Source organism: Catellatospora vulcania (genome assembly GCF_009720385.1).
Classification (GTDB): domain Bacteria; phylum Actinomycetota; class Actinomycetes; order Mycobacteriales; family Micromonosporaceae; genus Catellatospora; species Catellatospora vulcania.
In genome coordinates this window covers 340,550-398,220 of the sequence record NZ_ML769301.1, presented here as the reverse complement: position 1 = coordinate 398,220, position 57,671 = coordinate 340,550, and the positions used below count along the sequence as shown (strand labels likewise).

Below are 57,671 nucleotides of genomic sequence, written 5' to 3'. Positions count from 1 at the left end.
ATGTAGCCCCAGCCGGGATAGCCGGGCTGCAGCAGGATCTGGTACGCGATGTCGGCCCGGCCGTTGTCGGCGAGCACCGGCAGCAGGTTCTCCACCCCGAGGAAGCCGACGGTCAGGTGACCCCCGGCCGACGCGACCTCCGCGACGAGCTTGTTCACCGCCCCGGCGACCCGGTTGGCCGGCAGCAGCCCGAACGCCAGCGCCAGCACGTAGCCGGTCTGCGTGTTGCCTGCCACGGTGCCGTCGGCGGCGACCCACCGGTTGGTGAACGCCGTCGCGACCTGGTCGGCGAGCGTGCCGTAGCTGCTCGCCTGCGCGGTGCGCCCGGTGGCCGCGGCCATCCGGGACACGAGCCGTGCCGACCAGGAGAAGAACGCCGTGGCGATGAGGTCGCGGGCCGTGTCGTCGTTGACGTTGAGCCAGTCGCCGTAGCCGCCGGTGTTGCGGATCAGGTCCGCGCCGGAGGTGCTGCGCAGGTAGTCGACCCAGCGGGCCATGGCGTCGAAGTGCTGGTTGACGACCTGGAGGTCGCCGTAGCGCTGCCACAGCATGTACGGGACGATCACGCCCGCGTCGCCCCAGCCGGCCGTGCCCGCGCCGCAGCAGGCGTCGGGTGCGGTGTCGGTGAAGGCTCCGTCGGCGTGCTGGGCGTCGGTGAGGTCGTCGGCGAACTTGTCCAGGAACGCCTGCATGTCGAGGTTGAAGGTGGACGTGGCGGCGAACGAGGCGATGTCGCCGGTCCAGCCGAGCCGCTCGTCGCGGTTCGGGCAGTCCGTCGGGATGGACAGCATGTTGGACCGCTGTCCCCAGATGATCGCCTGCTGGAGCTGGTTGATCAGGGTGTTGGACGTGGTCAGCGTGCCCGGCTGGGACGCGCTGGTCCACGCGGCCAGGCCGGTGATCGTGTCCAGGTTCGGGGTGCCCGGGAAGCCGGTGACCTCGACGTAGCGGTAGCCGTGCACGGTGAACCGCGGCGTCCAGACCTCCTGGGATCCGGTGCCCGCCAGGGTGTACCGGTCGGTGGCCAGGCCCGCGGCGCGCAGGTTGTCGGTGTAGATGGTGCCGTCGGCGTTGAGCACCTCCGCGTGGCGCAGCGTGACGACGGTGCCGGCGGCGCCGGTGACCCGCAGCCGGTCCCAGCCGGTGAAGTTCTGGCCCAGGTCGAACACCCATACGCCGGGCTTGGGCTGGTTGAGCGAGATCGGCCGCAGTTCGGACTGCACGGTCACGCCGTTGTCCACCTGCGACACCAGGCGCGGCGCGGTGCCGGTGCGCACCGCGGCGACCGGCCAGGAGCCGTCGTTGTAGTCCGGGCCGTCCCAGCCGTTGACCGCGAGCCGGGCGTCGTACTCCTCACCGGCGTAGAGGTCCTCGGCCCGGATCGGGCCGGTGCCGACCTTCCACGTGTTGTCGGTGCGGATCACGGCGCTGGTGCCGTCGGTGTAGCTGATGTGCAGCTGGGCGGAGTACCACGGCTGGGTGCCGTAGCGCTGCGAGCCGGCCATGCCGAGGCTGCCGGAGTACCAGCCGCTGCCCAGCCACGCGCCGAGGGCGTTGGCGCCCTGCCGCAGCTGGCCGGTGACGTCGTACACCTTGTACTGCAGGCGCTTGTTGTAGTCGGTCCAGCCGGGGGCGAGCGCGTCCGCGCCCACCTTGGCCCCGTTGAGCCGGGTCTCGTGCAGGCCGAGGGCGGTGGTCAGCAGCCGGGCCGAGGCGACCGGCTTGCTGATGGTGAACCCCTTGCGCAGCAGCGGAGCGGCGCGGCGGACGACCACGTTGGCGCCCCACGGACCGGTGCCGTACGCGGTGAGCGCGCGGGCCGCGGTCCAGCCGCTGTCGTTGTAGCCGACCTGCTGCCAGCCGGACGGGCCGGTCTGCGACGCCTTCCAGGCCGCGTCGGTGGGGACGGTCGGGCCGCCGCCGACGGTGAGCTTCGCGATGACGCCGGTCGGCGACTGGGTGGTGTTCTGGGCCGCGACCGCGATGACGTTGTTGCCTGCGGTCAGCCGCCCGGCCAGGTCGACGACGGTCGCCTGCTTCCACGAGTCGGTGACCCGCGGTGAGCTGCTGACCTGTACGCCGTTGACCCACACGTCGGCGGTGTCGTCGCCGGTCACCACCAGGCTCGCCTGGGACGGCGCGGCCGACAGGGCGACGGTGCGCCGGAAGTAGCGGGTCATCGGCGGGAGCCCGGCGATCGGGTCGCCCTCCGGGTACCAGATCCAGCTCGCTCCGGTCAGGCCGTCGGTGGCGGCGGGCTGGCCGATGTACGAGGCCTGCCATTCACTCGCCGGGTTGCGCAGGCCGGTCTCGAAGAACTGGACGGTGCTCCAGCCGCTCGCGCGGCCGTGCGTGTCCCAGACCCGCACCCGCCAGTAGTAACGGCGCAGCGAGGTCAGCGCGGGACCCGCGTAGGCGACGTCGACGGCCTGGCGGCCGGTGACCCGGCCGCTGTCCCACACGTCGCCGGTGCCGTTGCCCGCGTTGGCGCTGCTGCTGGCCACGATCACCTGGTACGCGGCCTGGAACTGCTGCGCGGTGCCCGAGGTCAGCTTCCAGCCGAACCTCGGCGCGGCGGCGTCGACGCCCAGCGGGTTGACGCGCCGCTCGGTGGTCGCCTCCGCCACCGCGAACGGCGACGTGCCACTGCCCGTCGGCGCGATCACAGCGCTGTTCCACGGCGCGATGCCGTACGCGCCCAGGTCGGCGGCGGCGGGCCAGCCGCCGTCGGCGAAGCCGGGCTGCTCCCAGCCGGTCGGCGCGCTCGGGAACGCCTTCCAGCCGCCGTCGGTGATCAGGTCGGCGGTGCCGCCCGACGTGGTCACCTGCACCCGGCCGAGCAGGCCGGCCGGGCTCGCGGTGGTGTTCTGCGCCGCGATGGCGAGGGTGTTGGTCCCGGCGACCAGGGCCGGGGCGAGGTCGACGTAAAGGGCGTTCTTCCACGAGTCGACAGCGCGGGGCGACCCTGCGAGGGGTTTGCCGTTGAGCCACACGTCGACGGTGTCGTCGCCGGTGACGACGAGCTGCGCGTCGCTGACGGCGCCGGTGGGCGCGGTGAAGGTCTTGCGGAAGTAGCGGTGGCCGATCGGCGCCGTGGTGCGCGGATCGCCTTCGGGATACCAGATCCAGTGCGCGCCGCTGACGCTGACCGGGGTGGCGGCGGCTGCGGGTACGGCGGTCAGGACGGCGGTGGCGGTGAGCAGGACGGCGAGGACGGCTGCCACACGTCCGCGGCGGGGGCTGTGGGTGGGGACGGGACGGTGCATGGCGACTCCTATGAGGGGGATCGCGTCGATTAAAACGTTTCATTGCACGGCCGGTGCCCAGACCCTAGGTTGCCCACTTAACGTTGTCAATGTTTCGCCGTAACCTCCGCGACACATGAACCTTCATCCGCGATCGCCGTAAGAATCCCTTGCACAGCGCCATTACTGGTCGACCGCTACCCTTCCCAAGGAGCATGGCCAGTGACACTTCACTCACGGCACGACCCTCGTCCATCCCCGTCGCGGTGGAAGCGAATCACCGGCGCCGCGGTTCTGCTCACGACCGGGCTGCTGTCCGGACCGGCGCCCGTCGCCGCGCAACCCCCGGCGACGACGGCCGCGACACCGGGAGTCCGGACCGGACAGACGGTGACCCTGGTGACCGGAGACCGGGTGACCGTCGGTGACGGCGCGGCGGTGTCGGTCGAGCCCGCGCAGGGCCGCGCACACGTGACCTTCGCGACCAGCCGGTCCCGGGGACGCCTGCGGGTGATCCCGAGCGACGCCATGGCACTGCTGGCCTCCGGTCGGCTCGATCCGCGGCTGTTCGACGTGACGGCGCTGCTGGAGTACGGCTACGACACCAGGCGAGGTGAGCTTCCACTGATCGTCACGGCCGACGGCACCGGCGCGGCACAGACCCGTTCGGCAGCCGCGGCAGTGCCGACCGGTGGACGGGTCAGGCGGGAGCTGCCTCGGCTGGGCATGCTGTCCGTCACGCAGGACCGCTCGCGGGCTGCCGCGTTCTGGCGGGAGCTGACCGGCCAGCGCGGCCAGGCCATGAAGCGCCCCATCGGCAAGGTCTGGCTGGACGGCCTGCTCAAACCAGCTCTCGACGTGAGCGTCGCGCAGATCGGCGCGCCCGCGGCCTGGGAGGCGGGGCTCACCGGGCAGGGGGTGACCGTGGCCGTGCTCGACACGGGCATCGACGACACCCATCCCGACCTCGCCGGGAAGGTGGCCGCCCGCGGCAACTTCACCGGTGGCGTCGACGAGGGCGGCGAGGACGACCGCGACATCGCCGGCCACGGCACCCACGTCGCCTCGACCCTCGCGGGCAGCGGCGCGGCCTCGGCCGGGCGATACCGGGGTGTCGCCCCGGACGTGCGGCTGGTCGACGGGAAGGTCTGCGTCGAGTGGGGCTGCGAGGAGTCGTGGATCCTGGCGGGGATGCAGTGGGCCGCCGAGGAGCAGCACGCCAAGATCGTCAACATGAGCCTGGGCGGCTGGGACTCACCGGGTGTCGATCCCCTGGAGGAGGCGGTCGAGACCCTCACCCGCCAGTACGGCACGCTGTTCGTGGTCGCGGCCGGCAACGACGGACCGTACGCGAAGTCGGTGAGCAGCCCGGCCAGCGCCGACGCGGCCCTGGCGGTCGGTGCGGTCACCGCGGGCGACGCCATCGCCGACTTCTCCGGCCGCGGGCCACGGGCCGGTGACGGCGGTCTCAAACCGGACCTCACCGCGCCGGGCGTGGACATCACCGCGGCCCGGAGCAAGGAAGCCACGGGGCTCGACGGCGAGCCCGGCGACTCCTACGTCACCCTGTCCGGCACCTCGATGGCGACGCCGCACGCCGCTGGCACCGCCGCGATCCTCGCCCAGCAGCACCCGGAGTGGACAGGTCTGCGGATCAAGGCCGCGCTGACGGGCACGGCGAAGCCGAACGCGTCGGCCTCCGTCTTCGACCAGGGGGCCGGCCGGGTGGACGTCGCCGCGGCCATCGCCCGGCCGGTCACGGCCGAACCCGGGAGCCTCGGCTTCGGCACCCAACGCTGGCCGCACGGCGACGACGAGGTGCTGACCCGCACCGTCACCTACGCCAACTCGTCGTCGACTCCCGTGATGTTGGATCTGGCCGTTGCCGCCACGGTCGGCGGCGTCCCCGCACCGGCCGGTTCGGTCGCGGTCACGCCGGCGCGGCTGACGGTTCCGGCGGGCGGCAGCGCGCAGGCGACGGTCACCGTCGACACCCGGGTGGCCGGACCGGACGGTCTGCTGACCGGTGCGCTGACCGCGACAGGCGCGGACGGAGCCCCGGTGCGCACGCCGTTCGCCGTGGACAAGGAGGTGGAGAGCTATGACGTCACGCTGAGCCATCTGGGACGCGACGGGCAGCCGGCCATGTTCGCCGACGACGTGAACCGGTACGACGGCCTTGTCGGCTTCAACGCCTCCGGGCCGGACGGGACGGCCACCCTGCGCATGCCCCGAGGCCGCTACGTGCTGAGCAGCTGGGTGGTGGAGCGCGATGAGCCCACCATGACCCTGCTGGTCCGTCCGGCGCTGGACGTGACCTCCGACCGAGTCGTGGCGTTCGACGCGCGGCTCGGCAGGACGAGCATGATCACCGTGCCGAGGCCCACGGCGGCCCTGGCCCAGGTGAACATCGGCTTCAGCCTGCAGACCTCCGCCGGGCCGATCACCAGTGGGCAGGGCGGCTCGTCCTTCGACCGGCTCTACACCGCCGACGTCGGTGACGGCATACCGGCGGCGGGCTTCACGTCCTTCATCAGCACGGTGTTCGCCAAGGCGGGCACGGACGCCGACGGCTACTTCCACGACAGCCCCTGGCTGTACACGATCAGCCATCACCAGGCGAACGGGCGGATGATCAGCGGCTACCGGCGGACCGTCGCCGAGGGCGAGCTCGCGACACTGCCCGTCGCCGTGGCCGCGGGCGACGAGGCGATGGTCGGGCTGTGGGGAGCCACCAGCAGCATCCGGCCCGGCCGGGAAGACGAGACTCCGGTGTTCGCGATCGGTTCGGCACTTCCGTCCACGACGGTTCACTACGTCGACGTCGAGCCGGGCAAGCAGTGGCGTGCCCGGCTCTACCGCACGTGGACCGATCCGGCGTCGGGCGACGGCTGGCGCTACGGTCCCGTCGTGAGCGGCTGGACCGCGTTCAAGGCGGGACGGACCTACGAGCAGCGGTGGAACCAGGCCGTGTTCGGCCCCGCCTTCGGTGCGGACGGCGCGTTCACGAAGGGCGTGACCCGCACCGGCGACGTCATCGACGTCGACCTGTCGCTCTACGGCGACGGCGCGGGCCGGGTCGACCGCGAAGCCGGGCTGGGTACGACGGTGCTGTACCGCGACGGGGTCCGGGTCGGCTCAGCTGATCTCGCCGGTCGGGGCACGTTCCCGGTCCCGCCGGGCGATGGACGTTATCGGCTGGAGGTGGCCGCGTCGCGGGGCACGCCGTTCGCGTTCTCCACGCAGACCACCGCGGCGTGGACGTTTCGCTCGGGGCACGGTGGCGCGGTCCTGCCGCTCTGGGCGGTCCGGTTCGCGCCGCCGCTCGATCGTTTCAACACGGCGCCGGCCGACCGCTCGTTCACGGTGCCGGTGTCGGTCGTCGCGCAGCCGGGAGCGGACGTCGAGAGCCTGAGCAGCCTGTCTGTCGACGCGTCCTATGACGACGGTGTGACCTGGACGGGAACATCCGTCCGCGCCGGCACCGTCACGTTGTGCCACCCGAAGGGGCAGGGCTTCGTATCACTGCGGGCCGTCGCCGTCGACGCCGCCGGCAACCGGGTGGAGCAGACCATCCTGCGCGCCTACCGGTTCGGCGGGTAGCCGGCCGGTGGGATGCCCGGAGCCGCCTCCGGCATGGTTCGGCCGGCGGCTCCGGGCATCGGATCAGTTGGAGTACAGGTACTTGACTCCGCTGAGGGCCAGCACGCTGGTGCGCGAGCCGGTGACGCCGGAGTTGAGGTTGCGCCAGCCGTTGTTGCTGCTCGCCTCGTGCACGTAGCCGCCGTACATGGTGTAGATCAGCTTCTCGCCGTTGAGGTTCGCCGCCGCGATGGTGGCGCCGGAGACGCCGGAGATGCCGGTCCCCATGTTCGTCCAGCCGTTGTTGCTGGCCGCCTCGTACACCGAGCCGCCGTTGACCGTGTAAAGGATCTTCGTGGTGCCGACCGTGATCGCGGCGACGGCCGAGGCGGGCACCCCGGTGTTGAGGTTGCGCCAGCCGTTCGCGCTGTGCGCCTCGTGCACGTACCCGCCGACGATGCTGTAGATGTACTTCACGCCGTTCAGCGCGATCACCGAGATCGAGGAGTTGCTGACCCCGCCGATGCCGGTGTTGAGGTTGCGCCAGCCGTTGTTGCTGCTCGCCTCGTGCACGTAGCCGCCGACGACACTGTAGATCAGCTTCTCGCCGTTGAGGTTCAGCGCCGCGAGCGCCGTGCCCTGCGCGCCGTCGATGCCGGTCCACAGGTTGTTCCAGCCGATGCTGCTGGCCGTCTCGAAGATCCGGCCGCCCTTGACGCTGTAGACGATCTTATTGCTGCCGATCGCGATGGCAGCCGTGGCCGAGCCCGTCACCGGGCCGCTGGGGCCCACCACCGGCAGCATCCGCCACCCGTTGGCGCTGTGGGCCTCGTACACCTGCATCCCGCCGTTGCAGTTGGCACTGGTGACGTTGCGGGCCGGGGAGACCGGGCCGTTGACCCAGATCGGGCCGGTGTTGGCGCTGCCGTCGGAGGTGATGCCCGAGGCCGAGCCGTTGAAGTACGCCTCGGTCTTGCCGCCGTCGCGGGTCACCTCGAAGTGCAGGTGCGGGCCGGTCGAGTTGCCGGTGCTGCCGACCCAGCCGATCGGGGTGCCGCCGTCGACCCAGCCGGAGCTCTGGCTGGCCGGCTGGAGCATGTGCATGTACGTGGTGCGCCAGCCGCCGCCGTGGTCGATGATCGCGTAGTTGCCGCCACCGCCGCTGCTCCACCCGGCGCTGATGGTGCCCCCGGCCGCGGCCAGGATCATGCGGCCGTTGCTGCCGCCGCCGGTGAACGTCATGTCGATGTCGTAGTCGTCGTGACCCGCATAGGTGGCCAGACGCCACGTCTCGCCGCACGGGAACGGCAGCTGGAAGAAGGGCATCGGGCCGGCCGCACGAGCCGGTCCGGCCCCGACCGCCAGCACGGCCAGCAGCATGGCGCACACGCCGGTTAAGGCGCGACGAAATCTTCCGGACAAGGGGGGTGCCTTTCGTTGGGGGCACGGCCGCTCCGGCCGTGACGGCGACAGGGGGTCTGCGTCGCTTCGAGCGCCGCACGAAGATCGATGTGGCTCGACGGGTCATGCGCGGCCGGATGGTACGGTGGCCGATCTACAACTCGTGCACAACGCCGTACAACCGGTTGGCCGCGGCCGCTAAGCACTGCACACGAGGTGAGGATGTCCGTCCACTTCGGCCTGCTCGGCCCGCTCGCGGTGTCCCGTGACGGCCGGCCGGTAACGCTCGGCTCGACCAAGCAGCAGCTGGTCCTGGCGGCGCTGCTGCTGCGACCTGCCGAGGCCGTCTCCACCGGTGAGCTGACGGCGATGCTGTGGGGCGACCAGCCGCCCGCGTCGGCCGCCGCCAACGTGCGCACCTACGTTCGCGGCCTGCGCCAGGCGCTGACCGGCGAGCAGGCCGCCGAGCGCCGGATCAGCACCACCCCGGGCGGTTACCTGCTGCGGGTCGAGCCGGGCGAACGCGACGTGGACCGGTTCGACGCCGCCGCCGCGCGGGGCCGGGCCGCGCTGGCCGACGGCGACCCGGCGGGCGCGCAGGCCGAGCTGGCCGCCGCGGTCGGCATGTGGCGCGGTCCTGCCCTGGCCGGCCTGCCACTGCCGAGGCTGCTCACCGGGCGGGTCGGGCAGTTGGAGGAGCGGCGGCTGCTGGCCGAGGAGGACTACGCCGTGGCACGGCTCGCGCTGGGCGAGCCCGCCGTGGTGATCCCGCGGCTGCGCGCCCTGCTCGACCGCCATCCGCTGCGGCAGCGGGCGTGGGCCCAGCTCATGCTGTGCCTGTACCAGATCGGCGACGTGTCAGGGGCGCTGGCGGCCTTCCGGCAGGCCCGGCAGGTGCTGGCCGAGGAGACCGGGATGGACCCCGGGCCCGAGCTGACCCGCCTGCACGACGACGTCCTGCACCACCGCCTCGGGCCGCGGCCTGCGCCGCCAGGGCCGGGCTTCGTCGTGCCGCCCGGCCCGGTGGAGGCGCCCCCGCGGCAACTGCCGCTGGCGCTGCCGGGCTTCGTCGGCCGCGACGGGGAGCTGGCCCGGCTCAACGCCGCCCTGGACACCTCGGACACCGGCCCGGCCGGCGTGGACATCACCACCGTCAGCGGGATGGCCGGCGTCGGCAAGACCACCCTGGCGCTGCACTGGGCACATCGGGCGGTCGACCGGTTCCCCGACGGCCAGTTGTACGCGAACCTGCGCGGCTACGACGACGCCGACACCGTCTCCCCCGCCGACGCCCTGGTCGCCTTCCTGGAGGCGCTCGGCGTGCCGATCGGCCGCATACCGACCAGCACCGACGCCCGGACCGGGCTGTACCGCAGCCTGCTGGCCGCCCGGCGGATGCTGATCGTGCTGGACAACGCGCGCGACGCCGACCAGGTGCGCCCGCTGCTGCCCGGCGCGGGCCGGTGTGTGGTCGTCGTGACGAGCCGGGACCAGCTCGCCGGCCTCGTCGCGGCGGAGGGCGCCCGGCCGCTGACGCTGGAGGTGCTCACGGCCGCCGAGTCGATGAACCTGCTGCGCAGCCGGCTCGGCGCCGGCCGGATCGCCGCGGAGCCGGCGGCCACCGCGGAGATGATCGAGGCGACCGGCCGCCTGCCGCTCGCCCTGTCGATGGTGGCCGCGCGGGTGGCGGCCAAGCCCACGTTCCCGCTCGAAGCCGTCGCGGCGCAACTGCGCCCGGCCGAGGGCAGGCTGGAGGCGCTGGCCGACGGCGATGTGCGGCGCGTGTTCTCGTGGTCGCACCGTGCCCTGAGCGAGGATGCGGCACACCTGCTGCGCCTGCTCGGGCTGCATCCGGGTCCCGACCTGACCGGCGACGCGGCCGCGACGCTGCTGGGCCGGCCCCGGGCCGCCGTCGCGCCGCTGCTGCACGAGCTGACCCGGCTCCACCTGCTGACCGAGCACCGGCCGGGGCGCTACTCGCTGCACGACCTGCTCCGCTCGTACGCGGCCGAGCTGGCACAGGCATCCGAGCACGCGGACAGCAGGCACGCCGCGCTCACCCGGCTGTACGACCACTACCTGCACAGCTCCTATCCCGCCGCGCTGCTGCTCCAGCCGACGTGGACGCCGGTCGACCCGGTCCCCCCGCTGCCGGCGAACCTGCACGTGCCGATCCCGGACCGGGCCGGCGCGGTGGCGTGGTTCAACGCCGAGCACCCCGTGCTGCTGCGGGTGCTGCGCCAGGCCGCGGAGACCGGGTTCGAGCGGTACGCCTGCCAGCTCGCCTGGACGCTGGCCGCCTATCTCGCCCCGCGCGGGCTGTTCCAGGACCAGCTGACGGCACAGCAGGCCGCACTGGCCGCCGCGGAACGGATCGGCGACCTGCAGGCGCAGGCGCTCGCCAACCGGATGCTCGCCCGCGCGCTGATGCGCCTCGGCGATCACGACGCCGCCGAACACCGCGTGCGGCGCGCGCTCGCGCTGTACGAGCAGCTCGGCGACCTGGACAGCCTCGCGCTGACGCTGCGCCACTACACCGAGCACTGCACGGCTCGGGGCCGGCTGGAGGAGGCGCTCGCGCACAGTATCGAGGCGCTGCGGGTGTCCCGGCTCATCGGCAACAGCTACGCCGAGGCGCGCGCGCTGAACACGAAGGGTTACCTGCACGCCCTCAACGGCGACTACCGGCAGGCCGTCGCCGACTGCACCGAGGCCCTCGACCAGCAGCAGCGGATGGCCGACCGGGTAGGCCAGGCGGCGACGCTGGACAGCCTCGGGTTCGCCCACCACCGGCTCGGCGACCTGGCCCAGGCGGTGGTGTGTTACGAGCAGTCCATCGAACGCTTCCGCGAGTCCGCCAACCGCTACCACGAGGCGGAGACGCTGACCCGGCTCGGCGAGGCGCGCGAGCAGCTGGCGGACCTGCCCGCGGCCGCCGAGGCGTGGCGGCGGGCGGTGCGCATCTACGACGACCTCGGGGACCCGGCCGCCGACGGGGCACGGCGGCGGCTGGCCCGCCTCACCGCGACCGGCCCGCGCTCCTAGCCGGGCAGCAGGGCCAGCACCGCGACGACCGCCCGGTGGTCCGTGCCCGGCACGGTCCGTTCACCGGCCGACACGCCCGCCAGGCCGGAGCCGTGCAGGACGTGGTCGAGCTGCACCAGCGGCGGCACCGGGCTCACGCCCACCGGCCAGGTGCGGGCCCAGCCGCGGCCGAGCTCGGCGTGGGTGTCGACGAGGCCCGCCGCGAGCAGGTCACGCATCGGCGCATGGTCGAGGGAGGCGTTGAAGTCGCCCAGGAACACGGTGTCCGGGCCGCTGTCGCGGGCGACGGAGGCCAGGGCGGCCATGTCGCGGGTCCAGCGCCGCGCGTCACCCAGCGGGTAGTACGTGTGCACGGCCACCAGCCGGATGGTGCGCCCGTCCACGGTCACGGCCGCGGTCGTCTGCGGCCAGGCGGTGTCGGCGCGCAGCGGGCCGCCCTGGGTCAGCGGGAGCCGCGAGTAGATCGAGGAGTCGTACTCGGGTCGCAGCTCGTGGTAGGGCAGCAGCGCGTCCAGGCCGGCCTCGGTGAGCGCGGCGATGCCCGCGGCCGGCAGCTGCTGCACGGCCAGCACGTCGATGTGCTCGGCCTGGACCAGCCGCACCAGCGCCCGCGGATCCGCTCCCCCGACGTCGGCGTTGAGACTGGCCACGCGCAGCTCGGCCGCCTGCGCCGGGAGCTGCTGCCGGTCGGGGAGGAACCGGGGCGCCAGCACCGCGACCTGGGCTGCGGTGAGGACCGCGACGGCGAGCACCGTCCAGCGTGAGCGCAGCGCGGCGGCGGCGAGCACGGCGCCGAGCGCGAGCAGGCTGAGCACCAGGGCGTACGGGAAGAGCACCAGGGGCACGGCGAGCGCCGTTCCCGCGTCCCACCCGGTGAGCCGCACGATGAGCAGCGCGGTCGATACGGCTAGCAGGCCGCCCAGCGCGGTGCGGGCGAGCAGGACGGGTATCCGCCGGCCGGTGGTCCGGCGCCGGTCAGCTGCCCGCACCTCGCTGACCGCAGTGTCCGTCATGTGTCCTCCAGGCCCGAGCCTGGTGATCTTAGCGTTTTGACCTCGTCCACGGAACCGCGTCGTCAAGCGCCTCTGCGCCGGGGCGTCACTCGTCGGTGACGTCGGCGTGGGTGAGGCGCCGGCGGAAGACGTGGTATGTCCAGCCCTGATAGAGGATGACGACCGGGAGCAGGACCACGAGCACCCAGGTCATGACGGTCAACGCGTACGAACCGGAGGCGGTGTTGGCCACGGTGAGGTCGTTGGCCGCGCCCATGGTGGAGACCATGACCCGCGGGTAGAGGTTGGTGAAGATGACCAGCACGCTGGTGGCCATGGCGAAGGTGGTGGCGGTGAAGGCCCAGCCCTCCTTGCCCTCCTTGACCAGCCAGGCGGCGGCGAGCACGGCCAGCACCGCGGCGATCTCGATGACGTTGGGCAGGAAGCCCTTGCCCGACAGCACGTGCGACCAGGTGATGTAGATCAGCACCGCGAGCGCGGCCCACGGGGCGATCCTGCGGGTGAGGCGCACGGCGCGTTCGCGCACGTCGGCGGTGGTCTTCAGGGCCAGGAACGTGGCGCCGTGCAGCGCGCACAGCACCACGAAGGTCAGGCCCACGAACAGCGAGTAGGGCGGCAGCAGGTCGGCGAACGTGCCCGCGTACTCCTGGTCGGCGCCGATCGGCAGGCCGTGCAGGAGGTCGCCGAGCCCGACGCCGAGCACGAACGGAGCGAGCACGCTGCCGACGGTCATCAGCGTGCTCCAGGTGCGCCGCCAGCGCGGGTGGGCGTCCTTGTTGCGGTATTCGAAGGACATGCCGCGGACGATGAGCGCGACCAGCGCCAGCACGAGGGCGAGGTAGAGGGCGGAGAACATGGTGGCGTACCAGCCGGGGAAGGCCGCGAACATGGCCGCGGCGGCGACGACGAGCCAGACCTCGTTGCCGTCCCACAGCGGTCCGATGGAGCTGACGGCCATCTGCCGGCCGGCGTCGTCGCGGCCGACGACCCCGTGCAGCATGCCGACCCCGAAGTCGAAGCCCTCCAGGATGAAGAAGCCGGTCCACAGCACGGCGATGGCGATGAACCAGATGTCGGGCAGTGTCATGGCGGCCTCAGCGAGCAAACGTGGGTTCGGGCACGGTCGTGTCCTCGGCTGCGGGCACCGTCGGTGGCGGCGCCTTGCGGGCGTAGCGCAGCATCAGCACCAGCCAGACGACCGTCAGCGCGGCGTAGAGCAGGAAGAACACCGTCAGGCTGATCGCGACCGTGGTGGTGCTGACCGACGGCGAGATGCCGTTCTCGGTCAGCATGATGCCCTGGACGATCCAGGGTTGGCGGCCGTTCTCGGTGAGCATCCAGCCTGCCGTGTTCATCAGGACCAGCAGGACCGGGGCCCACATGGCCAGCCCCAGGAAGCGGTGCGCGGTCTCCAGGTGCTTGCGGCGCATCACCCACAGGCCCCACAGGCCGAGCAGGACGATCACCATCGCGAGGTAGGCCATCACCCGCATCGACCAGTACTGGATGAACACGTTGGGCACGTAGTTCCCGGGGCCGTACTGCTGCTGGTACTGGGCGTTGAGTTCGTTGAGGCCGGTGACCTGGCCGTCGAGGTGGTTGGTGGCGAGCAGGGACAGCAGGTACGGCACTTCGATGATCTTCGTGGGGGTCTGGTCCTGGTTGCCGCCGCCGATCTGGAAGATCGAGAACGAGCACGGCTGGCAGGTGGTCCACTGCGCCTCGGAGGCGGCGATCTTCATCGGCTGGTACTTCGCCTCGACGACGCCGAGTTCACTGCCGATGAACATCTGGAAGATCATGGCGGGGGCCAGGATGACGAGGGCGAGCTTCGCCGAGCGGGCGAAGACCTCCGGGTTCGAGCGCTTCCGCAGATGCCACGCGGACACGGCGAGCATGAGGACGCAGCCGGTGACCAGCGAGGCGAGCAGCACGTGGGTGTACCCCCAGAGGAACACCGGGTTGGTCATCACCGCCCAGATGTCGTTGAGCTGCGGGCGGCCCGTGGTCGCGTTGATCTCGAAGCCGACGGGGTGCTGCATCCACGAGTTCGCGGCCAGGATGAACGCCGCGGATCCGGCAGCCCCCAGCGCGACGAGCCAGATGGCGGCGAGGTGGATGCGGCGCGACAGCCTGCCCCAGCCGAAGATCCACAAACCGAGGAAGGTCGACTCCAGGAAGAACGCGGCCAGGCCCTCCATCGCCAGGGGCGCGCCGAACACGTCGCCGACCAGCCGCGAGTACGCCGACCAGTCCATGCCGAACTGGAACTCCTGCACGAGGCCGGTCACCACGCCGACCGCCACGTTGATCACCAGCAGGACGCCGAAGAACTTGGTCAGGCGCAGGTACTCGTCCCGGCCGGTGCGGTGCCAGACGGTCTGCAGAATGGCGGTGAGGAAGGCCAGCCCGATGGTGATCGGCACGAAGATGAAGTGGTAGATCGACGTCATCGCGAACTGGATCCGGGCCAGATCTACGTTCGACATGGCTGTCACGCCTCCGAAACCTGGGTGAGCGGCGGGCCGCGACCCGGGCGCAGGTGTTCGCGGGCGCTTCGGGTCATCCGACGGTGACCACGCGTCCGTTTAATCCCAGATGCATCATCACATGCCATAAACTGCTAAATCCGCGCTTCGCAGGTTCTGCGTCGGTCGACAGCGAACCGTGCGGTGTCCCGAGCCGGCCACGTCACAGCACCGCGATGGGATTGACCGGGGAGCCGGTGGCCGCGGGCAGCCGCAGCGGTGCGATGACGCACAGGAACGACCAGCGCTCCTCCTGCTCGCACAGCGCGCGCAGCTCGCCGAACTGCAGGTAGTCCATCAGGTGCAGGCCGAGCGCGTTGATGGCCAGCACGTGCACCGGAAACCCGAGGCCGGGCGACGGCGCGGTGTCGTTGTTGCCGTCGCCGCCCAGCACCGCGACCTCGCGCTCGGCCAGGAACTCCAGCGCCGCGGGGTGCAGCCCGACGCGGGCGGCCGCCGCGTCCCACGGGCCGAGGCTGTTGCGGCGGCGCCGGTGGCCGACCCGGACGAACAGCAGGTCACCGGGCCCCACCCGGACCCCCTGGGCCTGTTCGGCCGCGGCGAGGTCGGCGGCGGTGACGTGGTCGCCGGGTTCCAGCCACGGCACGCCCCGCAGCCGCGGGATGTCGAGCAGGACGCCGCGTCCGACGATGCCGTCGTGGGCCACGTCGATGGACAGCGCCGGGGTGCCGTCCGGCTCGGTGGAGCCCGCCGCGACCCGGTTGTACATCAGCCCGTCGTAGACGACATGGCACAGCGCGTCGATGTGCGAGTCGGCGTCGCCGTGGATGTTCATCGCCAGCCGGTCGTAGGCGAAGTTCAGACCGGGCTTGTGCCGGTGCTCGGCCGGCGAGCTGATCATGTGGTGGGTCGACGGCTGCGGGTTGTCGGGCGCCGGGACGGTCTCCACCGGCGCCGCCAGCGACACCGACCGCCCGAGCCGGACCTCTCGGGCGGCGGCCCGCACGGTCGCGGGCGTGATGTGGTTCAGCGCCCCCCGCCGGTCCGCCGGTCCTCGGTCGGCGTATTGCCGCAGCCGCTCGTACAGAGCCTCGAACTCGTCCGGCGACAGCTCGGCCGCTGTCGCACGCACGTCGTCGACCATGTCGTCTCCCGTCCGTCAGCCGTGCGCGGACCGGCGGGTGAGCACGCGCCGGCTGATGCGGCCCCATAGCGCTCGCTGGGCGCGCAGGGTCGCGAAGCCCACCACGATCAGCAGTGTGATGTTGAGCAGCAGTTGCCACAGCGAGCCGCGCGCCTGGGCGGGGCTGCTCGCGGCGAGGGCGACGCCGATGTCGGCGGCAGCCGGGATGGTGGTCACCGAGACGAAGACCCCCAGCAGGGTGCTGGTGCGGGTATGGGTCAGGGCGACCACGCCGGCGATCCCGGCCAGCACCGCGACCACCACGGAGTAGAAGTTCGGGGTGTCGATCAGGTGGCTCACCGGGCGCACCCCGAGGGTGAACGCGGTGGGCACCAGGCCCAGGGCGCGCACCAGCATCGTGAAGGCGTACGCGGCCAGCACGGCCAGGCTGAAGCCCACCGCCAGCGCCGCCAGACCCTGCCGGATCGGGAGCCACGACCGCCGGTCGATGCCGAGCGCGACGCCGGTGATCGGGCCGTACTCCGGGCCCAGGATCATCGCGGCGACGATAAGGATCTCCGAGTTGGTCAGCAGGCCGACCGCGCCGATGACGCCGGCGATGACCAGGTAGAGGTAGAAGCTGGGGGTGGCGGTGGCGTCGCCCACGATGCGCGCCTCGACCTCGGCCCAGACCGGCGCCCTGGCCAGCGGCCCGCGAAGGCCCACGGCGGCGGCGTCGACCCGGTCCGACATGGTCAGCTCCACCGGATCGACCATCAGCGACCCGTGCTGGTGGACGCGCAGCTCGCGCAGCCGCGCCAGCACGTCGTTGGCGGCCCCGGCGAGCACGTCGCACTCGATCGCGTCCCCGGCCGGGTGCAGCGCCCCGCGGTGCACCACGACGTCCACCACACCACCGTCACCGGCGAGCAGCGCCAGGACCTGGTCCGTCTGCTCGGGCGGGCTGGCGACCCGAAGGTGGATCACGCCCACGCCGGACCTCGCTCACTGGCGGCCTCGACAGACCGCCTTGCCGGGCATCCGCCCGTTCACTGACATCCACCCTGAAATATTCTTACCGTCCTAAACTGGTGCCATGCGGGCGAATGCCGCAAGGCCGCCGCGCTGACCGGGGACTACGACAGGTGGCGCACGATGACCGCGATAGATGCCAGGAGCACCACGGACCAGCAGGTGTCAGCGCCGTCGCCGTTCCCGCCGATCGCCCAGTACGCGTTCCTGTCCGACTGCCACACCGGGGCGCTGATCGCCCCCGACGGCTCGGTCGACTGGCTGTGCGTGCCCGCGTTCGACTCCCCCAGCGTCTTCGGCAGCCTGCTGGACCGCGAGGCCGGCATGTTCCGGTTCGGGCCCTACGCCATCGCGCACCCGACCTCCCGGGTGTACCGGCCGGGCACGAACGTGCTGGAGACGACGTGGCGCACCACGTCAGGCTGGCTTCTGGTCACCGACGCGCTGGTCATCGGCCCGCGGACCGGGGCCGACACGGTGACCCCGCACACCCGGCCACCGGCCGACGACGACGCATCCCACCTGCTGGTCCGCACCGCCGTGTGTCTCAAAGGACAGGTCGAACTGGAAATGGTCTGCGAACCCGTCTTCGACTACGGGCGCACCCCCGCCGCGTGGGCCCTGGCGTCCGACGACCCGTCCATCGCCGCGACCGTCAACGGCCAGCCCGATCTCCGGCTGCGATCCGACCTTCCGCTGGGCATCGAGGGCACCCGGGTCCGGGGCAGGCACGTGCTGCACGCCGGCGAGCGGGCGTACTGCACGCTGTCCTGGGCGGACCCGTCCGTGACGCCGCCGGACGGCGACCAGGCGCAAGCCATGATCGAGGCCACCACCGAATACTGGCGCACCTGGCTGGCCGGGGCACGCATCCCCGATCACCGCTGGCGCGACCCGCTGCAGCGCTCGGCGCTGGTCATCAAGGGCCTGACCTACATGCCCACCGGGGCCACCGTCGCCGCACTCACCACCTCGCTGCCCGAGACGCCCGGCGGGGAACGCAACTGGGACTACCGCTACACCTGGATGCGCGACACCACCTTCACGCTCAAGGCGCTGCACTGGCTCAACCTCGAATGGGAAGCCGAAGAGTTCATGCAGTTCATCGCCGACGTCGAGGCGACCGAGGACGGCTCACTACAGATCATGTACGGCATCGACGGCCGGCGCGACCTGGCCGAGTCGACCCGCGACGACCTGTCCGGCTACGAGGGCGCCCGCCCGGTGCGCATCGGCAACGGCGCGTTCGACCAGCGCCAGAACGACGTCTACGGCGCCGTGCTCGCCTCGATCCTGCTGCACACCCGGCACAGCAGGCGGCTGCCCCGGCGGCTGTGGCCGATCGTGGTCTCCCAGGCCGAGTGCGCGACCCAGGTCTGGCAGCAGCCGGACCAGGGCATCTGGGAGGCCCGCGGCGAGCCGCAGCACTACGTGTCGAGCAAGCTCATGTGCTGGGTGGCCCTGGACCGCGCGGCGACGCTGGCCGGCATCCGGGGCGACAGCACCCGCGCGGCGGCCTGGCGCGACACGGCCGAGCAGATCCGCGCCGACATCCTCGCCAACGGCGTCACCGAACGCGGGGTGCTGCGCCAGCACTACGGCACCGACTCCCTGGACGCCTCGACGCTGCTGGCGGTGCTGTTCGGCTTCCTGCCGCCCGAGGACGAGCGGATGCGCAACACCGTGGCGGCGATCGCCGACGAGCTGACCGAGCACGGCTACGTGCTGCGGTACCGCACCGACCAGACCGACGACGGCATGAGCGGTAAGGAGGGCACCTTCCTGATCTGCTCGTTCTGGCTGGTGTCGGCGATGGCCGCGGTCGGGCAGCTGGACCGGGCCCGGGACATGATGGAACGGCTGCTGACCATCGCCTCGCCGCTGGGCCTGTACGCCGAGGAGTTCGACACCGAGGCCGGTCGGCACCTGGGCAACTTCCCGCAGGCGTTCTCGCACCTGGCGCTCATCGAGGCCGCCGGGCGGATCATCCTGGCCGAGCTGCTGCCGGAGCTCTGAGTGACGGCGGCGCCAGGTGCCCCGTGAGCACCTGGCGCCGGAAGATGGACGGTTACTGGAAGGTGATGTGGTCGATGGTGACGGTGGAGCTGCCGCCGTACCAGAAGCCCATGGCCAACTGCGACGGCGAGTTGCGGTTGATCCCGTTGGCGACCATCGGGATCTTGATGTCCTGGTAGGCGGTGGTGATCACCGGGTGCGCTCCCCCGTCGAGCGTGAAGTCGCCGAACACCTTCGTCGCACCACCCAGGCCGAGGTTGAAGTGGCTCTGCTCACCGCCCGCGGCACCCTTGATCCGCACCACGAGGTAGGTGTAGGCGCTCAGGTTCACACCGACGTCCGAGCCGAACCAGCCGCAGTTGTTGTAACGCAGGCTCAACGCGCCGCCGGTGACCGCGCCCGAGCCGCCGCCGTCGAGGAAGCAGTTCGCCCCGGTCCACTTGCCGAGGTCGTTCTGCGACGACGACGGGTAGGCCGGGGTCCCGTCGAAGTTGTCCAGCACCAGCCCGGTCGGCGGCTGCGGCGTCGCATCCGTCGTCACGGTGACGGTGTTGCTCGCCGCGGACCGGTTACCGGCCGCGTCCCGGGCCTTGACGGTGTAGCTGTAGGCCGTGGACGCCGTCAGGCCGGTATCGGTGAACGAGGTCCCCGACGGGCTGCCGACCAGCGTCGACCCGCGGAACACCTCGTAACCGGTCACCCCCACGTTGTCCGTCGACGCCGCCCACGACAGCGACACCGACGTGTCGGTCTTCGCGGGCGAGGACAGCGTCGGCGCGGACGGCGCGGTGCAGTCGCCCGAGCAGCCCGTCGTGGTCCCCGAAACCGTCGCCGACTGCCCGGACGTGTTGCCTGCGGCGTCGACCGCCCGGACCGTGTACTGGTACGTCTGACCCGGCGAACGGCCCGTGTCCGTGAACGACGTACCCGACGGGGTGCCGACCTGCGTCCCGCCACGGAACACCTGGTAGCCGGTCACACCCACGTTGTCGGTGGACGCCGTCCAGGACAGCGACACGCTCGTGTTCGTCACCCCGGACACGGCCAGGCCGGTCGGCGTCGACGGAGCCGTGCAGTCACCAGTGCAGGAGCCCACGGTGACCGAGGACGCGAGCACGTTGTAGCCCTTGGCCGCGTCCCAGGTGCCGGTGTTGGCCAGGCGGATCGAGTACTCCGGCCGGGACTGCAGCGCCGCCGTCGGGTCCGGGAGCCACAGCGCCAGCTTGTAGTTGCCCGCAGCGGCACCGCCGGGGACGGTGGCGCTGCTGGTGACGGTGCTCGCGCCGGCCAGCCAGGTGCGCGGGTCGACGCCGTTCAACGGCAGGTTGTAGCGGTTCGTGCCGTTGTCGAGCACCAGGTAGGCGGTGCGGTTCTTGATCAGCCCGGACCAGCCGTCGTTGCTGAGGTGCGCGGTGAGGCCGAGGCTGCCGCCGGGTGCGACGGTGGTCGGGAAGGTGGCGTCGAGCAGCCTCAGCCGATACCCCATCTTGCGCTTGATGCGCACGAAGCAGGTCTCGGCGGGGTCGTTGCCGCCGGCGGCGAGGTTGGCCGCCTTCCACTTGTCGGTGTTGACGGCGGCGTAGTCCTCGTTGATCTCGGTGAAGTTGAGCTTGTTCATCTCGGTCTGCGCGTTGACGCAGGCGGCGTCGTTGTAGCCGTCCGCGCCGCAGGTCTCACCGCCGACCATCTTGTTGAACCCGGTCGAGGTGGCCAGGTCGTACATCCACTGCTTCTTCTGCTCGATGTAGAACCAGCCCATCCAGGACGGGTTGTCGTAGGTGCCCATGTCGTTGAGGTCGGCCAGGAAGCAGTCGTTGTGGAAGCTGATCCGGTCCTTCTGCGCCTGGGTCAGCGTGCAGCCTTCCGGGACGACACAGGAGGTCGGGTCGACCATCTCCTTGATGTAGATCGGGTAGCGCATCGCCAGAGGGATGCTCGCCGGGGTGGTGTCGGCGATCTTCTTGACGATCCGGTACCGGGCAGGGGCCTCCTCGACCGAGGACGGGTTGGTCAGGCCGCCGGTGTGCCACTCGCCCCAGGCGCCGAGGTAGCCGGTCTCCAGGTGCAACACGACGTCGGCGTTCGCGGTGATCACGGCGTCGATCTGTGCGATGTGGGCGAGGATCTGCGACTCGGCGACGGTGGCGTAGCCGTCCCAGGTGTACGCGGGCCGCAGCACGATTTTCAGGCCGGCGGTGCGGACCGCGGCCAGGCCGGAGGCGAGGTTGTCGAGCAGCGCCTGCGGCAAGGCCTGCGTCTTGTACTTGTCGAGGTGCACGTAGCTGTGCACGAGGGTGTTGCCGTTGGCCTTGGCCCGGGCGAAGGTCCGGTCGAGCAGGTCCGGGTTGAAGCCGGGGATGGTGGCGGCGTTGACGTAGTCGTTGACCGCCGGGTCGTTGATGATCTCGTAGCGGTTGTGGTAACCGCGTTCCGGGTTGGCGAACGCGGTGGCCAGATCGGCCTGGTAGGTGACGGTGGCGGCCTGGGCGGGCGTGCCGAGCGACACGACCGCCAGCGCGGCCAGTAGCGTTGTCGCGGTGAACATCCGCAGTACGCGGGTGGGCATGGTGGCCTTCCTGTGCATCGGGAGGGTAGGCCGCCTGGCCGGGTCGGGAGCCCTGCCAGGCGGCCGGCTTGCGCTACTGGAACGTGATGTGGTCGATCGAGATGGTCGAGTTGCCGCCGTACCAGAAGCCCATGGCCAGCTGGGACGGCGAGTTGCGGTTGATGCCGTTGGCGGCCATCGGGATCCGGATGTCCTGGTAGGCGGTGGTGATCACCGGGTGTGCTCCCCCGTCGAGGGTGAAGTCGCCGAACACCTTCGTCGAACCGCCCAGACCCAGGTTGAAGTGGCTCTGCTCGCCACCGGCCGCGCCCTTGATCCGCACGACCAGGTAGGTGTAGGCGCTGAGGTCCACGCCGACGTCGGAGCCGAACCAGCCGCAGTTGTTGTAGCGCAGGCTCAGCGCCCCGCCGGTGACGACGCCGTTGCCGCCGCCGTCGAGGAAGCAGTTGCCGCCGGTCCACTTGCCGAGGTCGTTCTGGTTCGACGACGGGTAGGCCGGGGTGCCGTCGTAGTTGTCGAGCACCAGGCCGGTGGGCGGCTGAGGTGCGGCGCTGGTGGTGACTGTGACGGTGTTGCTGGCCGCAGACCGGTTGCCCGCCGCGTCACGGGCCTTGACGGTGTAGCTGTACGCCGTCGACGCCGTCAGGCCGGTGTCGGTGAACGACGTGCCCGTCGGACCGCCGACCAGGGTCGACCCGCGGAACACCTCGTACCCGGTCACCCCCACGTTGTCCGTCGACGCCGTCCACGACAGCGACACGCTCGTGTCGGTCTTGCCCGGCGAGGACAGAGTGGGAGAACTCGGGGCAGTGCAGTCACCCGCACATCCCGTGGTGGTCGCGGCCACCGTTGCGGACGAATTGGACACGTTCCCGGCCGCGTCGAGTGCCCGGACCGTGTACTGGTACGTCTGCCCCGGCGAGCGCCCGCTGTCGGTGAACGTGGTTCCCGTCGGCGAACCCGCCAGGACCCCGTCACGGAACACCTGGTAGCCGGTGACCCCCACGTTGTCCGTGGCCGCCGTCCAGGACAGCGACACGCTCGTGTTCGTCACCCCGGACACGGCCAGGCCGGTCGGCGTCGACGGAGCCGTGCAGTCACCCGTGCAGGTGCCGGAGGTCGAGACGCCGCCGAGGTTCACCCAGCCGTCAGCGCCCTGGTTGGCGTTGGCGAACGACAGCGGCAGCCGCGGCCGCCACTGGTCGATGATCCAGTCGGTGAGCCTGCTGGCGGCGGGCCGGGCGCGCAGCACGTCGGCGGTGACCGCCTCCAGCGGGTTGCGAACCTTCAGGACCAGGCTGTATGCGCCCGCGGGCACACCCGCGGTGCTGACGGTCGTGGAGAAGTTCACCGGGCGGCCGAAGTCGAGGTACTTCGGGTCGGCCCCCACGTTCCAGTCCGGGAAGGCGCGGATCTTCAGAGGCTGCACGGTACGCAGGTCCCAGCTGGTGTCCCAGGTCTTCACGACCGCGCCCGCGCTGTTGCGCAGGCCGAGCTGCACCGTCCACGGGTAGTAGAACGGGGCGACGCCGTCGTTCTGCATCGTGACGCCGACCTTGAAGTTGCCGGCGGCGGTCGCGTTGAAGTTGGCCTGCGGAATGTGCAGGTTGTAACCCATCTTGCGGACCCCGGCGGAGACCTTCGGGTCGCTGGTGCTGTACCCGCCCGCGCCGGTCTGGTTGATCATCCAGGTGATGTGGGTCAGCTCGGTCGCCGCGAGCACGTCGTCGACCTGCCCGGACCCGCCCGGGTAGTTGGCGTAGAGGGTGCCCTGGATCTCCGGGCGGGCCTCGCCGCCGATGGACTGGGTGACCCACCGGTTCTCGGTGCCGGTGTTGAGCTGCAGCTGCAGGAACGCGTCCTCCCAGCCGTTCATCGACATCGGCAGGGTCATGCTCTTGAGCTGCCCGCCGTTGCGGAACTCCTTGTACGGCCACGAGTCGTCGTGGAAGCCGATGTTCGCGGTCTCGGTGCCGGCGAGGGGGTAGCGGACCTCCAGCTGGATGTTGTCGAACGCGGCGTCGTACGCCCCGATGATGGTGCGGATGGTCGCGTCGGTCGGCATCAGGTTCGGGTAGCCGTCGGCCAGGTCCCGGTCGTACGGCCAGGTGTGCCACTCGCCCCACAGGCCGACCAGGCCCAGCGACATGAACCCGATGCGCGGGTCGGCGGTGCCGCCCGGCCCGGCCTTGTCGTAGCGGGCCGCGAACGCGTTGATGAAGGTGGTCAGCGCGCTGATGACGTCCGGGTCGTCGTAGTCGGGGCTGACGGTGCCCCAGAACCCGTTGGTGCGCAGCGCCATCTTGCCGTTAAGGCACGGCGGGATGCCGTTGCCGGGGTGGGTGCCACTGCCGCCGGGGTACTCCAGGTAGAAGCGGAACGCGGTCTGGCGGCTCCAGACGGCGGCTTCGTCGAGCGCCTTCTCGAACACGCTCCAGTCGATGTTGGCGCAGCTGGCCGGGTCCTTCATCACCTCGTTGAGGGCGAAGTAGCTCCAGACCAGGCCGCCCGGGTACTTGGTGGACAGGTTGTCGCCGGGGAAGAGGTAGGGGGCGAACCCCTTCAGCGGCTGGCCGAGTGCCGCATCGGCGTAGGTGTAGGTGTGGGCGGTCAGGCTCGTGTCGGGGCCGGGCCCGGCCGCCGGTCGCGGCGGCGGGCCCGCCGGTGCGGCGGCCGCGCTGGTGGCGACCAGCGCGAGGGTCAGCGCTGCCGCCGTGGCGGCGAGCAGCTTGCGCAGAGATGGCATGAACCGTTGTTCCCTTCGGGGACGAAGTTCAGGAACAGGAAAGGGTTCGGTGCAGGGGTGCCGCCGGCGGGCTGCCGACGGCACCCAGGTGCGGTGGTGCAGGGGTGCCGTCGGCGCGCTGCGGACAGCACCCGGTGCGGCGGCGCCGTCAGCGGGTGGTGACGGAACCGAGGTGCAGCCAGCCGGTGTGGGTGTCCTGGCTGGTGTTGGCGAACCGCAACGGGATGCCGTTGGGCAGCGGGTTGGCCACGCGCATGACGAGGTCGTAGCTGCCTGCGCGCAGGCCGCGGGTGTCGATGCGGGTGGTCAGCTCGGCGGGGTCCTGGCCGGGCTGGATGCCGGCCACGGTCCAGCCGGTGTGCCAGCGCCGCACGATGCGGCCCTGGCTGTCGACGGCGGCCAGCTCGGCCCGCCAGTCGTAGTAGAAGGGGGCGGTGCCGCGGTTGGCGACGCGCACCGACACCCGGTCGCGCGACAGTGCCGCCTCGGTGACGGTCAGCTCGTAGCCCAGCGACTTGGCCGCGGCCAGGGCGCGGAAGTACTCGTCGCCGGTGTAGCCGTCCGGGGCGAACGCCGCGTGGTTGATCATCCAGCTGATGTGGGTCTGGTCGACCGACTGCGTGAAGTCCTCGTACTGGCCGCAGCTGACGGGCTGCTCGAACAGGCAGGCCTGGATCTCCGGGCGCAGCTCGCCGCCGATCGGCTCGCGCTGCCACTTGTCGGTGACGCCCTCGTCGATGAGGCGCTGCACGAAGTGCCACGACTGCACCGGCAGCGTCTCGAAGGCGAACGAGTCGTCGTGGTAGCCGATGCCCAGTTCCTTGTTCTGCGGGCTCGGGTAGCGGGCCAGCAGCCTGGTCCTGTCGAACGCGCTGTCGAAGGTGTTCAGGATGCCGGCGAGGATCTCGGTGGAGGGCATCCAGTTCTCCGGCTTGGTCCAGCCGTCGTAGGGCCAGGTGTGCCACTCGCCCCAGAAGCCGATCAGGCCCAGGGTGAGGAAGCCGATGCGCGGGTCGCCGTCGTACCTGCGCCCGAGCGCGGTGATGAAGTCCTGCACGGCGGTGATCAGGCGCGGGTCGCTGTAGTCGGGGGCGACGCTGACGCCGTTGTTGCCGAAGTCGTCGTAGGCGTGGGTGACCAGGCCCTGGTCGAGCAGGTACTGCGGGATGCCGGTGGGCTTGCCGGGGTAGTCGAGGTAGAACCGGAACACGGCCTGGTGGCCGCGGGCGGCGATGGCGTTGAGCTGGCGTTCGACGGCGTCCCAGCGGAACTGCTTCGGCCCGGTCATCACGTCGCGGACGGGCAGGTAGAACCATTCCATGCTGTACGGGAAGGTCTGGTAGCTGCCCGCGTAGGGCATGAAGCCCTTGAGGGGGTTGTCGGCGGGCGCGGAGGTGTAGGTCAGCGGCGTCCACTGCGGTTCGGTGGGCGCGGGCCGGGCCACGGCGGGCGTGCCAGCCGCGAGGGTGAGCGCCGCCAGCACGGCGACGGTGAGGCGGAGGGTTCTTCTCATGATGGGTTTCCTCGGTCGGAGTGGGAAGCCGGCCAGGCCCCCGTTACCTGGCCGGGGCGGGTGGGGCTGGGTCAGCTGACGGTGATCCGGTCGATGTCGGGAGCCCAGCCCGACGGGTTGGCGATGGTGATCGTGTTGTTGCCCGCGCCCAGGTTCAGCGTGACCGTGGCGGTGCCGACGGTGTCCCAGTTCGCGGTGGGCGCGAAGTTCACCGTCTGCCCGTTGACCGTCGCGGAGCGGGCCACGGCCGACAGGTAGTGGATCGTCACGGTGCGCGAGCCGCCCGTGCCACCGGCGACGTTGTTGAACGACAGGGTCGCGCCGCTGCCGACGTAGCCGACCTTCGAACCGCCTGAGCAGGCCGCGCAGGATGCCACGGCCGCCGTGCCGCTCCGGGTGTTGCCGGACGCCTCGGCCTCGTAGCTGACGGGCGTCGTGCCGCCCGCGTTGGTCGTCACGGTCAGCGGGCTGGACGCGGCCGAGTAGTTCCCGGCGGCGTCATAGGCCCTGACCGTGTAGGTGTAGGCGGTCGACGCGGTCAGCCCGGTGTCGGTGAAGCCGGTGGTCGGCGACGTGCCGACCGGGCTGCCGCCACGCAGGATCTGGTAGCCGGTCACGCCGACGTTGTCGGTGGAGCCGTTCCACGACAGGGTGATCGAGGTGGCGGTCTTGCTCGGCGAGGCCAGGCCGGTGGGCACGCTTGGCGCGGTGGTGTCGCCTCCGCCGCCTGCCGCGGGCACGGTGATGCGGTCGACGTCAGGGGCCCAGCCGCCGGGGTTGGCGATGGTGATGGTGTTACTGCCGGCGGCGAGGTTGAGGGTGACGGTGGTGGAGCCGACAGTGGTCCAGCTGCCGGTGGACGCGAAGTTGACGGTCTGCCCGTTGACGACGGCGGTGCGCGCCTCGGCCGTCAGGTAGTAGATCGTCACGGTGCGCGAGCCGCCGGTGCCGCCGGCGACGTTGGTGAACGCCACCGACGCTCCGTTGCCGAGGTAGCCGACCTTCGACCCGCCCGAGCACGTGGCGCAGGACGCCACCAGGGCGCCGCCGGACAGCGTGTTGCCCGACGCCTCAGCCTCGTAGGTCGTCGAACCGCCGCCGCTGGCCGAGGTGGAGACGGTGACCGTGTTGCTCGCCGCCGAGCGGTTGCCGGCGGCGTCGCGGGCCTTGACGGTGTAGCTGTAGCTGGTCGACGCGGTCAGGCCGGTGTCGGTGAACGACGTCCCGGTCGGGCTGCCGACCAGGGTCGCGCCACGGAAGACCTCGTAGCCGGTGACGCCGACGTTGTCGGTGGACGCGTTCCAGGACAGCGACACCGACGACGACGTCTGGCCCGTGGAGGTCAGCCCGGTCGGGGTGCTCGGGGCGGTGGTGTCACTGCCGCCGCCGGTGCCGACGGTGACCGCGCCGAGGCCGACCCAGCCGTCGGCGTTCTGGGTGGCGTTGGCGAAGCGCAGCTTCTTGGCGTTCGCGCTCACCGTCTCCAGCGGGTTCTTGACCCGCAGGACCCACTGGTATCCGCCCTGAGCGAGGCCGGACAAGTCGGCGCTGTGCTGGAAATACTGCCGGTAGCCGTAGTCGCGGTAGCTCGGGTCGGACCCGGTGTTCCAGTCGGGGAAGTTCCTGATCGTCAGCGGCTGGACCTTGCGCAGGTCCCAGCTGGTGTCGAAGGTGCGCACCACGGTCCCGGCGCTGTTCTTCAGGCCGAGGACGACCGTCCACGGGTAGTAGAACGGGGCGGCTCCGCTGTTGCTGATCTGCACGCCGACGCTGGTCGCGCCGCTGGCGGTGTCCTTGAAGTAGGCGTTGTCGACGGTGAGGTTGTAGCCCATCGCCCGCACCGCGGCCGAAACGTTCGCGTCGGTGGGCGAGTAGGCGGCGCTCCCCTCGTTGATCATCCAGGTGGCGTGGGCGAGCTCGATGCACGCCTTGAGGTTGTCGACAGTGCCCGAGCCGTTCGGCCAGGACTGGAACGCGAAGGTCTGGATCTCGGGGCGCAGCTCGCCGCCGATTGAGCTGGTGATCCACTTGTTCTCGGTGCCGGTGGCGATGTTGCGCTGCAGGTGGGCGTAGGAGGCGCCGCCCAGGGACGTCGGCAGGGTGACGCCCTGCAGGGGTGAGCCTTCCCGGAAGCAGAACGAGTCGTCGTGGTAGCCGATGTCGCGGGAGTTGGCCGCGCCGCCGGCCGCGTCGGCGTAGCGGATCTCGACCTTGGTGGTGTTGAACGCGGTGTCGAAGGCGGCGACAAGCTGCGCCCCGTTGGCGTCGGTGGGCATGTAGTTGGGCAGCCCGTCGCCGGTGTCGGTGTCGTAGGGCCAGGTGTGCCACTCGCCCCACAGCCCGACCAGGCCCAGGTGGATGAACCCGAGCCGAGGGTCGCCGTCGTAGCGGGCCCCGAACGCGGCGATGAAGTTCTTCAACGCGTTGATCAGGAACGGGCTGTCGTAGTCGGGGTGCGTGACGTTCCAGGTGGCGTCGGCGCGGGTGGCGACGTTGCCGTTGAAGCACGGCGGGATGGCGTTGGCCGGGTGGCTGCCGGTGCCGCCGGGGTAGGTCATGTAGACGCGGATGGCGGCCTGGTTGCCGTAGCCGGCGGTCTCGGCCAGCATGCTGTCGATGATCGACCAGTTGTAGCTGCCGCAGTTCCCGGCGCTGTTCATGATCTCCGACAGACCGAAGTAGCCCCAGGTCAGCGCATGCGGGAAGCCGTTGTTCTGGTCACCTCCGGGTGAGTAGAACCTGGCCCAGCCCTTGAGCGGGTTGTCCACCGGTCCGGGGGCGGCGGTCAGCGCGTGGATCTGCAGGGTGGGGTCGGGGCTCGCGGGGGCGGCGGGACGCGGGGGCGGGCCGGCCGGGGCGGCGAGCGCACCGGTCGGACTGACGAGGGTCAGCGCGGCCGCGAGAGCCGCGACGGCGAGTGCGGCCAGCACGGTTCGGCCGCGTGAACGTGATTTCATGTCGATCTCCGGGCAGAGTCGGGCAGTTCGTCGGACGGTTCGGGAGGGTGCGCCGCTCGGGCACACCCCTGCGCCGGTTCGGCAGGTCGCTAAAGTCCCTGGTCCGAGCAGCGGCACGGCAGTTCTTTGCTGGTCGGCCTCCTCGTCGTTACCGAAGTAATACGAAGAGGTGTTGACAAAATTTCGAAGGTCTACATCATTATTCGAGAGCGGGGCGGCTGGCAAGAGCCGACCGATAGACGGATCCGAGGACGTGGATGAGCGCGACAAAACCGCGGGACGACCGCCGGGCGGCGTGGTGGTTCCTGGCGCCGGTGCTGGTGGGATTCGCCGTGTTCTACGGCTACCCGGCCGCCCGGGGCGTGTGGTACTCCCTCACCGACTACACGATGCTCAACACGCCGTCCTACGTGGGCACCGAGAACTACGCGAAGCTGTTCGCCGACCAGAAGTTCTGGAACTCCATGCTGGTGACGGCCTGGTACGTGGTGCTCAACATCGGGTCGCAGACCCTGCTGGCGCTGGGCATCGCGTCACTGATGCACCGGCTGACCCGCTCGGTCGTGCTCCGGGCGACGCTGCTGCTGCCCTGGCTGGTCCCCAACGTCACCATCGGCCTGCTCTGGATGTGGCTGCTGGACACCAACCTCGGCTTCGTCAACCAGCTGCTGCACACCTTCGGCATGGACCCGATCGGCTTCTTCACCGACGAGACCTGGGCGATGCCGACGGTGGCCGGCATCAACACCTGGGCCTACACCGGCTACACGGCGCTGCTGCTCTACGCCGGGATGCTGCAGATCCCGCAGTACCTCTACGAGGGAGCGTCGATCGACGGCGCGGGCGAGTGGCGCATGTTCCGCCGCATCACCCTGCCGCTGCTGCGCCCCGTGCTGGCACTGGTGCTGGTCGTGTCCATGATCGGCTCGTTCCAGATCTTCGACACGATCGCCGTCACCACCAAGGGCGGGCCCGTCGCGGCCACCCAGGTCATCTACTACTTCATCTACCAGCAGGCCTTCAAGTACTTCCACATGGGCTACGCCGCCGCCGCGGCGATCTGCCTGGCGCTGATCCTCGGCCTGCTCACCGCGATACAGATGCGCATGCTGCGTGCCTCGCGCTCGGACCTGGCCTGAGAGGGGACGAAAGACATGACTCGCAGGACTTTCCACCTCGGCCGCGCCCTGGCGTGGGTCGCGCTGGCCGCCTTCATCGTGGTGACCGTCTTCCCGTTCTGGTGGATGATCCGCACCGCGCTCACCCCGGCGGCCGACATCTACACCGACAACGCCGGCCTGCTGCCCGACCACCCGACGCTGATCAACTTCAGCCGGGTACTCGGACTGACCAGCGAGGCCGAGGCCCGCGCCGCGGGCGGCTCCGGCGCGCACATCAACTTCGCCGGGTACCTGTGGAACTCGATCGTCTACTGCAGCCTGATCGCGATCGTGCAGACGCTGTTCTGCGCGATGGCCGGATACGCCTTCGCCCGGTTGCGTTTCCCCGGCCGCGACCTGGTCTTCGGCATCGTGATCGCGGCGCTGATGGTGCCGCCGATCTTCACGCTGCTGCCGAACTTCATCCTGGTCAAAGACCTCGGCCTGATGAGCACCATGGCCGGCATGGTCGCCCCGACCCTGCTGATGACCCCGTTCGCGGTGTTCTTCCTGCGCCAGTTCTTCCTGTCGCTGCCCCGCGACGTGGAGGAGGCGGCGATCCTCGACGGCAACGGCCCGTGGGGCATCTTCTGGCGCATCGCGCTGCCGATGAGCCGCGGGCCGCTGATCACCATCGGGCTCACCACCACAGTCTGGGCCTGGAAGGACTTCCTCTGGCCGCTGCTGGTCGGCCGCGACGAGAGCAACCGCCTGGTCACCGTCGCGCTCGGGGTCTTCCTGCAGCAGTCGCCCAACACCCAACCCGACTGGACCGGCCTGATGGCCGCCTCGACGCTGTCCGTCCTGCCCGTGCTCGTCCTGCTGATCTTCATGGGCAAGCGGCTGGTCCAGTCCCTCAACTTCACCGGCAGCAAGTGAACAACACCCACCCCCAAAAAAGAGAGAAGGCACCGATGAACCGCAGATCACGGGCCGGAGCAGCGCTGCTGTCCCTGGCCGTGGTGGCCGGTCTGGCCGCTTGCACCAGCGCCGCCGAGCAGGAGCCCGGCGCAGCCGTCACCCTCGACTACTGGCTCTGGGACGACAACCAGAAGGCGTCCTACCAGCAGTGCGCGGACGCGTTCCACACCGCCAACCCGAACATCACCATCAAGATCAGCCAGGCGGCGTGGAACGAGTACTGGCAGAACCTGACCACGCAGATCGCGGCGGGCGACGCCCCGGACGTGTGGACCAACCAGGGCTCGTACTACCCGCAGTTCGTCAGCTCCGGGCAGATCCTCGACATCCAGCCCTTCGTCGACGCCGACAAGGTCGACCTGTCCCAGTACCAGGGCGGCCTGGCCGACCTGTTCACCAAGGACGGCCAGCGCTTCGGTCTGCCGAAGGACTGGGACACCATGGCCCTGGTCTACAACACCGAGCACCTCAAGACCCAGGGCATCGACGCGGCCGGCCTGGCGGACCTGACCTGGAACCCGACCGACGGCGGCACCTTCGAGCAGGCCATCGCCAAGGCGACGGTCGACGAGAAGGGCCGCAACGGCCTGGACCCCGCGTTCGACAAGACCAAGGTCAAGGTCTTCGGCTTCCTGCCGGAGTGGGCCGACGGCTCGCAGGGCCAGAACGGCTGGGGCAACCTGGCCGCCAGCAACGGGTTCACCTACCTGGACAAGAACCCCTGGGGCACCCAGTACAAGTACGACGACCCGAAGCTCGCCCAGACCATCGACTGGTTCAAGTCGCTGAGCGCCAAGGGTTACGCCCCCGCGCTGGACAAGGCGTCCACGCTGAGCCGTGACTCCCTGCTCAACGCGGGCAAGGGCGCCATCACGTTCGCCGGTTCCTGGATGATCAACAGCTACCTGGGCGAGGGCGCGAAGCTCAAGTTCGCGTTCGCTCCACTGCCGGCGGGCCCGCAGGGTCGCAAGACCGCGATCAACGGCCTGTCGGACGCGATCTGGTCCGGCACCAAGCACAAGGACGAGGCCTGGAAGTGGGTCAAGTTCCTGGGCTCCGCCGACTGCCAGAACATCGTCGGCGGCAACGGCGTGGTCTTCCCGGCCATCAAGTCCGCGAGTGAGAAGGCCCTGGCCGCGCACACGGGCAAGGGTCGCGACGTGAAGGTGTTCGTCGACGAGGCCGCGGCTCCCGGCGGCACGTTCTTCGTGCCGATCACCGAGCACGGCAACGAGGTCAGCCAGATCGTGCAGGACGCCATCCAGGCGGCGATCCTCGGCCAGACCGACTCGGCCACCTCGTTGAAGAAGGCCAACGACCAGGTCAACGCCCTGTTCAAGTAGCCCGCACGACGAACAGGTGCGGCGGGACGCATGGTCGCGTCCCGCCGCACCCCCACACCTGCGAACCATCTGCATCTCACCCGCCAAGGAGAACCATGGCACTGCTCATCGAGCTGTCCGGCCACACTTTCGCCCTCGAACACGACGGCCCCGGCAGCCCGCAAGCAGCCGACGGGGGCCTGGTCCTGCCACCGGGACGGGTCGCGTTGCTGCACGGACTGGGCGATGCCCTGTTCTACCGGCACGGGCACAACTCATGGAGCCCCTGCGGCTGGCGGCGGCTGAGCGAGCCGCCGCTGCGCATCGCCAACCCGCAGCGGCGCCTCACCGCCGACGACACCGTCTGGGACGACCCGGCCCGCCACCACTCCTCCGCGGTGGCCGCGCTGGACGCCGGCGACGGCAACGTCCTGCTGCTCGGCGCGCTCGGCCTCGGCGTCCCCCGGCTGGCCGCCGACCGGGACACCCTGTCGGGCTGGTACGAGGACGGCGGTCAGCCCTGGTTCGCCGCGTACGGCCCCGAGGACGAGGTGTTCGCCGCGTACACCCGGCAGCTGGCGCAGCGGCTGGGCAGCAGCACCCGCCGCGCGGGCAACGTCTGGTGCTCCTGGTACGCCTACTACGAGACCATCACCGAGCAGCAGCTGAACAAGGACGTCGACGACCTGCGCGGGCTGCCGTTCGACGTGGTGCAGGTCGACGACGGCTGGGAGCGGCTGGTCGGCGACTGGCAGCCCAACCACAAGTTCCCGTCGGGCATGAAGGCCCTCGCCGACCGGATCACCGACGCGGGCATGACCGCAGGGCTGTGGCTGGCCCCGTTCATCGCGCTGCCCGGCTCCGAGCTGGCCCGGCAGCGTCCCGAGCTGCTGCTGCGCGACCACCGTGGCGAGCACGTCATCGCGGGCAACAACTGGGGCAGCGGATACCACGCCCTGGACCTGTCCCGGCCCGCCGCCCGCGACTACCTCAGCGAGCTGACCCACCGGGTGGTGCACGAGTGGGGCTTCAAGTACCTGAAGCTCGACTTCATCAACGCGGGCGCGGCGCCCGGTGTGCGGGCCGACGGCGGCGAGCGCGAGCAGTCCTACCGCGACGCCCTCGCCCTGATCCGCGAAGTCGCCGGCGAGGATGTGTACCTGCTGGGCAGTGGCGCGATGCTGCTGCCGTCGCTGGGCATCCTCGACGGGCTGCGCAGCGGTCCGGACGTCGCGCCGATGTGGCAGAACTACGCCAGCGACGACCCGTCCGACGCGATGGCCCGCAACGCCGTGGTCAACACCCTGCACCGGCTGTGGCAGCAGCCGCTGACGGAGGTCGACCCCGACGTCATCTACTTCCGCAGCCGGCTCAACCTGCTCACCGACCAGCAGCTGGTATGGCTGCGCGACCTCGCCGACATCTGCCGCTTCCGGGCCGTGTCCGACCCGCCGAGCTGGCTGTCGGCGACCGAGCTCGACGACATGGTCGGTTACCTGTCAGCGCGGCCGGAGATCACCCGGGTGGGCCGCTACGAGTACACACTGGACGGGCGGACGGCCGACTTCGCACCGGCGGTCACGCCCGCGGCGCAGGCCTATCCGATCTCCTGACCTGGTCGCGCGAACCTCACCGTCAGTGGGCTTGCCATCACTCGACGATTTTGTAAAGATCAAAGCGTATTGCGCGGGCATGATCGCCCGCAAAACAAGGGACAGAACGTGACAGAGTTAGCAACAACCGGAACGGATCTGCCGCGGCTGCGCGAGCTCAACTCCCTGAGCATCGTGCGGGCCCTGCGCGACCACCCGCCGTCCACCGTCACGGAACTGTCCCAGCGCACCGGTCTGTCCCGGCCCGCCGTCGACGTGATCGCCCAGGGACTCGTCTCCGACGGCTGGGCCACCGTGCTCGAACCCGGCGCCAGCAGTGCCGTCGGCCGCCCCGCCCGCCGGTACCAGTTCCGCGCCGGAGCAGGCCACGTGATCGGCGTGGACGTGGGCGTGCACAAGATCCTGGCACTGCTGGCCGACCTCGACGGCAACATCGTGCACACCGTCCGCCAGGCGGTGTCCGCCGAAGCCGAGCCCGCCGAGCGGCTCGCCGTGCTCGACGACGTCCTCGACGCCTGCGTGGCCGGCTCCGGCAAATCCGCCGCCGACATCTGGGCCGTCACCGCCGCGGTCACCGGCGCGGTCGACGCGTCGGGGCGCACCAGCTTCTTCACCCCGCTGCCCGGCTGGAAGAGCGTCGACCTCGCCGCGCACCTGGGCCACCGGTTCTCCTGCCCGATCGTGGTGGAGAACGACTGCAAACTCGCGGCGCTCGCCGAGAAGTGGCAGGGCGTAGCCCGCGACGCCGACGACATCGTCTACCTGCTCGCCGGTATGCGCAACGGCGCGGGCCTGATCATCGACGGGGTGCTGCGCCGAGGCTTCGGCGGCGCGGCGGGCGAGATCGGCGCGCTCAAGCACGTCCGCTGGCTCAACGCCCCCGAGCACCTGCAGAACTGCCCCGGTGTGCCCGACACCGTCAGCCCGGACGACGCCGCCGCCTGGGTCTTCAACGCCGCGCGCGACGGTGACAAGGCAGCGCGCGGCGCGGTCAACCGCTACGTCAAGGACCTCGCCGTCGGCGCGGCCGCCCTCGTGCTGACCCTCGACCCGCAGGTGGTCGTGTTCGGCGGCGGCTTCTCCCGGTCCGCCGACCTCGTACTCGACCCGCTGCGCCACGAACTCCAGCGCCTCTGCCTGCGGATGCCCGACGTACGCGCCTCCACCCTGGGCGCGGACTCGGTCGCCCTGGGCGCGCTGAAGCTGTCCCTCAACGAGGTCGACACCCGCCTGTTCAGCGCGGGCCTGTCCGCCCCGGTCGCCCCCCGCCGCCAGTGACCAGCCCGCCCCGCGTCCTCAGCGTTTGGGCGGTTTGAGGGTGTACGCGAGGTGGCTGACGCCGCTGCCGGCATGACTCTCGCCGTGGCCCTCGACGACGAGCACTCCCCTGCCCCAGCTCACCACGTAGGCACGTGAGCCGTAGTCGATGACGCCGCGGTCGCCGGAACGCCAGCGGGGCGACTTGCCGCCGCGCTCGGCCGCCAGCCGGTCGACGCCGGCCGCCGCGTCGGGTTCGTCGGCTTCGGTGATCTGCAGGTACGGCCCGCCGGACCGGTCACCGGTCAGCCGGGTGCCGGCGGGCACGTAGACGTACCGGCGGGCTCCCGCCACGGCCACGGGCACGGCGGCGAGCTCGACCGGGCTGCCGAGCACGGCCGCGGCGCGGGCCGGGGCGACCTTGAGATCGTCGACGCCACGGGGGAACAGCGCGGCGTGCTCGCCTGGGAACTCGTTGGCGGGTCCGGGCAGGGCCAGCACCTCGACGAACTTGACCTGCCGCCCGCGCGGAGTGACGTGCAGCCGCACCGTGGCCCCGGTGACGACACGCTCGTAGTCCATCCGGCTGACCGCGGTGCCGCGGATCCGGGATACGCCGCTGCCGTCGTCGACGGCGATCCAGTACTGGCGGGTCTGGTCGTCCTCGCCGTGGTAGGTGATGTGGCGCTGCAGCACCCGTCCTGCGACGTGCTCGGTGCGGGCGTGGTCGGTGAGCGAGCGCACGCCGAGCAGCAGCAGGGTCACGGCGACGACGGCGGTGCCGGCGGCCAACGGCATCCGCCAGCTTCCGGGGAAGTACCCGACGAGCAGCACCGCGGTGGCGGCGTTGCCGCCGAGCCAGAGGAGCACCAGGCCGGTCCACAGGGCCGAGCGGGGGCGGTGGGCGACGCCGTCGTACACGATGTCCCTGCCCGCCGCACTCGACCGCCGCTGCGCCCTGTCCTTCCTGGCGTCGTCGATGCTCGACCGGACCATGAAGACCACGATGGCGATCACGGCGACCACGCCGAGCACGTCCTTGAGATCCACCTTGGACACCCTCGGGATATTGTCCGATGCTGATGCAACAGCCCGGCGAGGGTGGTGCCCGACCCCGGTCTACCCGCGCAGGAACGCGAGCACGGCCAGGACCCGGCGGTGCTGGTCGCCGGCCGGTGGCAGGTCGAGTTTGGTGAAAATGCTGCTGACGTGCTTGTTCACAGCGGCCTCGGTGACGAACAGGGCACGGCCGATGGCCGCGTTGGCCTGGCCCTGGGCCATCAGCTCCAGCACCTCGCGCTCGCGCGGGCTGAGCCGCTGCAGCGGGTCCTGCCTGCGGCTGAGCAGCTGCCGGACGACCTCGGGGTCGACGACGGTGGCTCCGGCGGCGACCCGCTCGGCCGCCCGCGCGAACTCCGCGACCGCCCCGACCCGGTCCTTGAGCAGGTAGCCGACCGCATGGCCGCCACCGGTGTCGAGCAGCTTGGCGGCGTAGGACTGCTCGACGTACTGGCTGAGCACGAGCACGGGCAGGCCGGGGTCGGCTTCACGCAGGGTGACGGCGGCGCGCAGGCCGTCGTCGCTGTGCTCCGGCGGCATCCGCACGTCGGTGACGACCAGGTCGGGGCGGTCCGCGGTCACCGCCGCGACCAGCGCCGGGGCGTCGCCGACGGCCGCGGCTACGGTGTGGCCGAAGCGTTCCAGCAAGCTGGTGAGCCCTTCGCGGAGCAGCACGCTGTCCTCGGCGATCACGATCCGGAGTGGCACGGCACCTCCACGTGCAGCAGGGTCGGCCCGCCGGGCGGGCTGGACAGTCGCATCCGCCCGTCGAGGACGGACAGCCGGTCGGCCAGGCCGGCCAGGCCGCTGCCCGCACCGGCGTCGGCCCCGCCCGACCCGTCGTCGCGGATCTCCAATACGAGCAGGTCGGTGTGCAGGCGGCCGACCACCTCGGCGCGCGCGGCGCCGCTGTGCTTGCCGATGTTGGCCAGCGCCTCGGCGACGACGTAGTACGCGGTCACCTCGACCGAGGCGGGCAGCCGCTGCGGCAGCCGGATGTCGACCTGCACCGGCACCCGGGACAGCGTCGCCAGCTCGCCGACGGCGTCGGCCAGGCCGTGGTCGGTGAGCACCTGCGGGTGTACGCCCCGGATCAGCGCCCGCAGCTCCTGCAACGTCAGCGCGACCTGCTCCTGGGCGGCGGCCAGGTGCCGGGCGACGGGCGAGCCCGGCTCGGCGTCGAGACCGGCCAGTCCGAGCTGCACGCTCAGCGACACCAGCCGCTGCTGCGCGCCGTCGTGCAGGTCCCGTTCGATGCGGCGGCGCTCCAGCTCGAACGCGTCCATCAGCCGGGCGCGGGACGCCCGCACCTCGCGCAGCTGCGCGCCGAGTTCGTCGTCGCGCGGGGCGAGCACGGCACGGGTGAACGCCGCCCGCGCCCCGGCCCAGGCGGTGATCGTGTACGGGGCGGGCAGCAGCAGGACGAGCCCGAGGAAGAACAGGCCCCACACGTCGCTGTCGTCGACCGGGGAGTACATCACGATGACGGGCACGGCGAGCGCGCCGAACAGCACGCCGAAGTCCATCCACCACAGCCCGACCACCGACAGCGCGGTGAAGCCCAGCTCACGCCAGGTCGCGGGTTCGCGCAGCCGGGTCGTCAGCCACGCGCGCAGCCCCGGCTCGGCCGGCTGCTGGTGCGGGTCGGGTGCCGGGTCCAGGTCGACCAGCCGCAGCCGCCAGCGTTCGAACCGGGCCACGTAGATGCCCGACAGCAGCAGCGCCAGGATGGCCAGCACGCCGACCAGCACGATCAGCAGGATCAGCCCGGCTGCGGCGAGCAGCAGCAGCGCCCCGCCGATCAGACCGCCGACGAGCACCCCGGACACCAGGTACGCCAGGGAGCGCCACGGCCAGGCGGAGGTCAGGAACCGCAGCGGCCGCTGGGCGAGGGCCTGCCAGGCGGTTCGGGTGTGCACGGCTCGACGGTACCCGGCGGTTGATCTCGTGACGGTAGTGCGCGCACTACCTGTGAAGTCCCGTCCGCGCCAATGCGCGGGACCGGCCGGGCCGGTGGACTGGACCGCATGACGATCACACACTCCCCCGTCGCCGAGGCGGTCGGGCTGTCCGGCGCCGGCAAGGTGTACGGGACCGGCGCGCAGGCGGTCACCGCGCTGGACGACCTGACACTGGCCTTCCCGACCGGGACCTTCACCGCGGTCATGGGCCCGTCGGGGTCCGGCAAGTCCACCCTGTTGCAATGCGCCGCGGGCCTGGACCGGCTCACCTCCGGCACGGTGCGCGTCGGCGGCGTGGACCTGGGCGGCCTCAGCGAGCAGCGGCGCACCGTGCTGCGCCGGGAGCGGATCGGTTTCGTGTTCCAGGCGTTCAACCTGGTCGCGTCGCTGACCGCGGCGCAGAACGTGGAGCTGCCGCTGCGGTTGGCGGGCCGCCGCCCGGCCGCGGCGGCGGTGCGGGCCGCGCTGGGCGAGGTGGGCCTGGCCGACCGGGCCGCCCACCGGCCGAGCGAGCTGTCCGGTGGGCAGCAGCAACGCGTCGCCATCGCCCGCGCCCTGATCACCCGCCCGGACGTGGTCTTCGCCGACGAGCCGACCGGCGCGCTGGACACCGCCGCCTCGCGGGAGGTGCTGGGCCTGCTGCGGGCGGCCGTGGACGGGCACGGGCAGACGGTGGTGATGGTCACCCATGATCCGGTCGCCGCCTCGTACGCCGACGAGGTGGTGTTCCTGCGGGACGGGCGGGTCGCGGACCGGTTGGGCGGCCCCGCCCGGGCGCCCGGGCGGGCCGAGCAGATCGCCGGCCTGATGGCACGACTGGAGCAGCGATGATCGCGCTGGCCGCGGTGCGCGGCCGCGCCGCGTCGCTGGCCGGGACGTTCGCCGGTCTCACCCTCGGCGTCGCGCTGATCGCGATGACGCTGCTCGTGCACTTCTCGGCGCTGCCGCGCACCCCGGATCGCCTGGCCGCCGCGCCGGTGCTGGTGCACGGGCCGGTCGCGCCGGACGCGGACGGGATCGGCAGCGGTGTGCGGCCCTGGTCGGCCGCCGACGCCGAAGCGCTGGCCGGACGCCTGTCCGGGCTGCCGGGTGTCGCGTCGGTGGTGCCCGACCGGTCGTTCTACGCCCAGCTCGTGATCGGTGGCGTCCCGATCGGCGATGCCGGGGACGCGTCGGCCGGGCACGGCTGGTCCAGTGCCGCACTGGGCGCGTACCCCCTGGTCGGCGGGGTGGCCCCGGCCGCCGACGGGGAGGTCGCCGCCGACGTCGCGACGGGGCTCGCGATCGGCGCGCGGACCACCCTGCTGACCGCGCGCGGCGCGGCCGAGGTGACCGTCACAGGGCTGGTCGACGGGCCGGGCGTGTACCTGTCCGACGGCGCAGCGGCACGGCTGGCGCCCGGGGTGCCGGTGCTCGGGCTACTGCTGCGGCCCGGTGCCGACCCGGCCGTCGTCGCCGAGGCGGCGAAGGCGGCCGCACCCGGCGCCGTCGTCGCGACCGGCGAGCAGCGGGCCGCGCTGGAACCGGTGCAGCAGGCCAAGACCCGCTGGCTGGGCACCCAGCTGCTGATCGCGATGGCGAGCCTGGCCGTGTTCGTGACCGTGTTCGTCGTCGCGTCGACGTTCGCGCTCAACGTCACCGCCCGGCGGCGGGAGCTGGGTCTGCTGCGGACCGTCGGCGCGACGCCGCGCCAGATCAGGCGGATCGTGCTGGGCGAGGCGCTGCTCGTCGGGGCCGCCGGTGGCCTCGCCGGGGCGCTGCTGGGCACCGTGGCGGCGGGACCCGCGGGCCGCCTGCTGGTGCGCTGGGGCCTGGCCGAGCCGGGGCTGCAGGTCCGGCCGCAGGTGCTGCCGGTGCTCATCGCGGTCGCCGTCGGGATCGGGGTGGCGCTGGTCGGCGCGTACGCCGCCGGACGCCGCGCCGCGAAGGTGCCGCCGATGGCCGCGCTGCGCGAAGCCGCCGTCGAGGCGCGGGCCATGGGGCTGGGCCGCTGGCTGCTCGGCGGCGGCGCACTGGCGCTCGGCGGCTTCCTCGCCGCCCGCACCGGGACCGCCGCGGCCGACGAGCGGGTCAACGCCGCGCTGTTCGCGGCCATGGCACTGACCGCCGCCGCGGCGCTGCTGGCCCCGGTCCTGCTGCCGCCGCTGGTGCGCCTGGTCTCCTGGCCGCTGCGCGGCGCCCGCGGGGCGGGACCGATGCTGGTGCGGGCCGAGTCGCTGACCGCCGCCCGGCGCACCGCCGCCACTGCCGCCCCGGTGATCGCCACCGTCGGGTTCGCGGTGCTGCTGTCCGGCATGGTCTCCACGATGCGGGAGGCGTACCCGGCCGGTCAGGCGGCGAAGCTGGCCGGCATCACCGTCGCCGTGCCCGACGGCACCCCGGGACTGACCGAGGCCGCTGCGGGCGGCCGGTCGGTCCTGCCGAGCCGGGTGTACGCCGGTGACCTGTCCATCGCCGCGTTCGGCACCGCCACCGAGCGCGTCAGCGTCGCGGCCGGTGTCGCCGACGCCCTGCGCGCCAAGGTCGGCGACACCGTCACCGTGGTCTTCCCCGACGGGCTCACCGAGCGGCTGACCATCGCGAAGGTGACCCCCGACGGGCAGATCGACGACGACCTCATCCTGCCGCGGGACCTGGTCCGCCGGCACGACCCGTCCGCGCTCGCCACGTCGGCGGCCGGGATGGACGCCACCGCGCTGGCCGGGCTGCCCGGCGTCGAGGTGCTCGACGCGAAGGCGTACGCAGACCGGGAAAGCAGCGAGGACAGCCGCCTGCTGTGGCTGTTCGCGACGGTGCTGATCGCGCTGTCCGTCGGGTACACGGGCATCGCGGTCGTCAACACGATGGCCATGTCGGCCGAGAGCCGACGCCCGGACCTGGCCGTGCTGCGCCGGGCCGGGGCCACGCCACGGCAGACGCTGCGCTACGCGGCGGCCGAGGCGCTCCTGGTGGTGGCGCTGGGCACGGGGCTCGGCCTGGCCGTGACCGTCCCGCCGCTGCTGGGCATGGCCGCGGGGCTCGCCCAGGAGGTCGGGGTGCCGGTCGCGTTGCGGCTGCACTGGCCGGTGACGGCGGCGACGGTGCTGGCGACGGCCGCCATGGCGGTGGCCGCGTCGCTGGCGGCGACCAGGCGGGCGTCAGGTCACCCAACGGGGTGAACGCCGCCGCCAGCTCGCGGCCACCGGCGGGGACGACCCGCCGGTGGCCCCCGGGCCTCGCCCGCCGCGCTCGGACGTCACCGGGATGTCACGGTCGCCGTCCGGCCTGGCGGATCATCTCGTCGTGCTCCGGGTCGCCCCCGAGCATGCGGACCTCCTGCGCACAGCGGCAGGCGACGGCGATCTTGGCAGCCCAGGCCAGCGCCTCCTCGCGGGAGGCCACGTCGACGACCACGAACCCGCCGATGACCTCCTTGGTCTCCGGGTAGGGACCGTCGGTGACCATCCCGTCGGTGGCCACGACACTCGCCCGCTGCCTGTTCAGACCCCCGCCGAACACCCACACGCCGGCGTCCACGGCCTCCTGGCACGCCGCGTGCGCGGCCTTGCCCACGTCGGGCAGGTCCTCACCCGGGATGTGGTCCATCGCGCCGTCATTGAACGAGATCAGATAATGCGTCACGCCATCGCTCCCTTGCCCCGGCTGCCTCCGGCGGCCCGCCTCACACCTGTGCTACGAGCGGCTCACCCAGGATCCGACACCGGGCCGGAGATTTTCACGGGGTCTGCGCCGCGGGCAACCGGTCTCCGTCGGCGGGGCCGTACCACCTGGCGACGTCGGGCGAGTCGGGCCGGCGACCGTACGTCGGCCCCCGCGGCCAGCCTTCCATCGCGAAAGTTGACCCCCGACGGGTAGGTCGACGACGACCTCATCAGGTCAGCGTCGACTCTCGGCCTGGTGGAGCATCGCGTCCATCTCGGGGTCGGCCATGATCTCCCGGACTTCCTGCGCACAGCGGCAGGCGACGGCGATCTTGGTAGCCCAGGCCAGCGCCTCCTCGCGGGAGGCCACGTCGACGACCACGAACCCGCCGATGACCTCCTTGGTCTCCGGGTAGGGACCGTCGGTGACCATCCCGTCGGTGGCCACGACACTCGCCCGCTGCCTGTTCAGACCCCCGCCGAACACCCACACGCCGGCGTCCACGGCCTCCTGGCACGCCGCGTGCGCGGCCTTGCCCACGTCGGGCAGGTCCTCACCCGGGATGTGGTCCATCGCGCCGTCATTGAACGAGATCAGGTACCGCGTCATCGCTTCGCTCCCTCAACCCGGCGGCCACCTCCGGCCGCCACTCGCCTGTGCTACGAACGGCTCGCCCCGGATCCGACGCTCAGGCCGAAGTTTTTCACGGAGCCGCTGCGCGCCTCGACGGCCGTCAGTCGGCGGGACCGTACAACCGGGCGACGTCGGGCGAGTCGAGCCAGCCGCCGTACGCCGGGCCCTGCGGCCAGCCTTCCGGGGAGTCCTGCCACTCCTCCTGCCGCCCGTAGGGCAGCAGATCGACCAGGGCGAACGTGAACGTCAGCTGCTCGACCCCGCGACCGTTGGTGTGCCACGTGCGGTACACGGTCTCGCCGTCACGCAGGAAGACGTTGACTCCGAATCCGCCACCGGGCGGTGCGTCGATGTCGGCCCCGAACGGGCTGTCGGCGGTGGAGTAGCACGTCATCCTGTTGCCGACGCGTTCGGCGTAGGCGAGGGCCGCCTCGATCGGCCCCTGGGTGACGATCACGAATCGTGCGTCGTAGTTGTCGAGGAAGTCCAGCCGCGTGAACGACGACATGAGACTGGTGCAGCCGCCGCACTGCCACCGCGCGTCCGGGTCGGGGTCCCACATGTGGTTGTAGACGATCAACTGCGATCTGCCTTCGAACACATCGACGAGCTTGACCGGACCCCCGGCCCCGACCAGGGTGTATTCGGGCATCTTCACCATGGGGAGCCGGCGTCGCTGGGCGGCGATCGCGTCGAGCTCCCTGGTGGCCGCCTTCTCTCGGGCGCGCAGCTCGTCCAGCTCCTTGCGCCAGGTGGCGGAGTCGGCAACGGGTGGTAGAGCAGCCATGATGAACAACTCTCTCGTCGTCTGGACACACACTGACCTTCTACTATAAATACGCGAAGATGCGGACGAATCCGGACGGGCGCCCACCCGGTAGCGTGTGCCCATGACCGGGTTTCTGATCGCCGTCATCGTGGTGCTTGTCGTCATCATCGGCCTGCTGGTGGCCAAGCGTCGCCGCGCGGACCCGACCGACCTGCTCGGATCCGCCCTGGCCGCCCGGGATGCCGAGCACGCCCGCTCGGCCCGCGCCGGCCACGCCGGTCCCCCTCCGGCGCACGGCGACGCCCTCGTGCAGCAGATCCGGGTACTCATGAACCAGCGCAAGAAGATCCACGCGGTGAAACTGTGGCGGGAGGCCACAGGGGCCACGCTCGCCGACGCCGTCAAGGCCGTCGAGTTGATCGAGGCGGGCGGCACGCCGTCGCCGCTCGCCGCCGGGCAGCCCGCCCTCGGCCTGCTCGGACCCGAGCTGATGGCGAACGCCCGAAGCCTGAAGCAGCAGGGTCGGGCGATCGAGGCGATCAAGCTGGTACGCCAGCACGCCGCGCTGGGCCTGCGCGAGGCCAAGAACATCGTCGACGCCCTCTGACAGCGGGGATGCGAGGGGACCGGACTGGACCGGACCGGACGGGGCTGGGCCGGGGTGGCGTGGGGCCGGGCGCGGTCGCGCTTGACGGCGATGATCGCTGTTTGCGGTCAAAACCTGTGGCCAGAACCCACTTTTCGGCCGCAACCAGCGATCATCGCCGCAGGCCCCACCCGGTCGCCGTGATGAAGGGCACCTTCCTCTACGCATAGCGTTAAGAAGGTGCCCTTCCTTCGCTCTAGGCGGGGTTGGGGGTTCTCGTTGGCCAGAGGTGAGCACGAGCGCTCCCGGTCGCGGCTAGACCCGCGCCGGATGCTCAGCCCGGAAGCAGCTGCTGGCCGCCGTCGATGTCGTACGTCGCGCCGGTGAGCGCCGTGTTGGTCATGAGGTGCACCGCAAGCGCGGCGACGTCGGCAGGTCCGACGACCCGGCGGATCGGCAGCGTGGCTCGCAGTTGCTCTCGCCGCTGATCGAGGTCGTCGCCGAGCAGCTGTGCGGACAGCGGGGTGTCGACGAACCCGGCGGCGATCAGGTTGACCCGGATCGGCGCCAGTTCGAGGGCGAGATTCGCGGTCATGGCGGGCAGCGCCGCGGTGCCCATCGCGGCGATCGTCAGGCCCGGGCGCGGGCGGCGGGCGCCGGTGCCGCCCATGAAGGTGAGGGTGCCGCCGGGCCGGACGGTGCCGGTGGCCAGGCGGGCCACGTTGACGGGCAGCCACATGTGCTCGTCGAAGGAGCGGCGGGCCTGCTCGACGTCCATGTCGGCGAGCAGTCCGTAGTACGGCCGGCCTGCGGTGATCATCACATGATCGATCGGCTTCGACAGTTCCCGGAAGAACCGTTCGAGGGCGGCCGGGTCGGTGGCGTCGAACGCCGCACTGTGCAGCGCGCCGAGTTCGGCGGCGGCCCGCGCCAGGCGTTCGGGGTCGCGGCCGGTCAGCACGAGGGCGGCGCCCTCGGCGCGGGCCAGCCGGGCCGTTTCGAACCCGATGCCGGCGCTGCCGCCGATCAGGACGACGGTCGCCCCCGTGAGCGCCGGTTCGCGCCGGCCGGCAGATGCCGCGGATGTGGCGGACACGACTTTCCCCTCAGCCGGGGCGGAACGTGGATCATCCCGCCCATCTCCGCAGCGTATCCGCGCCCCAGCGGGTGCCGATGCCGAACCGCCAGGTCAAGCCATAGACGATCATGGCTGTCCGGCGGGAGCCCCGCTCGCCGACGCGGTCCGGCGGCTCGCCGGAACCACCCCTCCTGAGCTGCGATTTCAGGAAGGGGGCAGCCGCCCTCCAGGAATAGAATCAAGTGTGGGAGAGTTGTCATCATTCAGTCGTGATTTTGCGTGTTCAGTAGTTGATCTTTTGACGCCCGCGAATCAGGTCACGCGGGTGGTTTCGTCTTCCTCTTGGGGCGGATGTGGCCGCCGGGACAACGGCTGGGTTGCCGCAAAGTGCGGCTCCCACTCCCAAGGAGGAGAACAACATGGCACAGGGCACCGTTAAGTGGTTCAACGCAGACAAGGGCTTCGGCTTCATCTCGGTCGACGGCGGCGGCGCGGACGTCTTCGTCCACTTCTCTGAGATCCAGTCGAACGGCTTCCGTTCGCTGGAGGAGAACCAGAAGGTCGAGTTCGACATCGTGCAGGGCCAGAAGGGTCCGCAGGCCGCGGGCGTGCGCGTCCTCTAAGTAGTTCCGATCATGGCCGGGAACCCGTTGGGCTCCCGGCCATGTCGTTTATCGGCCCCGCACCGCCCTACCACCGGATCTCAGACAGGAGCCGCATGGGAGCAACCAGTCCGCCGACGGTCGTCGATCGCCCCGATGCCCCCCGTACCGTGCACGAACCCAAGCCGATGCTCGCCGCACCGCAGACCCGGGCAGGCGCGATCGCGATCTGGATCTTCGTGGTCACCCCGTTCGTCGCGCTGCTGGCCGCCATGCCGGTCGCATGGGGCTGGGGCCTGTCCGGCGTCGACCTGACGCTGGCCATCACCACCTACCTGATCAGCGGATTCGGTATCGCGGCCGGTTACCACCGCCACCTGACCCACGGATCGTTCAAGGCGCGGCGCGGGCTGCGCATCGCGCTGGCCGTGGCCGGATCGCTGGCCGTCGAGGGCTCGCCGACCCAGTGGGTCGCCAACCACCGCCGGCACCACGCCTTCTCCGACCGCGAAGGCGACCCGCACTCCCCCTGGCGTTACGGCACCAGCGTCACCGCCGTGCTCAAGGGCCTGTTCCACGCCCACATCGGCTGGATGTTCCGGCGTGAGGTGAGCAACCGGGCCCGGTTCGCCCCGGACCTGGTCGCCGACCGCGACATCCGCATCGTCGACCGGCTCTTCGGTCCCCTGGTGGCTGTGTCGCTGCTCTCACCCGCCCTGATCGGCGGCCTGGTCACCGGCACGTGGGCGGGCGCGGTCAGTGCCTTCTTCTGGGCCGGGCTGGTCCGCATGGCCGTGCTCCACCACGTCACCTGGTCGGTGAACTCCATCTGCCACGTCGTCGGCGATCGGCCCTTCGTCAGCAAGGACCGGGCCACCAACTTCTGGCCGCTGGCGATCCTGTCCTTCGGCGAGAGCTGGCACAACTCCCACCACGCCGACCCGACCGGGGCCCGCCACGGCGTCCTGCGCGGCCAGCTCGACCCCGCCGCCCGGCTCATCTGGATCTTCGAGAAGCTCCGGCTGGCCCGTGACGTCCGCTGGCCGGTGCCCGAACGGCTCGAAGCCAAGCGCGCCCGGTAGCGGCAACGCGTCGAGCCGGCCCCATGCGGCCGGCTCACCACCTGCGGTGATCCACCGAGGTGAGCACCTTCCCGGCCGCCGGCAGTGGGTGCCGAACCCGCCCCGCCCGGTCCGCGCCGTCCGACAATGGGCCTATGCCGACGAGACGCCCCGGCCCGGCCGCGAACCTGCGTATGCGCCGCGTGTACGACCCGCCCTCGCCCGACGACGGCCTGCGGGTGCTGGTGGACCGGCTGTGGCCACGCGGCCTGGCCAAGAAGCGGGCCGACATCGCACGGTGGCCCAAGGAGCTCACCCCATCCGACGAGCTGCGGCGCTGGTATCACGAGGCCCCCGGCGAGCGCCACGACGAGTTCGTCGCCCGCTACGAGACCGAACTCGACGACCCCGCCGCGCAGCAGGCGCTGGCCGCACTGCGCAAGGCCCTCCACGACGGCCCGGTGACCCTGCTCACCGCGGTGAGGGACCTCCCCGGCAGCCATGCCGCCGTGCTCGCCCAGCACCTGACCGGCACCGGATGATCACCGGACTTGCCGGGCACCTGTGCGTATCCTGAGCCGGTTTTCGCACAGGTGCCAGGCGAGTCGAGCGATCACGACCGGTCGCCGTGGGTGTCAGCCGCCCACACCGGAGGCGAGGGCTTCGCGGAGATTGGCCTGGGCGTCGGCTGGTAGCAGGTATCCGCTGAGCACGTTGCCGAAATCGGCGCGGACGACCTGGGCGACGTAGGACACCCGGGTGCGGTACAGACCGTCGAGTGTGGCCTCGTCGAACGGCTGGTGGCTGCCGAACAGGAAGCAGAACGACTGCCCGGCGTTGTCCCCGGTGTTCACCGCCGTCGGTGCCGTCACCTGCGAATACCGGATGCCCCCGAGTGCCAGCCCCAGGCTGTCACGGGCCTTGGTGCCGTCGGCGTTGAACACCAGCGGCGGGGCGGTCGGCGGCGCGACGCCCGCACGGACCCACCGCACCAGGTGGTCGTAGGCCGCCGCGGTGGCGTGGTTGACCGGAACCCGGCTGAACGGCGGCTGCGCGCAGTCGTAGACCGGGGCCGCCCCCAGGTCGCGCACCGAGATCGGGGTCCGGTACTGCTGGCCGTGCCAGCCGGAGTGCGCCCCACCGGCGACCTCCCAGCGGCGGAACCGGTCGGTGTCGGGCGACGGCCGGAGCGGGGTGCGCACATCCGTCTCCGACAGCACCTGGAACACCGGCTCCGGGCCCACCCGGGTCGGCGCGCTGCCGACGATGAAGGCGTACCCGTCGAAGACCGGCTCGACCTTCGGCAGGATGCTCTGGTAGTAGACGGTCATCCGGCCGGCGGACTGCGATGCTCCGATCGCCAGGGTCGTGCGGACGTCCAGCCGCCCCACCGGCGAGGCGTGGCCGCCCGCGCCGACGGCCTTGGCCGCCTGGGCGAAGATGTCGTACGACAGCTCGTCGGCGGTGTACCGGCCGGCACCGGTGACGTCCAGGCTGCCGTACCGGGCTGGGCTCCAGCCGCGTAGCTGGTCGACGCCGACGCGCTGGGCGGAAACCCCGATCCAGGCGTACCCGGCGCGCATCATCGCCTCGCCGTTCCACAGCGCGTCGAGGTCGTAGCCCGCCGTCACGTTCTGCCATTCGACCAGCGCGGTGCCGTTGAACCTGCGGTCGGCGGCCGGTCGGCGGACCACGATCCGGGTCCGGTACGGCACGTCGGTCGCGACCAGGTTGCCCTGCTGATCCCAGCCGTCGGCGACGCCCGACAGGTAGTACTCGCGCTCGACGTAGCCCTTCGCGGCCAGGTCGTCAGGGGTGGAGAAGAAGGGGTAGGTGTTCTCGACGTCCGGCGCGAGCCGGTCACCGGGCACGGCGCCCGGGATCGGCCCGGAGACGACCGGCGCGGAGACGGGCGCCCGCTCGTCGGCGAGCGCGGGGACGGTCGGGACCAGCGTCACGATCACAGCGGCGGCGACGGCCGCGCAGTACGTGCGACGAAGCTTCATAAACCGGCATCCTGGCCAGTTGTGGGCGCGTACGCATCGGCGATGTCACCAGTGTCGATCCTTCGCCGACGCCACCACCAGGTCGCGGTGACCGCGACGAGACCGGCGGCGCCCGGTCCCGCACCCCAGGCGAACGCGGCGAACCACGAGTCGGTGAGCAGCCCGTGCATGAACCCGGCGGCGGCCGGGATCAGGATGACCGACCACGCCAGGACCCGGAGCCGCAGCGGCAGCACCTCGGCTTCCGCGCGCACGGTTGCGCGCCGCCACCAGGCGACGACCCACCCGGCGACGATCGCGGTTCCGGCGACGTCGCTGATCCGTTGCACCCACTGCCATCCGAGCAGCGAACCGTGACGGGACGCGAGCCACGGGACGTACTGCGGGCCCCACATCCAGTCGTGGGTGACGCCGTCCCAGATCAGGTGCGTCGCGGCACCGATCAGGACCGCAGCGAGCACCCGGGCGACCCGGTTCCACGAGGAGAAGTGGAACGCGAGCCCGCTCGGGGCATCGTTCGGCACGCGCGCGGCCAGCGCACGAGGTGCGATGGCGAGCACGACCCGAGCGAACACGGCCTGCCACAGCACGAAGGCCGTCGTGCCGAGGACCAGGTCCAGGGTGACGAGCCCCCAGGGCGTGTGCCCGAAATGGACTATCGCCGGGAACGGCAGCATCATCGGCAGATCGGGGGTGACCGTGCCGATGACGAGGGCGGAGCCCGGCAGGCCGAAACGGGCGATGGCCAGGACGGCAGCCGGATGGCCTCCGGTGAACGGCATCGTTCATGCTACGTCGCGCGTCGCCCCGGCATCGCCCCGGTTCAACGAAGGTCGCTGCGGGTGATGGCGTTGCGGGCCATCGCCTCGTTGGCCAGGCGTACCCGCCGTCTCTCCCCGTCGCCGGCGATGCCGAACTTCTCGTACAGGCGCAGCAGGTGCTGTTTGACCGCCGCCTCGGTGACGACGAGCGCGGCGGCGATCTCCCGGCTCGACGCGGGTTCGGTGAACATCTCGCCCGCCAGCAGGGGCCGGCACAGCTGGACGAGGACGTCGCGTTCGCGGCCGGTGAGTTCCGGCGGGGCCACGCCCGCCTCGGTGACCTGGCCGGCGGGCACGCGGCCGGACCGCAGCACGAACCGGGAGGCGCCGGCCCGGATCTCGTCGCCGTCGGCGAGCACGTGCTCCTGCCAGATGCGCCGGCCGTTGACGTAGGTCCCGTTGCGGGACCCGAGGTCGCGTACGCACCAGCCGGCCGGGTAGCGCTCCAGGACCGCATGCAGGCGCGACAGGCTGCGGTCGGCGGGCACGGCGATGTCGTTGGAGTCGGCGCTGCCCAGCGTGATCCGGTCACCGTGCAGCGGGATCGCCGACGCGCCGGTCATGCCCCACATCTCCAGGTGCGCTGTCATGGCGCTCATCCGCCGATCAGGGTCAGGGCGTACTTGCCGTCGACGCCGGGTTGCCCGACGACCAGCACGTATTCGCCGGCGGGCAGCACATAGGGTCCGGACTGAAGGCAGCCGAGTTTGCCGGACGTCACCGGGGCTCCGCCTTCGTGGGACAGCTGCCAACGTACGAGTTCGGCGCAGACGTGTCCCTTCACGGAGACACTGGTTCCGGTGGTCACGTGCAGCCGGTAGGTCCTTGTCTCGCCGACGCCGAGGGAGACCTCGCCCCGCGCCGGGGTGCGTTCGCCGATCCTGATCGGCGTCGGCGCACCGGCCGACGACGTCGCCGCACCAGTCCCCGCCGCGGAGCGGGCCGAGGGGGACGCCGCGTGCCCGGCCGACGCGGAGTGCGACGCCTGGACGGCGCCGGGAGTGTCGCGCCACCATCCCCGCGACGCCATCACGGCGACGACCACGGTGACCAGGCCTGCGGCGGCGAGCGCCAGGAGCCGGGCGCGCCGGGCGGGTGCTCGTTCGACGAGCGGTCGGTCGAGCAGCGGTCCGGCGGCGTGGGCGTCGTCGAGCCGGGTCGGCGCGGGGCCGATGCGCGCGGTCGCCGGCGGCGGGGACGTCCACTGTGTCGACAGGATCCGCGAGCTGGTGTCGATCGGGTCCGGGGTGTCGCCGACCAGGGTGAGCAGCAGCCCCCGGGCGGTCGGGCGGCGCTCGGGCTCCTTGTCGAGCGCCTGCGTGACGAGGCCGCGCAACGGGTGTTCGAGGCCGCCGAGGTCCGGCGGGTCGGTCAGGATGCGGTGCATCAGCTCGTAGGGTGCGCCGGCGCCGAACGGCGGGCGTCCGGTCGCGGCGAAGGTGACGACAGCGCCCCAGCTGAAGACGTCGGTGGCCGCGGTGGCGGTGCCGCGGAACTGCTCCGGGGCCATGTACGCGGGTGTGCCGACGATGTCGCCGGACTCGGTGAGACTCGCCAGGTGGTCCAGGGCGCGGGCGATGCCGAAGTCGATGACCTTCGGCCCGACCCGGGAGAGCAGGACGTTGCCGGGTTTGAGGTCGCGGTGGACGACGCCTGCGGCGTGGATGCCGTTGAGCGCGGCGGCGACGCCGATGGCGAGGCTGTCCAGCGTGGAGCCGTGCATGGGGCCGTCTGCGTCCAGTGCGGCGGTGAGGGTGGGGCCTTCGATGTATTCGGTGACCAGGTAGGCGAGGTCGCCGTCGGCGCCGGCGTCGAGGACCTGCGCCGTGCAGAACCGGGCGACCCGGCGGGCGGCGGCCGCCTCGGCCGCGAACCGGGCCAGGAAGCGCCGGTCTCGGGCGTAGTCCGGCCGGATGACCTTCACGGCCACCAGGCGTCCGGCGGCGTCCTGGCCGAGGAACACGACTCCCATGCCGCCTTCGCCGAGCCGCCCGAGCAGCCGCACCCCGCCGGCCTGCCGGGGGTCGCCGGGGTGCAGGACCGGCGCGGGTGCGCCGGTCCCCTGGGTTCCGTCACCGCGGCCGGCGTCCACCGTCATCGCGGGCATTCTACGACCGTCAATCGACGGGTACGCGCAGCGCGCCCTTGCCGTACCGGTTCCAGCTGAGCAGGTATTCGCCGTGGGCCGGGGCGGGCACGAGGAAGCAGGCGAGCCCGCCGGTGGCGGTGGCGTGCGGCGCGGGATAGATCTGGGCGCGGCTGCAGTTGTCGGCGGTGGCGATCGAGGTGCCGTCGGGCAGTTTCAGGTGCAGGTCGCGGTCGAAGACCCAGGCGAACCCGGCGTCGGTGTTGTTCGTGGCGGAGAAGGCCAGTCGCAGGAACTCCTGGCCGGTCGGCGCCTGGCCGTGCAGGAAGGGCTCGTCGGAGCGCACCTCGACCGCGGAGACGGTCATGAACACGCTGCCGGTGTTCTCCCGCAGGACCTTGCCGGTGACCGGCAGCGGCTTGGGCTCCAGCGCCACGAGGCCGTCCGGGCCGGTGAACGGGACCGTCGCCTGCCGGTCGGCGGGCTTGCCGACCACGAGCACCGCGTCGGCGAGGACGAAGTGCTCGTCGACGGCGAAGGCGTACACCCCGGGTTGGCTGCGCTGTGCCGGGACTTCGGGCAGCTTCTGCAGCGGGTTGTCCACCTCGGCATAGGTGCGGTCGCCGACGGTCAGCAGGACGCTGGACGTCGGCGTGCCCGGGTGCTCGGAGCTGAGGTTCTGGAAGACGCCCTCTACCGTCACGGCTTGCCCGGTGCCGGAGGACGACGCGACGACGCGGGCGGCGCCGAGGGTGACCTTCAATCCGGCGAACCAGTAGGACTTGTTGACCTGGATCTCGGTCGCCGCTGCCACTGCGGCGCCGCCTGACGCCGCAGCGGACGGCGACGGGTCCGCCACCCCGCCGCCCGCTCCCGGAACGCAGCCGGTCAGCGCCAGCACGATCGCCGCCGGTACGGCCGGCAGCCACGACTTGTTCATCGCGCCCATCGCCTCTCGCCTCATCTCGGTGTCGGCAGGCGACGGACGCCGACTGCCGACACCAATATGTCGCGTGGTCGATGGCCGGGGACATGGCCGCGAGGTGACATCTGCCCGACGGGGCAGACAGGCCGGCCTTACCTTCCGGTAAGGCTCTCGGCTCGTCACGGACCGGAGGTGCGCTCCGTCCGGGTGCCAGTGGTCGGCCGAAGGATCCGGACAGGTCGCTCGGCGTCCTTGTCGCCGTCCAGCTCACGGGCCTGGTACATGGCCGCGTCGGCGCGATCGATCAGCTCCTCGATGGTGTGCGGGGTGTCGTGGTCGAAGGCCGTCGCCCCGACGGTGAGTGCGAGCCGGTACGGCTGGCGGCTCGTGGCGTTGTGCCGGACGACCTGCTCGCGCAGCCGGGCCGCCCACACGTCGACGTCGGACAGCACGCTCGTCTCGGTCAGCAGCACGCAGAACTCGTCACCGCCGATCCGCCCCAGCACGTCGCGCCGGCGGGTGTTGGCCCGCAGCAGCGTGGATGCGCTGCGCAGGGCGTGGTCGCCGACGCTGTGGCCGTAGGTGTCGTTGATCAGCTTGAGGCCGTCGACGTCGATGAAGAGCAGCACTCCGGGCCGGCGGGCCAGCTCGGCGAGCGCCAGCTCGTTGCGGGCGGCGAGCAGGAAGCCGCGGCGGTTGTTGACGTCGGTCAGCTCGTCGATGACCGAGAGCTGGCGCAGCTCCTCGGCCATCTGGCGTTCCGCGGTGACGTCGGCGAACGCGGTCAGCACGTAGCGGACCTGCTCGCCGTCCCGGATCGGTGTCGCCACCACGTGCAGCTGCCGGCGTTGCGCGTCCCGCTCGACCTCGATGTCGTCCACGGTGGTGACGTGGCCCTGCCGGGCGCGATTCACCGGAAGGCGTTCGGGCGCGTAGGGCTCGCCGGTGTCACCGGCGTACAGGTGGGGCAGGTCGGCGAGCGCGTCGACCCGCCCCGGGTCGTAGCCGAGGATGCGGCCGGCCACCTGGTTGACGTACACGGGGCGGGCGGTGGCCGCGTCGCGGACTTCGACGCCGATGGGTATCGCCTCCAGGAACTGCTGCAACCGCTCCTGCTCCGTGCGGCCCGCGGCGACGGTCTTCTTCAGCAGGTCGCCCACCCGCAGCATGAGGACGATGAACATGATCGCTGACGCGCACGAGAGGACGATCGGCTCGATGCGCTGTCCATCGCGTACCGACTGCACCACCAGTGTCGGCACCACCAGGCCGCAGAGGCCGAGTGCGGCCAGTCGCACGCGGCCGGCGACATGGGGCTGCTCCCGTTGGGCGGCGATCTCCCGCATCGCCGGATGCAACCCGGCGACGCCCACGAACAGGAACGAGGCGAGATAGCCGTAGAACGGCCAGTCGCCGTCCTGTTCGACACCCTTGACCTGGTGAAGCCCGTAGACGAGGTCTGCCACCAGCAGTGCCGCCGCCCACGCGGCGAGCGGCGTCAGCGCGCCGCGCGCGCGATCGGCGCCGAAGAACAATCGGGCCGCCAGCACGAGGAAGATCATGTCCAGGAACGGGTAGACGCCCGCGAGCAGCTGGCCGTATGAGGACAGCTGCGTGGTGGTGAGCTGGGGTGCGACGACGAGTGCGAAGTTGGCGCAGCTGAACGCGATGGTGACGATGAGGGCGTCGAGCAGCGCCGACCAGTCCCCTCCCGCACGCCGGGCTCGGACCAGTTGCAGCAGGGCCAGCGCGCTGAGCAGGTAGGAGACGAGGAAGATCTCGGTGGCCGGCGACGGGAAGACGGACGGCCTGCCTTCCGCAGCTGCCACGACGTACCACCACACATTCCCCACCAGGTACGTCACCTGACCGGCGGCGAGCAGGTACCACGCGCCCGGGCGGGCAGGCCGGTTCATCCTGATGCCGACCAGGATCGCCACCACGGCGGCCAGGTTCGAGCCTGCGAAGATGATCGCCTGCGCCAAGTCGTGGCCGGCCGTCGCGGCGTACGCCGCCACGAAGGCCAGCGATACGCCGACATATCCCACCCAGAGCCGATCGCGGGCACGGCACATCGGGGCTTCAGTCTCGCCGGCGGCCTTGCCGGGGCTTGCGTCTGTGGACATACGGACCGCCTTCGAACACCGCAGCCTTCGTCCCCAGAATGCCCTACCCACTCACATGGGGCAAATCACTCATATAATTGTTATCTGGACAAAGCACTAATTATCAGACCAGATTGACCATCTTGTACCCGGAGTAGCGGCACTTGCGGATGAGCACCAACTCGGCGGAGACCGTCAGTTGCTGCATGGCCCCGAACTCGCGGAACGTGGTGAACGACGACGCCGTCGACGCCGCGTCGGCGAGCTCGCTCAGCGCAAACTTCACCTCGTCGTCGGCCACCCGGTCGGCGGCTTCGCCGAACTTCGCCGAGACGGCGAGGAACATCGGATTAAGCGCCGCCAGCTCCTTGGCCACAGTCGCCGTGTCGCCCCGCTTCTCCGCTTCGAAGCCGCGCTGGATGTGCGCCTGCGACTGCTTGTTCAGGGTGGCGTACAGGCCGTCGGCGGCCTCGCAGGCGAACGCGATGCTCCCCACCACACCCGCCGCTGCGCTGGTCGCCGGGGCGGCGCTCGCGGGGATGCCACTCGCCGGGACAACGGACGGCGCGGCCTGCGGCTCGGCCTCGTCACCGCAGGCGGCGGCGCTCGCCACGACGACGGCCAGCAGCACGGAGACGGCGGTACGGCGCATACGGAATACTCCTCGACGGTGCACACTGGCGGGGTGCCGTCCGGACAAAGTGGATGGCATCGCGCACCCTAGTTGATCGTGACGGTCGGCGCCAACGTGATCCAACCCGCTGCCGCGCCGGGGCCGTGCGCGGGTGTAGCGTCTGGCCGTGGTGTTCTGGCAGCTTACGATCGACGCGAACAATCCGGGGCGGCTCGCCGACTTCTGGGCCGCAGCGCTGGGCTACCGGCCGGTTCCGCCCGACGGCCCGCATCCTTGGCACAGGCACTACCGGCGGCGGCTGGGCGACGCGGCCGCATTCGGCAACCGCCTGTTCGACCCGGAAGGGCTGCGCCCGCCGCTGTGGTTCCAGCAGGTGCCGGAGGGCAAGGGCGGCAAGAACCGGGTGCACCTGGACCTCTACCCCACCGGCCGCGACGACACGCTGGGCCTGGCGCAGCGGATCGAGATCGTGGACGCCAAGGTGGCCGAGCTGGTGACGGCAGGCGCGCAGGTCGTGCGGCGCACCACCGGCGACGACCCCGACGACCCCTTCTACTACGTGGTCATGCACGACCCGGAGGGCAACGAGTTCTGCGTCAGCTGAACCCGCCCTCCGACCAGCCTGCGGTCAGCGCGCGGTCAGGTATTCCAGCACCAGGTCGCCGAGCATCGTGCGGTAGTGCTCGCGCCGCGCCGGGTCGAGCATGTCGCGCTGGAAGATGGCATTGAAGGTGTACCGGTTGGCGGTGCGGAACACGCAGAACGCGCTGATCACCATGTGGATGTCGACCGGATCCACGTCGTCGCGGAACCGCCCGGCGGAGCGGCCGCGCTCCAGGATGCGCGTGAGCACGTTCAGCGCCGGATCGGCCAGGCCGGGGAGGATGTCCGAGCGGATCAGGTGCTGGGCGCGATGGATGTTCTCGATGCTGACCAGGCGGATGAAGTCCGGATGCGCCTCGTGGTGGTCGAAGGTCAGCGCCGCCAGCTGCCGGATCGCCTCGGCCGGGTCCAGGTGGTCGACGTCGAGCTGCTGCTCCAGCGCGCGGATGCCCGTATACGCACGTTCCAGGGCGGCGATGTAGAGCTGCTCCTTGCCGGCGAAGTAGTAGTAGATCATCCGCTTGGTGGTACGGGTCTTGGCGGCGATCTCGTCCACCCGGGCTCCGGTGTAGCCCTTGTCGGCGAACTCCTGGGTGGCGACGTCGAGGATCTCGGTCCTGGTCCGGTCGGCGTCGCGCACCGACGGCACCGTGGTGGCTTCAGGCGACTGTGCGGCCAACTGGGTTCCCTTCTCCGTCGACGCCCACTGTAGCCAGTGCGGTTCGGGCGCCGGACCTTCCCCGTTCGTCCCGGCGAGTGTATAAGTAACTATCCGGTACGTTCATGCCGCGAGGGAGACCCAGATGCTCACCCCCGACAGGCGATCCACAACGGACACCGCCGAGCGGCCGCGCCCAGCGCCCCGCCCGGCCATCGCCACCGGCTGTCTGTCCGGCACGCTGGAGGACAAGCTGGCGGCAGCGGCGGCGGCCGGCTTCCACGGGATCGAGATCTTCGAGAACGACCTCATCGCCTCGCCGTGGTCGCCGCAGCGGGTCGGCCAGGAGTGCGCCCGCCGCGGGCTGTCGATCGTGGCCTACCAGCCGTTCCGCGACCTCGAAGCCGTCCCGCCGGACGTCTTCCGGGCCAACCTGCGCCGCGCGTTACGCAAGTTCGACCTGATGGACCAGCTCGGCGCCGACACGATGCTGGTCAGCTCCTCGGAGTCGGCCGACTGCGTGGACGACGACGACCTCGCCGCCGAGCAGCTGCACCAGCTCGCCGCCATGGCCGCCGAGCGAGGCAAACGGATCGCCTACGAGCCGCTGGCGTGGGGCAGGTTCGTCGACACGTACCAGCACGCCTGGCGCATCGTGCGGCATGCCGGCCATCCCGCACTCGGCCTGTGCCTGGACAGCTTCCACGTGCTCTCCCGCGGCGGCGATCCGGCCGGCATCCGTGTCGTGCCGGGCGAGAAGATCTTCCACCTGCAGCTGGCCGATGCCCCTCACCTACGCCCTGACCTGGTCGAGTGGAGCCGGCATCACCGGCTGTTCCCCGGCCTCGGCACGTTCGACCTGACCGGTTTCGTGGGGCACGTGCTCAGCACCGGATACGACGGCCCGCTGTCCCTTGAGGTCTTCAACGACGTGTACCGCCAGGCCGATCCCCGGCACGCGGCCATCGACGGCATGCGCTCCCTGCTGAGCCTGCAGGAACTCGTCAGCACGCACGGCCCGGCCGCGGTGCGCGAGCGGCTGCGGATGACCGGGCTGCCGCCCGCGCCCCGGCTCGGCGGCCATGTCTTCACCGAGCTGGCGGTCGACTCCGTCTCCGGCCCCGGCGTGGCGAGCACGCTGGCCGCGCTGGGGTTCGCCCACACCGGACAGCACCGTTCCAAGCCCGTGCAGCTGTGGCAGCAGGGCAGCGCCCGGGTGCTGCTCAACTTCGAGCCGCAGCGCACCGTCGCGCCCGGCACGGCGGCCATCTGCGCGCTCGCCGTGGAGAGCACCGACCCGGCCGCGTCGACGCAGCGGGCCGTACGCCTGCTGGCCCCGGTGCTGCCCCGCATCCGGCGTCCCGACGAGGCCGAACTCAGCTCGGTGGCGGCTCCGGACGGCACGGCGGTGTTCTTCTGCCGCGACGCCTCGGACAGCGGC

The 57,671-nt window shown here is 71.4% G+C and carries 42 protein-coding genes (2 of these 42 running past the window's edge); 16 read left to right on the top strand and 26 right to left on the bottom strand.

Going from position 1 to position 57,671, the window contains the following annotated elements:
• A protein-coding gene (locus F6W97_RS01750) for a family 78 glycoside hydrolase catalytic domain (protein WP_155368313.1) crosses the window boundary here: on the bottom strand, positions 1-3,266 show its 5' portion. 448 nt of this gene lie to the left of the window's left edge; 3,266 of the gene's 3,714 nt are visible here — the first part of the coding sequence; its start codon is at positions 3,264-3,266; its stop codon lies off the left edge, out of view.
• A gap of 378 nt (positions 3,267-3,644) precedes the next feature.
• On the opposite strand from F6W97_RS01750, the gene F6W97_RS01745 reads away from it, so the two are divergent.
• Positions 3,645-6,848 (top strand): S8 family serine peptidase, encoded by a 3,204-nt coding sequence (locus F6W97_RS01745; protein WP_230686321.1) that lies wholly within the window; start codon positions 3,645-3,647, stop codon positions 6,846-6,848.
• 63 nt (positions 6,849-6,911) lie between these two features.
• Here the strand turns inward: F6W97_RS01745 and F6W97_RS01740 are convergent, their stop codons facing one another.
• Positions 6,912-8,207: a M23 family metallopeptidase gene (locus tag F6W97_RS01740; RefSeq protein WP_155368783.1), complete on the bottom strand. Its 1,296-nt coding sequence runs from the start codon at positions 8,205-8,207 to the stop codon at positions 6,912-6,914.
• Between the two features lie 243 nt (positions 8,208-8,450).
• Between F6W97_RS01740 and F6W97_RS01735 the strand changes: the two genes are divergently transcribed.
• On the top strand, positions 8,451-11,273 hold the full coding sequence (locus F6W97_RS01735) for an AfsR/SARP family transcriptional regulator (RefSeq protein WP_155368312.1): 2,823 nt from the start codon (positions 8,451-8,453) through the stop codon (positions 11,271-11,273).
• Here F6W97_RS01735 and F6W97_RS01730 read toward each other — a convergent pair.
• The 5 genes from F6W97_RS01730 to F6W97_RS01710 form a co-directional block, all read right to left on the bottom strand.
• Complete coding sequence (locus F6W97_RS01730) at positions 11,270-12,286, bottom strand: endonuclease/exonuclease/phosphatase family protein (protein WP_196278936.1); 1,017 nt, start codon at positions 12,284-12,286, stop codon at positions 11,270-11,272. The genes F6W97_RS01735 and F6W97_RS01730 overlap by 4 nt on opposite strands.
• 85 nt (positions 12,287-12,371) lie before the next feature.
• On the bottom strand, positions 12,372-13,373 hold the full coding sequence (cydB, locus tag F6W97_RS01725) for a cytochrome d ubiquinol oxidase subunit II (RefSeq protein WP_155368311.1): 1,002 nt from the start codon (positions 13,371-13,373) through the stop codon (positions 12,372-12,374).
• A gap of 7 nt (positions 13,374-13,380) precedes the next feature.
• A complete protein-coding gene (locus F6W97_RS01720) occupies positions 13,381-14,775 on the bottom strand; it encodes a cytochrome ubiquinol oxidase subunit I (RefSeq protein ID WP_155368310.1) in 1,395 nt (464 codons plus the stop codon).
• A 202-nt stretch (positions 14,776-14,977) separates the two neighbouring features.
• On the bottom strand, positions 14,978-15,919 hold the full coding sequence (locus F6W97_RS01715) for a cyclase family protein (RefSeq protein WP_196278935.1): 942 nt from the start codon (positions 15,917-15,919) through the stop codon (positions 14,978-14,980).
• Between the two features lie 15 nt (positions 15,920-15,934).
• Positions 15,935-16,885, bottom strand: coding sequence for a DUF389 domain-containing protein (locus F6W97_RS01710; RefSeq protein WP_230686320.1), 951 nt, complete (start codon positions 16,883-16,885; stop codon positions 15,935-15,937).
• Between the two features lie 168 nt (positions 16,886-17,053).
• Here F6W97_RS01710 and F6W97_RS01705 point away from each other — a divergent pair, with 168 nt between their 5' ends.
• Positions 17,054-18,946: a glycoside hydrolase family 15 protein gene (locus F6W97_RS01705; protein ID WP_155368308.1), complete on the top strand. Its 1,893-nt coding sequence runs from the start codon at positions 17,054-17,056 to the stop codon at positions 18,944-18,946.
• Positions 18,947-18,998: 52 nt separating this feature from the next.
• Here F6W97_RS01705 and F6W97_RS01700 read toward each other — a convergent pair whose 3' ends face one another.
• From F6W97_RS01700 to F6W97_RS41340, 4 genes are all read right to left on the bottom strand, one after another.
• On the bottom strand, positions 18,999-21,512 hold the full coding sequence (locus F6W97_RS01700; protein WP_196278934.1) for a DUF4832 domain-containing protein: 2,514 nt from the start codon (positions 21,510-21,512) through the stop codon (positions 18,999-19,001).
• Positions 21,513-21,585: 73 nt separating this feature from the next.
• Positions 21,586-24,258 (bottom strand): fibronectin type III domain-containing protein, encoded by a 2,673-nt coding sequence (locus tag F6W97_RS39960; RefSeq protein WP_196278933.1) that lies wholly within the window; start codon positions 24,256-24,258, stop codon positions 21,586-21,588.
• 148 nt (positions 24,259-24,406) lie between these two features.
• Positions 24,407-25,771, bottom strand: a complete 1,365-nt coding sequence (locus F6W97_RS01690) for a DUF4832 domain-containing protein (RefSeq protein ID WP_230686319.1) — start codon at positions 25,769-25,771, stop codon at positions 24,407-24,409.
• Positions 25,772-25,842: 71 nt separating this feature from the next.
• Entirely contained in the window at positions 25,843-28,728 is a 2,886-nt protein-coding gene (locus F6W97_RS41340) for a fibronectin type III domain-containing protein (RefSeq protein ID WP_196278932.1), read from the bottom strand.
• 257 nt (positions 28,729-28,985) lie between these two features.
• Between F6W97_RS41340 and F6W97_RS01680 the strand changes: the two genes are divergently transcribed.
• The 5 genes from F6W97_RS01680 (at position 28,986) to F6W97_RS01660 (ending at position 35,022) form a co-directional block, all read left to right on the top strand.
• On the top strand, positions 28,986-29,867 hold the full coding sequence (locus F6W97_RS01680) for a carbohydrate ABC transporter permease (RefSeq protein ID WP_155368306.1): 882 nt from the start codon (positions 28,986-28,988) through the stop codon (positions 29,865-29,867).
• 15 nt (positions 29,868-29,882) lie between these two features.
• Positions 29,883-30,767 carry a carbohydrate ABC transporter permease gene (locus F6W97_RS01675; RefSeq protein WP_155368305.1) on the top strand — a complete coding sequence of 295 codons (885 nt, stop codon included), beginning with the start codon at positions 29,883-29,885 and terminating at the stop codon, positions 30,765-30,767.
• A gap of 35 nt (positions 30,768-30,802) precedes the next feature.
• The gene (locus tag F6W97_RS01670; RefSeq protein WP_155368304.1) at positions 30,803-32,152 is read left to right on the top strand and encodes an ABC transporter substrate-binding protein; all 1,350 of its coding nucleotides are present in this window, start codon (positions 30,803-30,805) and stop codon (positions 32,150-32,152) included.
• A 95-nt stretch (positions 32,153-32,247) separates the two neighbouring features.
• On the top strand, positions 32,248-33,744 hold the full coding sequence (locus F6W97_RS01665; RefSeq protein ID WP_155368303.1) for a glycoside hydrolase family 36 protein: 1,497 nt from the start codon (positions 32,248-32,250) through the stop codon (positions 33,742-33,744).
• A 108-nt stretch (positions 33,745-33,852) separates the two neighbouring features.
• A complete protein-coding gene (locus F6W97_RS01660; RefSeq protein ID WP_155368302.1) occupies positions 33,853-35,022 on the top strand; it encodes an ROK family transcriptional regulator in 1,170 nt (389 codons plus the stop codon).
• An 18-nt stretch (positions 35,023-35,040) separates the two neighbouring features.
• Here the strand turns inward: F6W97_RS01660 and F6W97_RS01655 are convergent, their stop codons facing one another.
• Genes F6W97_RS01655 through F6W97_RS01645 form a run of 3 tightly spaced genes read right to left on the bottom strand, consistent with a single transcriptional unit; the run spans position 35,041 to position 37,979 of the window.
• A complete protein-coding gene (locus tag F6W97_RS01655) occupies positions 35,041-36,060 on the bottom strand; it encodes a hypothetical protein (protein WP_155368301.1) in 1,020 nt (339 codons plus the stop codon).
• 60 nt (positions 36,061-36,120) lie between these two features.
• Positions 36,121-36,756: a response regulator transcription factor gene (locus F6W97_RS01650; protein WP_230686394.1), complete on the bottom strand. Its 636-nt coding sequence runs from the start codon at positions 36,754-36,756 to the stop codon at positions 36,121-36,123.
• Entirely contained in the window at positions 36,750-37,979 is a 1,230-nt protein-coding gene (locus tag F6W97_RS01645; RefSeq protein WP_155368300.1) for a sensor histidine kinase, read from the bottom strand. Before F6W97_RS01645 ends, F6W97_RS01650 begins: the two co-directional genes overlap by 7 nt.
• A gap of 108 nt (positions 37,980-38,087) precedes the next feature.
• On the opposite strand from F6W97_RS01645, the gene F6W97_RS01640 reads away from it, so the two are divergent.
• Together F6W97_RS01640 and F6W97_RS01635 are read left to right on the top strand one after the other, a co-directional pair.
• Complete coding sequence (locus F6W97_RS01640; RefSeq protein ID WP_155368299.1) at positions 38,088-38,852, top strand: ABC transporter ATP-binding protein; 765 nt, start codon at positions 38,088-38,090, stop codon at positions 38,850-38,852.
• A complete protein-coding gene (locus F6W97_RS01635; protein WP_155368298.1) occupies positions 38,849-41,179 on the top strand; it encodes an FtsX-like permease family protein in 2,331 nt (776 codons plus the stop codon). The genes F6W97_RS01640 and F6W97_RS01635 overlap by 4 nt, the downstream gene beginning before the upstream one ends.
• An 88-nt stretch (positions 41,180-41,267) precedes the next feature.
• Here the strand turns inward: F6W97_RS01635 and F6W97_RS01630 are convergent, their stop codons facing one another.
• The 3 genes from F6W97_RS01630 to F6W97_RS01620 form a co-directional block, all read right to left on the bottom strand.
• The gene (locus F6W97_RS01630) at positions 41,268-41,642 is read right to left on the bottom strand and encodes a YciI family protein (RefSeq protein WP_155368297.1); all 375 of its coding nucleotides are present in this window, start codon (positions 41,640-41,642) and stop codon (positions 41,268-41,270) included.
• 255 nt (positions 41,643-41,897) lie between these two features.
• A complete protein-coding gene (locus tag F6W97_RS01625) occupies positions 41,898-42,272 on the bottom strand; it encodes a YciI family protein (protein WP_155368296.1) in 375 nt (124 codons plus the stop codon).
• A gap of 124 nt (positions 42,273-42,396) precedes the next feature.
• Entirely contained in the window at positions 42,397-43,083 is a 687-nt protein-coding gene (locus F6W97_RS01620; RefSeq protein ID WP_155368295.1) for a DUF899 domain-containing protein, read from the bottom strand.
• Between the two features lie 103 nt (positions 43,084-43,186).
• Here F6W97_RS01620 and F6W97_RS01615 point away from each other — a divergent pair, with 103 nt between their 5' ends.
• Positions 43,187-43,672 carry a hypothetical protein gene (locus tag F6W97_RS01615; RefSeq protein ID WP_155368294.1) on the top strand — a complete coding sequence of 162 codons (486 nt, stop codon included), beginning with the start codon at positions 43,187-43,189 and terminating at the stop codon, positions 43,670-43,672.
• 313 nt (positions 43,673-43,985) lie between these two features.
• Here the strand turns inward: F6W97_RS01615 and F6W97_RS01610 are convergent, their stop codons facing one another.
• Positions 43,986-44,747 carry an SDR family oxidoreductase gene (locus F6W97_RS01610; protein ID WP_155368293.1) on the bottom strand — a complete coding sequence of 254 codons (762 nt, stop codon included), beginning with the start codon at positions 44,745-44,747 and terminating at the stop codon, positions 43,986-43,988.
• A 401-nt stretch (positions 44,748-45,148) separates the two neighbouring features.
• Between F6W97_RS01610 and F6W97_RS01605 the strand changes: the two genes are divergently transcribed.
• The 3 genes from F6W97_RS01605 to F6W97_RS01595 all read left to right on the top strand — a co-directional run bounded on the left by F6W97_RS01605 (position 45,149) and on the right by F6W97_RS01595 (position 46,934).
• Complete coding sequence (locus F6W97_RS01605; protein ID WP_155368292.1) at positions 45,149-45,352, top strand: cold-shock protein; 204 nt, start codon at positions 45,149-45,151, stop codon at positions 45,350-45,352.
• Positions 45,353-45,519: 167 nt separating this feature from the next.
• Complete coding sequence (locus F6W97_RS01600) at positions 45,520-46,413, top strand: acyl-CoA desaturase (RefSeq protein WP_155368777.1); 894 nt, start codon at positions 45,520-45,522, stop codon at positions 46,411-46,413.
• 134 nt (positions 46,414-46,547) lie between these two features.
• Complete coding sequence (locus F6W97_RS01595) at positions 46,548-46,934, top strand: DUF488 domain-containing protein (protein WP_155368291.1); 387 nt, start codon at positions 46,548-46,550, stop codon at positions 46,932-46,934.
• Between the two features lie 93 nt (positions 46,935-47,027).
• Here F6W97_RS01595 and F6W97_RS01590 read toward each other — a convergent pair whose 3' ends face one another.
• From F6W97_RS01590 to F6W97_RS01560, 7 genes are all read right to left on the bottom strand, one after another.
• Positions 47,028-48,398, bottom strand: coding sequence for an alpha/beta hydrolase domain-containing protein (locus F6W97_RS01590; RefSeq protein WP_196278929.1), 1,371 nt, complete (start codon positions 48,396-48,398; stop codon positions 47,028-47,030).
• Positions 48,395-49,180, bottom strand: a complete 786-nt coding sequence (locus tag F6W97_RS01585; RefSeq protein ID WP_155368290.1) for a DUF4184 family protein — start codon at positions 49,178-49,180, stop codon at positions 48,395-48,397. Before F6W97_RS01585 ends, F6W97_RS01590 begins: the two co-directional genes overlap by 4 nt.
• A gap of 41 nt (positions 49,181-49,221) precedes the next feature.
• Positions 49,222-49,818: an FHA domain-containing protein gene (locus tag F6W97_RS01580; protein WP_230686318.1), complete on the bottom strand. Its 597-nt coding sequence runs from the start codon at positions 49,816-49,818 to the stop codon at positions 49,222-49,224.
• The gene (locus F6W97_RS40395; RefSeq protein WP_230686317.1) at positions 49,815-51,317 is read right to left on the bottom strand and encodes a serine/threonine-protein kinase; all 1,503 of its coding nucleotides are present in this window, start codon (positions 51,315-51,317) and stop codon (positions 49,815-49,817) included. Before F6W97_RS40395 ends, F6W97_RS01580 begins: the two co-directional genes overlap by 4 nt.
• A gap of 19 nt (positions 51,318-51,336) precedes the next feature.
• Positions 51,337-52,254: a hypothetical protein gene (locus tag F6W97_RS01570; protein ID WP_155368289.1), complete on the bottom strand. Its 918-nt coding sequence runs from the start codon at positions 52,252-52,254 to the stop codon at positions 51,337-51,339.
• 155 nt (positions 52,255-52,409) lie between these two features.
• Positions 52,410-54,356 carry a sensor domain-containing diguanylate cyclase gene (locus tag F6W97_RS01565; RefSeq protein WP_155368288.1) on the bottom strand — a complete coding sequence of 649 codons (1,947 nt, stop codon included), beginning with the start codon at positions 54,354-54,356 and terminating at the stop codon, positions 52,410-52,412.
• Between the two features lie 103 nt (positions 54,357-54,459).
• The gene (locus F6W97_RS01560; RefSeq protein ID WP_155368287.1) at positions 54,460-54,987 is read right to left on the bottom strand and encodes a hypothetical protein; all 528 of its coding nucleotides are present in this window, start codon (positions 54,985-54,987) and stop codon (positions 54,460-54,462) included.
• Positions 54,988-55,135: 148 nt separating this feature from the next.
• On the opposite strand from F6W97_RS01560, the gene F6W97_RS01555 reads away from it, so the two are divergent.
• Positions 55,136-55,573, top strand: a complete 438-nt coding sequence (locus F6W97_RS01555) for a VOC family protein (protein ID WP_230686316.1) — start codon at positions 55,136-55,138, stop codon at positions 55,571-55,573.
• Positions 55,574-55,597: 24 nt separating this feature from the next.
• On the opposite strand, the gene F6W97_RS01550 is transcribed toward F6W97_RS01555, so the two are convergent.
• Positions 55,598-56,251 carry a TetR/AcrR family transcriptional regulator gene (locus F6W97_RS01550; protein ID WP_230686315.1) on the bottom strand — a complete coding sequence of 218 codons (654 nt, stop codon included), beginning with the start codon at positions 56,249-56,251 and terminating at the stop codon, positions 55,598-55,600.
• A 124-nt stretch (positions 56,252-56,375) separates the two neighbouring features.
• On the opposite strand from F6W97_RS01550, the gene F6W97_RS01545 reads away from it, so the two are divergent.
• Positions 56,376-57,671, top strand: partial view of a TIM barrel protein gene (locus tag F6W97_RS01545; protein WP_155368286.1) — the 5' end (the start) only. 1,470 nt of this gene lie beyond the right edge of the window; only the first 1,296 of its 2,766 coding nucleotides appear in the window; the start codon lies at positions 56,376-56,378; the stop codon falls past the right edge of the window.

Excerpts from the sequence above, each read along its gene's own strand:
- F6W97_RS40395 (WP_230686317.1), bottom strand. The coding sequence starts at position 51,317 with ATGACGGTGGACGCCGGCCGCGGTGACGGAACCCAGGGGACCGGCGCA.
- F6W97_RS01665 (WP_155368303.1), top strand. The coding sequence starts at position 32,248 with ATGGCACTGCTCATCGAGCTGTCCGGCCACACTTTCGCCCTCGAACAC.
- F6W97_RS01600 (WP_155368777.1), top strand. The coding sequence starts at position 45,520 with ATGCTCGCCGCACCGCAGACCCGGGCAGGCGCGATCGCGATCTGGATC.
- F6W97_RS01615 (WP_155368294.1), top strand. The coding sequence starts at position 43,187 with ATGACCGGGTTTCTGATCGCCGTCATCGTGGTGCTTGTCGTCATCATC.
- F6W97_RS01670 (WP_155368304.1), top strand. The coding sequence starts at position 30,803 with ATGAACCGCAGATCACGGGCCGGAGCAGCGCTGCTGTCCCTGGCCGTG.
- F6W97_RS01640 (WP_155368299.1), top strand. The coding sequence starts at position 38,088 with ATGACGATCACACACTCCCCCGTCGCCGAGGCGGTCGGGCTGTCCGGC.
- F6W97_RS01565 (WP_155368288.1), bottom strand. The coding sequence starts at position 54,356 with ATGTCCACAGACGCAAGCCCCGGCAAGGCCGCCGGCGAGACTGAAGCC.
- F6W97_RS01675 (WP_155368305.1), top strand. The coding sequence starts at position 29,883 with ATGACTCGCAGGACTTTCCACCTCGGCCGCGCCCTGGCGTGGGTCGCG.
- F6W97_RS01735 (WP_155368312.1), top strand. The coding sequence starts at position 8,451 with ATGTCCGTCCACTTCGGCCTGCTCGGCCCGCTCGCGGTGTCCCGTGAC.
- F6W97_RS01560 (WP_155368287.1), bottom strand. The coding sequence starts at position 54,987 with ATGCGCCGTACCGCCGTCTCCGTGCTGCTGGCCGTCGTCGTGGCGAGC.
- cydB (WP_155368311.1), bottom strand. The coding sequence starts at position 13,373 with ATGACACTGCCCGACATCTGGTTCATCGCCATCGCCGTGCTGTGGACC.
- F6W97_RS01635 (WP_155368298.1), top strand. The coding sequence starts at position 38,849 with ATGATCGCGCTGGCCGCGGTGCGCGGCCGCGCCGCGTCGCTGGCCGGG.
- F6W97_RS01590 (WP_196278929.1), bottom strand. The coding sequence starts at position 48,398 with ATGAAGCTTCGTCGCACGTACTGCGCGGCCGTCGCCGCCGCTGTGATC.
- F6W97_RS01715 (WP_196278935.1), bottom strand. The coding sequence starts at position 15,919 with ATGGTCGACGACGTGCGTGCGACAGCGGCCGAGCTGTCGCCGGACGAG.
- F6W97_RS01700 (WP_196278934.1), bottom strand. The coding sequence starts at position 21,512 with ATGCCCACCCGCGTACTGCGGATGTTCACCGCGACAACGCTACTGGCC.
- F6W97_RS01720 (WP_155368310.1), bottom strand. The coding sequence starts at position 14,775 with ATGTCGAACGTAGATCTGGCCCGGATCCAGTTCGCGATGACGTCGATC.
- F6W97_RS01740 (WP_155368783.1), bottom strand. The coding sequence starts at position 8,207 with ATGCTGCTGGCCGTGCTGGCGGTCGGGGCCGGACCGGCTCGTGCGGCC.
- F6W97_RS01580 (WP_230686318.1), bottom strand. The coding sequence starts at position 49,818 with ATGAGCGCCATGACAGCGCACCTGGAGATGTGGGGCATGACCGGCGCG.
- F6W97_RS01705 (WP_155368308.1), top strand. The coding sequence starts at position 17,054 with ATGACCGCGATAGATGCCAGGAGCACCACGGACCAGCAGGTGTCAGCG.
- F6W97_RS01605 (WP_155368292.1), top strand. The coding sequence starts at position 45,149 with ATGGCACAGGGCACCGTTAAGTGGTTCAACGCAGACAAGGGCTTCGGC.
- F6W97_RS01625 (WP_155368296.1), bottom strand. The coding sequence starts at position 42,272 with ATGACGCGGTACCTGATCTCGTTCAATGACGGCGCGATGGACCACATC.
- F6W97_RS01730 (WP_196278936.1), bottom strand. The coding sequence starts at position 12,286 with ATGACGGACACTGCGGTCAGCGAGGTGCGGGCAGCTGACCGGCGCCGG.
- F6W97_RS01585 (WP_155368290.1), bottom strand. The coding sequence starts at position 49,180 with ATGCCGTTCACCGGAGGCCATCCGGCTGCCGTCCTGGCCATCGCCCGT.
- F6W97_RS39960 (WP_196278933.1), bottom strand. The coding sequence starts at position 24,258 with ATGCCATCTCTGCGCAAGCTGCTCGCCGCCACGGCGGCAGCGCTGACC.
- F6W97_RS01595 (WP_155368291.1), top strand. The coding sequence starts at position 46,548 with ATGCCGACGAGACGCCCCGGCCCGGCCGCGAACCTGCGTATGCGCCGC.
- F6W97_RS01570 (WP_155368289.1), bottom strand. The coding sequence starts at position 52,254 with ATGGGCGCGATGAACAAGTCGTGGCTGCCGGCCGTACCGGCGGCGATC.
- F6W97_RS01620 (WP_155368295.1), bottom strand. The coding sequence starts at position 43,083 with ATGGCTGCTCTACCACCCGTTGCCGACTCCGCCACCTGGCGCAAGGAG.
- F6W97_RS01680 (WP_155368306.1), top strand. The coding sequence starts at position 28,986 with ATGAGCGCGACAAAACCGCGGGACGACCGCCGGGCGGCGTGGTGGTTC.
- F6W97_RS01690 (WP_230686319.1), bottom strand. The coding sequence starts at position 25,771 with ATGAGAAGAACCCTCCGCCTCACCGTCGCCGTGCTGGCGGCGCTCACC.
- F6W97_RS41340 (WP_196278932.1), bottom strand. The coding sequence starts at position 28,728 with ATGAAATCACGTTCACGCGGCCGAACCGTGCTGGCCGCACTCGCCGTC.